The organism is Paenibacillus sp. FSL R7-0163 (assembly GCF_037969975.1).
GTDB lineage: Bacteria > Bacillota > Bacilli > Paenibacillales > Paenibacillaceae > Paenibacillus_AQ > Paenibacillus_AQ odorifer.
Map to the genome: position 1 here is coordinate 3,575,629 of NZ_CP150224.1, position 57,671 is coordinate 3,633,299.

Genomic DNA, 57,671 nt, shown 5'->3' on the forward strand with positions numbered 1-57,671 from the left:
GCTGGCTTTCCATTCTCTGAACCCGCCGTAGGATTGGTGGTGGCTTGGCTCATTTATCAGTCACCCCCTCATACAGCAGTTCTGCTAAATGCATAACTCGAACGGGTTCGCGGCGGTAACGCAGATTCCCGGCAATATTCATCAGACAACCCATATCCAGACCCGTTAGGATTTCTGCTTCCGTCTCCAGCACATGATCTGATTTCTCAGTGACCATTGCCCCGGAGATATCAGACATTTTCACGGCAAAGGTTCCACCAAACCCACAGCAGTCCTCAGCAAAAGGCAGTGGCACCAGCTCCATCGCCTTCACATTTTGCATAAGCTGCATAGGTTCGTCGCGAATCCCTAGAATCCTTGTGCCATGACAGGAAGGATGATAGGTAACCTTATGCGGAAAGACTGCTCCTAGATCAGTTACGCCAAGTACCTGCACCATAAACTGGCTAAATTCATAGGATTTGCGTTGCAAATTCTGCGCCTTGACCAGATTAACCGGATCATCCTGAAACAGCTTAGGGTAATGATGAAGCATCCCCGTACAGGATCCGGAAGGTGCAATGACAAAATCACTGTCATCAAAAGCCTGTAGAATCGTAAGTGCAGCTTGCCGCGCTTCATTCCAATATCCACTGTTGTACGCAGGCTGTCCGCAGCAAGTCTGCACCTCCGGGAACTCCAGCTGTACGCCATACCTGGCTAGCAGACGAGCCATGGCTTCCCCGACCTTCGGGAACACGGCATCGCTGACGCAAGTTATAAACATCGATACCTTCATGCCTTCACCTCCTGCACAACTATTTACTACACCGTCGTTATTGCGATGTTCAGCTTCTGCAACTGCTTCATTTGTTCTCCAACAGGGTTGTAATCCGTTATTAGGACATCCACATCACTAGGAGCCGCAAAATGTGTGAACGCTTGTATTCCAAATTTACTGGAATCACATAATAAGATCACTTGCTCCGCTATAGAAATCATCTTTCGTTTCACCATAGCTTGCAGCTCATTTGATTCACTAGCGCCACGTTCGAGATGAAATCCTTTGCAGGAAAAAAACATCTTATCCACGTGATACAATTCAAGCGAACGTTCTGCTAAATGACCAACATAGGACATTGATCTGCGGCTCAGCTGTCCGCCTGTAGAAAAGACCTCGATCCGCTCCTTCCCGCTTAACTCTGCTGCCACTCTAGTAGAATTGGTCAACACAGTAAGCGGCATATCCGGCAAATGCGAAGCCATATACCAAGCCGTTGTACTGGCATCCAGCAGAATTCGATCGCCCGGCTTAATCATCATTACCGCCTCACGGGCAATCCGCTGTTTCTCCGCTGCATTCATGATTTCTCGTTCGGCATAAGGGGTCTCCGGTTGCCGGTCACGCAGGCTAACTGCTCCGCCATGCGAACGCAGCAACCGCCCCGCTTTTTCCAATCGATCCAGATCGCGGCGAATGGTTTCTTCCGTCACTTGGCATAATGTACTCAATTCTGAGACACGGATGCTGCCGCGTTCATTCACTAGTTCTACGATTCGTTCATATCTGTCTGCAATCAGCATGATTTTCCTCCGTTATCCCTATCTATATTCAAGCTACCTCTTATCTAGTAAAAGCTGCTGACACTCCACCGTCGATTGTCAGCATACAACCCGTAGTTTTCTCTGACTTGGAAGAAGCAAAAAAAGCAACGCCTTCGGCAATATCACGCGGATAAATATTAACTAGCAGCGTCGTGCGTTTACGGTAATGCTCCTCTAATTGATCCGGCTCAATCCCGTAAGCAGCCGCCCGTTCATTACGCCAGTTCGAATTCCAGATGGCTGATCCCTGTAAAATTGCATCGGGCAGAATCGTATTGGCACGGATGCCAAACTCTCCGCCTTCAGCTGCTATACAGCGGGCCAGATGGGCTTCGAGCGCCTTGGCAGAACTGTAAGCCGAGACGCTTTTTCCTGCAAAAATAGAATTTTTGGAGCCGATGAACACCATGCTGCCACCGATTTTTTGCTCCTTCATCACCTTAAAAGCTTCGCGCGCAACGAGGAAATATCCTGTGCCCAGTACAGAAATATTCAAGTTCCACTCTTTTAATGAAGTCTCATCAAACGGACTGGAGGTTGCAAGCCCAGCATTATTAACGATAATGTCGACCCCGCCATAAAAAAGTGCTGTCTCCGCATAAGCCGCGCTTACCTGCTCTTCCTGAGTTACGTCCATTTTAACGGCGAATGCACGATTTTCACCATACTTAGCGTTAATCTCTTCTGCTACTTTTTGTGCACCCTCCAGATTGAGGTCTGCCAATACAACATGCGCTCCTTCTGATACTAAACGACGAGCCGTCTCACTCCCAATTCCCCCGGCACCACCTGTAATAAAGGCAACTTGACGGGAGAACTCCGCTTCTGCCGGAGCCAGTGATAATTTATATAATTCCAGGGGCCAATATTCCACATTGTACGATTCATTCTCACTAAGAGAGACGAAATCTCCCAGCGCAGTAGCTCCGCGCATAACAGCAATCGCCCGGTGATACAAGGCTCCGCTGATCTTAGCATTGCTCCAGCTTTTACCTGTGTTGATCATGCCCACGCCAGGGATCAGGATCACACGTGGCGCAGCCTCGAACATTACATCGCCCTCATGTTTATTACGGTCGAAGTATGCTTTGTACTGCTCCTTATAAGCGCTAATCGCTTCGCTCAGCTTCGCCTTCAAGCCATCGATATCATTGGTGTTTGGCTCCCACGCAACAAAAAGCGGCTTCATTTTGGTATGTACCAAATGATCCGGACAAGCTGCGCCTACATCAGATAACTTCTCCGAGTCAGCCCCTCCTACGAAACGCAGCACATCCTCCGCATCGTCGAAGGTCAAAATCATTTTACGCTCATCGCTGACTGCGCCTCTGATCAGTGGCATCACTGCGGCCGCTACAGCCCGTCGCTCTGCTTCTGGAAGTGCTTCTGATTTGCGGCCGCCAAATAGGTTCTGATCTTCAATTCTTTCTTCAATATAACTTTCCGCTTCGTTAATTATGGAGATTGTTTTGTCATAACAAGATTCAGGTGTATCCCCCCAAGTCACGAGACCGTGTTTCTCCATCAGCACTAATTCAGCTTTCGGGTTTGCGAGCACACCTTCGGCAATCATTTTGGATAAAGTAAAGCCTGGACGGATGTAAGGCACCCATACGAAACGATCCCCATAAATCTCACGGGCAATTTCCTTACCGTTATGAGCGCAGCATAGGCTGATAATGGCATCTGGATGCGTATGATCCACATGCTTGAAAGGTAAAAATGCATGCAGCAACGTTTCGATAGAAGCACGCGGATGTTTAGGATCAATCATACAATTTGCGAGATAAGCTACCATTTCTTCATCTGGCATTTCATCACGTTCAAATAACGGGGCAATATCCTGAAGCCTTAGTCCGGTAAAATTGCCTGCTTTCATCGTAGCGAGGTCAGAGCCGCTGCCCTTCACCCACATTACTTCTACCTCACGCCCGCGAAAATCCAATTCTATCGTTTTGCTGGAGGTATTCCCTCCGCCAAAGTTACAGACTCTGCGATCTTCGCCCAGCAGATTAGAGCGGAACACTAATGCATCCAATCCCCCGTTTAATTTCGTTTCCCGAGATGAATCCCATAAGTTTTGTACCATTTGTGAATACCTCCGTTTTTGAATGTTTGTTTTTTTGTTTATTTTTGTTTGTTTTGATTTTAAACTATTTGTTTGTGTTTGAATAGAGCGCTTTCAACAAAAATTTAAATTATTTTCACATTTTAGACGAATCTCTATTGGATGAACTACAATAACCTCGCGAATAACAAAAAAGAGCTGCCTCTTGGCAACTCCTCCCCTATTGTTCACACCAGCTTAAAGGGTGATCCAGTAGTTACATTTTTCATTCTCAATACCATGTAGTATTCCTTTGTTCGCTTCAATAACCTTTCTCGAAAATATATTGTCCGGCTCACAAGTCAGCATGACCTTATCAATCCCCATGTCCGCAGCTTTCTTTAACAGCTCTGCCAAAAAAATCGTACCATAACCTTTTCCTCTCTCACTGGGTCTGATACTATAGCCAATGTGTCCACCTGACTTCCTCAATTGATCATTTAAGGAATGTCTTAATTTTCCGACACCAACGGGATAGGAGTCAATCAGTAGCCAGTAGTTGGTCTGTGCTACATACTGTGGTGGAAGATTATCACCTTGTGAAAGTGCTATCCTCTCCCGGATGAAATCAGGAAATTGACTGAAAGCCAGATCAAATCCATTGTTGACGAATCCATTTTCCCCCGGACCTATCTCCACAATCATCTCAAAAATATCGCGTCCATCTGAAATGCTAGCTTCCTTTAGCTCAACAAGCATAATAATCCCCCCCTAGAACGTTATTAATAACTTCCCTATCAAAAATTTACCGCAAACAAGACCGGCATGCATTATTTAATTGCACAATCTACAACTAAAATGTACTTCAATGCTCACGCCTAATGTGTTAAGTGTACTTTGTGCAATTAAATTCGCCCAATTTAGCTAAATCAGCTAATTACGAGAGATATAGTTGTACAAAGTACATCTATATCACCGAAGTGAGAGTAAAGTAGCAATTTAGTTGTATGAAATACACTTATCTGGCTCCTAGTGACTACTAGGTGATCAAGCAACAGGTATCTAAACTAATCTATCTAATCTAATCACCATCTACTCACCCTCTAATCACCTTCTGCTCCCCCACTTTTCACAGGAATGTTTCTATTTCTCGCCCCTCCTTCCGCACTCTCGTAGTATACTTATTGGAATAAGATACAGATGTTGTATTTTTCACTAAGGAGGTTTGTGATGGTAAATAGCTTTAAGAATGCCAAGGCGAAAGAACAAGTGTGGCAGTCCTACCAACAGCTAGTTGATCAGTGGCCTATTCCTCTTGAAGAACTCGATCTCCCAACCACATATGGGCTGACGCATTGTATCCTTACCGGGCAAAAGAGTAATCCCCCCTTATTTCTATTTCATGGCGTTGGTGATAACTCGGCGGTCATGTGGCTCCTTAACATCGAGGAATTATCGCGGCATTTTTACTGCATCGCTATTGATACTCTGGGCGGACCCGGAAAAAGCATTCCTAATGCGTACTTTAATAAACAAAAGTTTGAGCAGGTGGAATGGATTAATGAAATAGCCAAACATCTGAGCATAGACGTCTTTAATATTGCAGGGGTGTCAAATGGCGCCTATATTGCTTTTAATTATGCGACCAAGCAACCGGACAAAGTGAACCGTGTGATTTGTTTGGAAGGCGGAATGGTCACCACACCAATCAAAGCCATGCTGCAAACGCTAATGATGATGTTCCCAGAGATTCTGGTTCCCACGGATCGCAATTTACTGAAAGTGCTGAAGAAGTTAAGTGCGCCTGACTCCCCTTTATTTGACAATCACCCAGAAGTAGCTGCTCATCTAATCCTTTTAATGCGCACTCATAATCAACAAGCTATGTTTGTTCATAAGCTTCAAAAATACGATAGAAACGCCGCAGTTGCCGTCAGAGATAAGCTCTATTTTTTAGTAGGAGAACACGCATTAAAACAATCAAAGGATTTCATAGATATTTTAGAGGACGGAAAGTTTCATTACCAAGTCATCCCCCGTGCGGGACACGGCATTAATCATGAGCAACCGGATAGAGTCAACACTGAAATCATCAATTTCCTGACCGGCGATAATGATAAATCACTTGCATCCTTATGAAAGCGTTACTATTATGAAGGTTATTACTCATACTTACTCTATTAAAGGAGAGGTTACCCATCAGATACGGAACTCTAGCCCACACATTTGGCTGCCTGCCGCTCAAGTCGTTAACTGCAACCCTTCAGAATTATGATATCGATTTTGTTCAGCTTGCATTATCCAAAGCCATTCAGGACATCGACACTTCTACCGGTAAACTAAGTCCAGGTCTTGCCAGCTATATTGGCGAACAATTTGATAAAGCAGGAATACGTATCGGTGTTTTGGGCTGTTACATCAACCCTGTTCATCCGGATCCTGTCATCCGGAGAGCTGAGATCAATCGTTTTAAAGAGCATCTTCGTTATGCCCGCCAATTCGGCGCACCTATGGTGGCAACAGAGACCGGTGCGCTGACTACTTTTCAAGCACAAGATCCGGTCCATTACGAAGCTATCGGCTGGGATACGTTAAGGGCAACTATAGAAGAACTTGCAGAGGAAGCTGAAAAATGGGGCGTTTTTCTAGGACTAGAAGGGGTCTGCACACATACACTTTCTACACCAGACAAGATGCGCCGCATCTTAGATGAAGTCCCATCAAGCTGTATAGGTGTTGTATTGGACCCTTGTAATTTTATTGGCACGGCTGCGCATTTGCAGGATCAAATTGTCGATGATTCCTTCAGATTATTCGGCGATCGTATCATTCTGGCGCATTTAAAAGATATCTATCAAGATGGTGAAAAAGCATACCACGGAAAAGCAGGCAGCGGATTATTCCATACCGAAGCTTTCCTGCGCAAACTCCAAGAATATAAGCCAATGATCGATGTGTCATTAGAAGATATCAAGGATCTGGAGGTTAATGATACAGTTGCTTTACTGAAGAAGCTTGCTCCTATAACACAATAAAAACCCACTTCTGAGGATAGGTGTTAGCAGCAGCTGCGCATCTATCCCAGCTTTATCTATGCTCAAAAATAGTGTTTCCAGTTATTGAGCAGATGATCATCCTCTGCCTGCAGCAATTTGGAGGCATATACGATTTGACCTGTATGATAGGAATAATGTTCTACCGCTCCGATCATAATCTTTTGAATACTCCAAGTATAATTCTCCATTCCAGCCCCCTCAGGGAAACTAATGGTGACCTCCCGTTCTAGATCAGCCTTCGTCAAATTGCCCACCACCTCACGGCTTTCTTCCCTGACCTTCAGCATATACTGCAATAATTCCTGTGATGAATAACCGCCTCTGGTCAAAAATTTGCTCCACATACCCCAAGGATTGATCGAGCCTTCTCATACATTCGATAATGATTTCACTCATACTAATCCCTCTTCCTTCTACTTTTGTTTGTAAACTTGTTAAATGGTACTTTTCTATAGGAGCTGAATAAAATAAGAAACATAACGATTGAATCATATTGTTTCACTATTACAGCTCTAACTTGGAAGGGACGGGATTATCAATGAGATTCACATTCCCTATTCTGACCTTATCTCATGGCGGAGCACAACGTATGCTGGTAGAGCTCACCAATGGGCTGACAGATTTGGGCCATCAGGTCAACCTCCTCTTGCCTGTGGATGGCGCTATTTCTTATGATGTGCGCGCAAACGTAATCCGCTCCTCACATATGAATATTCACGAGCATGACTTTCCTCCCGGAGACGTCATTGTTTCTAATTATTATACAACTGTCCCCATCGCCCAAGCAGCAAGCAAACAAGGAAAAGGGGTTCATGTACGTTTATCTTTATGTTATGAGCCTCCTTTTTTACCGGATAACGGACGCTCCTTCCCCTCCTATCACATCACTGAGCATCTAATCGTTTTATCACGTTGGCAGCAGGAGCTGATCTTTTTAAATCATGGCATCACCGGCAGTATCGTGCCCATTGGCATTAGCTCCTCTTTTAAAAATATGAATATCCGTCACAGTCTTCAAGAGCCTTTAAACATAACAGCTATATTAAGAAAAACAGAACGCGGTTTCTCCTGGCACCGCGAGCAAGATTACCTTATAGAACAGCTGGATTACGTAAAAAGCCAATATCCCGATGTAAATATTAACTTCATCAGTCCGCCTGACGAGTTCAACACCTCAGAAATTCTCCAAAGAATGAAAGCTACTGGCAAATATCGGTTCTTTACGCCAGCAAATGATGAGGAGCTCTGCTATCACTATAACGGTGCGGATATTTTTGTTAGCTCAAGTATTTTTGATACAGGTTCTTTACCGGGACTTGAGGCCATGCGTTGTGGAGCAGCGTTAGTCTGTGTATATTCGGGTGGGAATATGGAATACGCCCATCACAAGAAAAACTGTTTGCTCTCTTATCGATATGAGAACCGGCTCGGTGAAGATGTCATCCGCTTAATACGTGATCCCAACTTAAGAACTAAATTAGCGGAGCAGGGGGAAAGATATTCGCGCAAATGGACTTGGGAAAATAGTGTCAGATTATTTGAACAAGCGATCACAGATTTATTATAAAAATATAAAAAAGCAAGTCTCCGATGGCTGAGATTTGCTTTTTTATTGATCCAAAAGAATCATTGACTAGAGAAATAATACAAGATATTATGTAAGCGTTATCAATTGCAAAATAATGAAACACTTTAGGGAAATCTAAACTAAAAGGAGAAGGAATATGGCGAAAAAAGGTAGGCAAGGTTATCGGTTGTTATTGTTGTCTTTTTTAATGCTTTTTACAACTGTTTTCTCAGGAGGATCGCAAGCTTATGCAGCAACCTGGAATCTGACTGGAGATACCAACGTACACGACCCTTCATATATCAAAGAGGGGAACACACATTGGGTATTCAGCACGGGATCAGGTCTCCAAGTGATGTTTTCAAACGATGGAACTAACTATATTCGCTCCCTCCCGATTTATACCTCGAAACCCTCCTGGTGGAGCTCTTACGTTCCCAATCAAGAAGGGCTAGATGTATGGGCCCCAGAAATTTTCTACTATAACGGTACCTATTACCTCTATTATTCTATCTCCACATTCGGCTCTAGAGTGTCTGCTATTGGTTTAGTAACTACTAAATCGATCTCCGGGGGAAAATGGACGGACCAAGGTGTCGTTATCTCGTCTAATGACGCCTCCAATTATAACGCCATTGATCCTAACATTACGGCAGATGCTAACGGAAACCTATGGATGACCTTCGGTTCCTGGAGCAACGGGATTTACATTACCTCCATCAACAAAACAACCATGAAGCCAACGGGCAACTCGTATCGCATTGCGACTAAATCCGGGGGGATTGAAGGCTCCAGCATGGTTTACAATCCAAACACCGGATATTATTATCTATTCGTATCCATTGGCCAATGCTGCTCAGGCGTAAACAGCACCTATAAAATTGCAGTGGGACGCTCAACCAGCGTACTGGGGCCTTTCTATGCGAAGGACGGTACCGATATGAAAAATGGCGGGGCTACGGTCATCGATAGCGGCAACAGTTTTTGGGCGGGTCCTGGTGGACAGGATATATACGGAACCAACGTTATCGTCCGCCATGCTTACAGTGTCGCTGAGAATGGCGCACCCAAATTGTTAATCAGTGATCTCGAATGGGATTCTGCTGGCTGGCCTTACTATAATTAACGTCTAATCGAGAGTTGCCCCGAAGTCCTACTCTGTGATTTATGGGGCAGCTTCTTTTTACTGATAAACCTTCTACTCTCTCTTTCGATAGATACCTGGCGAGACACCATAACGCTCCCGAAACACCCTGTGAAAATAGGTGTAACTTCCAAACCCCGTCTCCTCTGCTATACGCTCTAAGGTGTAATTGGTATTGTCCATTAATCTCAGTGCCATCGCAAGCCGGATTTGCCCCGCATATTGCATAATAGAATAACCGAATTGGATCTTGAATAAATGTACGGCCCTTGTCACACTAATTCCAGCATGAGCAGCTACGTCCTTTAGTCTGATCTCTGAAGTAGCATGCTCCTCCACATAACTCTTCATTTTAAGTCCGTGTAGAAGCGAAGCCGAAGATGATGCAGGTGCCTCTTCCATAGCCCGATCTAACAACAAACATAAAGCTTTAAATAGTGCTTCAAGTATTTCAGGGCTACCCCCGTCTAGTCTTCTATTCTCCAGATCAAGCTGTTGCCATATACTTTGCAGCTTACCATCATCCGCAATTCTAACCTTTTTGGGTCGCTCACGCAGGTTCCACCAGTGGTCCACCCATTCCCCTGTACACATTACAAAATAGTCCACACTATGTCCCAAAGGACTTTTCTTTTCACCGATTCTCAGATCATATATATCGTAGGGCTTAAATAACAATAGATCCCCCGGCACTACGGCAGTCATTTCTCCATCGATGAGGACTTCACATTCCCCTTCTGCTTGCAGCCTGATGATATAGGTATCCAACCCACTGCGATATAGTTGCCGAAAAGGCTGAGTATGGCGGATAAATCCACACAGACTAATTTGAACGCTGTTTGTTTCCATCGCATATGCTCCTCATTCTATAATAGTCGATGACCAGATTGTTGAGGTTCTTAGCCATATAGTTTCTTCAAAGTGCAGTGAATCTCCTTCTATAATAAAGACAGAATTCATATGTAGGAGGTTATCAAGCATTATGAGTAAAACTATTCGCGTCATTCAAACCGCTAAAGAAACCACGGATCGTTTAACAGAAAAGGACCCTCTGATTTTCCTTCCCGATACGTCAGGAGTCGAATCAGAGCTAATCAATATCTATGATGATCTGGAGTATCAAGAAATTGAAGGCTTTGGTGGAGCTCTTACGGAGTCCTCTGCCGTTACTATCGCTAAGCTTAGTGCAGCTAAACAAAAAGAAATCATCGACGCTTATTTTCATCCTGAGCACGGCATTGGATATACCCTTTGCCGCTCACATATCCAAAGCTGCGACTTCTCACTGGGCAACTATGCTTATGTAGAGGAAGGCGATGCGGAGCTACGTTCGTTCGATATTTCCAGAGATCACGAGTCGGTTATCCCCCTCATAAAAAATGCTGCCGCAGCAGTAGGTGAAGATTTCCGTCTGTTCTCTTCCCCATGGAGTCCTCCAGCGTTCATGAAGACTAACGGGCAAATGAACGGAGGCGGAGCTCTTAAGCCTGAATATCGTAAGGCTTGGGCTAACATGTTCATTAAATATATTGAGGCGTACACTGCAGAAGGGATTGATATCTGGGCTGTCAGTGTTCAGAATGAAGCCAAAGCTGTACAAAGATGGGATTCCTGCCTGTATACCGCCGAAGAAGAAAAGGATTTTGTGCGTGACTACTTGGGACCTGCTCTGGAACAAGCGGGCTTGGGCCATGTAAAGGTTATGATCTGGGATCATAATAAAGAACGGGTGTATGACCGTGCTAAGGTTGCTTTTGAAGATCAAGCAGCGTCCAAATACATATGGGGAATCTGCTTTCACTGGTATTCCGGTGATCACTTCGAAGCCCTCTCTGCCGTTCATGATCGTTTCCCAGATAAAAAGCTGTTCTTCAGCGAAGGCTGCCAAGAAGGTGGCGTTCATCTCGGCTCATGGAACACCGGTGAACGTTACGGACATGATATCATTGGCAATCTGAACAACTGGATGTCGAGCTGGACGGACTGGAACATTGTCTTGGATGAGCAAGGTGGACCTAACCATGTAGGAAATTACTGCGATGCTCCAATTATCGGAGATACCAAAAACGATGAAATTACTTTTGAGAGCTCTTTCTATTACATCGGGCACTTCAGTAAATATATTCGACCGGGTGCTAAACGTATTGGTTTCTCTAAATATACAGATAAGCTTGAAACAACAGCTTTCCGCAACCCTGATGGCACTATTGCTGTTATCGTTATGAACCGCACAGAGCAAGAGCTTCCATTCACCCTGCGCTTCCATGACGAACTGGCTGAGAACATGATTCCGGCTCATGCCATTCAAACCCTGCTAATTAAGTAGAAGCGGTTCATTCCTAATAAAAAAGAGGTTCTCTTTATGATATGCTCCCCATATAGTAGACAGGTGAAATAATAAAAACCTGTCGCTGTATGGGGAGCATTTTTATGGAACAAAAAAAGTATACAGCACTGGAAAAGTTAACGATTCTCCAAGAAATTGAACGGGGCGACATTGGTTTGAAAGCTGCGGTACTCGGAAGTATGGAATATCCAAAAACTCTATAGTGAAGTGGCGGCAACGTTATCAATTGTATGGATACGAAGGGCTGGAAGTCCGAAGCTACAATCGTACGTATTCTGCAGAACTTAAACTCTATGCCGTTAAGGATTATCTCGAGGGAGGATTGTCGCAAAACCAAATCATCTGCAAGTATAAGATTGCAAGTGCAACCCAACTCGCCAACTGGATTAGGAAGTATAATGGTCATAGCAACAGCTTAACAGCTCATTCAGGAGGAACTAAAGCTATGACCAAAGGACGCGTAACCACTTGGCAGGAACGGATAAATATCGTGCTGTACTGCCTTTCGAACGGAGAAGACTATGCGAAGGCGGCAAGCCATTTTCACGTGTCTTACCAACAAGTATATAGCTGGGTAAAGAAGTACGAAGCAGGTGGTGAAGAGGCATTACGAGACGGTAGAGGACGCACCAAAGCGCCTGAAGAACTTACGGAAGCAGATCGCCACAAACTCGCGATGCAAAAGCTGGAATACGAGAATGCACGCCTGCGTGCGGAGAATGCTTTTCTAAAAAAGTTAGAGGAACTCGAAAAGAGGAGGCGTTAAGAACCATTCGCCAGGTGAATATCTACCTGGTAAATTCAGGCTGTTCAGCAGGAACAGTCTTGCTCCATTCGGCTTTTGTGTGACATCGCAGGGATTTCACGGTCAAGTTATTACAAATGGTTGAATCGCAAACCCAGTTTTCGAGAGGCTGACAACGAGAAACTGACAGAGAGTATGCTCCTCTTGTATGAGAAGGTGGAACGAACCTTTGGGTATCGCCAATTGACCCTGCATTTGCGCAGACAAATGGATAAATCTATTAACGCAAAGCGAGTGTACCGGCTGATGAGATGCCAAGGTATCCAGTCAGTCATCCGCAGAAAGAGAAAGAAGTATGTAGGCTCCACGCCTCAGCAGGTTGCAGAGAATGTGCTGAACCGTAATTTTGAGGCTGAAGCTCCAAACCAAAAATGGGTAACGGATGTAACGGAATTCAAATACGGCAACGGCAAGAAGGCGTATTTAAGTGCAATAAAAGATCTGTATGACAAGTCCATTGTTGCTTACGTTCTGGGTCATTCCAATAATAATTCGCTAGTTTTTAACACACTGGAATTAGCTTTGCAGGCAGCACCGGAGAGCCGAACCTTACTCCATAGCGACCGTGGTTTCCAGTATACCTCTCTGCATTTTAAGAAGATGCTGGACGATGCAGAACTGAAGCAAAGCATGTCCCGAGTAGGCTGCTGCATTGACAATTCGCCGATGGAATCCTTCGGGAACATTGAAATGTGAGAAGTACTACTTACATACCTACCAGACCTTTGAAGAACTCCAAACAGATATTGATACCTACATTCACTTTTATAATAACGAACGGTTACAGGCAAAACTAAACGGTACCAGTCCCATTGAATTTAGGACTAAAGTACGCTTAAACTACTTTTATTTTTTGTGCTGTCTACTTGACGGGGTGCAGTTCATTATGCCAGCGCACAGAGAGAACCTCCTTTTTTATTAAATTAAATGAAATAGTGCTTAAAGTCTTGCCGATAGTATTTCACATAACGCTCCATACAGTGTATGTTCAAGATCCAACGAGGCAAGAGAAGCCAGGGCCGCCATCGGCGTTACTGCTGCTTTGACTACATGGTAAATTTGCTCTTTCAATTGGAAAAGAATTTGCGCACGGTTCAGAAGGCTGAACACCTCATCATCTACGGAATTCACCGCAATCCGGGCATCTGTGAACGTTACCTCCAAGGAATGCTCTACCGCTTGATCCGAGATCATGATCGTAAGCGTATGTGTAGCCTCATCATAGTCTATGTTTGCTTCGATTTCTGTGCCGCCAGCGAATACCTGTACCTTCGTATCAGCAAAACCGACAAAGGACAACTTCCATGATCGCCGCTCAGGCACAACCTTTGTATTTCCCTGAGCAGAGAGAATCTTGAAGCTGGCTCTATCCCCCATTTCCAGGATCATTTCTGTATCACACCATTGATCGTCCTGATCCTCCGCAGTATCGCCCTCATCCTCCCAGAGATGAAAATGACCCCTTCCTCCCGCAAATACACGGACCTCCATATGCCTCGGATTATCCACTGAAGAGGTGAATTGCGTCAGATCTGCCATGGGCACAATAGCACCTGCTTTAGCTAATACAGGGATATTCTCAAGATTGCGATAAAGAGAAAGCTTTCTGCCACCGTCGTACACTCTTCCGTTAAAAAAATCTATCCAAATCCCTTCAGGTAACCAAGCCTTAAATTCGGCAACGCCTACCTTTGGATTGACCGGCTGTGTAATCGGACAGGCAATAAGTTCCGTTCCGAAATAATATTCATTGGGCACTTCATAGGCTTCATTCGACAACGCATGATGATAATACATCGGTCGGATTAGCGGAAGACTATCGCGGCTGGCATAGCGATTCATCGTGTACAGATAGGGAAGTAAACTATGCCGCAAACGCAGGCAATCCTTCATCACATCTTCCGCAATCTTATTGAATCGCCATGGCTCCTTGCTGTTAAAGGCACTAGCAGAACTATGTAACCGCAGAATAGGCGAAAACACACCGAATTGCACCCAGCGCATTGCCAACTCATCGTCTAAATAACCATTCATATGGCCCCCGATATCATGGCTCCACCAACCATATCCCACGTTAGCGGCGTTGGCTGTGAAGTATGGCTGGAAATCCAGCGACTCCCAAGTGACAATGGTATCTCCAGAGAAGCCCACAGGATAACGATGGCTGCCAAGACCTGCATAACGTGAGAAAGTAATCTGCCGGTTGCCTCGCCGGCCGCTATCCAGATAGTGATAATGGTTCAGCATCCAAAGCGGATCTAGTCCCGGTACTTTAGTCACTCCACCCTGCTGCCAATCAATCCACCAGAAGTCCACACCTTCATTCTCTAGCGGATGATGCAGAAACTTAAAGTATGCTCGCAAAAAATTCGGATCCGTAATATCAAATTCTACAGCATCACCCTTTTCCGGGTCCATACCCATCTCCGCAGCAATGGCTAGATAAGGATCTTCAAACGCCCGTACACCGTCTGCTGGATGTACGTTGAGCGTTACTCGAAGTCCTTTTTCATGCAGCCATGCCAAAAATCTTTGAGGCTCCGGAAACAGTTCCCGGTTCCAGGTATAACCCGTCCAACCACTGCCGTACTGCGGATCAATATCGACGAGATGCCAATCCATATCTATAACAGCGACGGAAAACGGAATTCGCTCGAGCTCAAACCGCTCCATTAGCGCTTTGTATTCTTCTTCTGAATATCGGTAATAACGGCTCCACCAGTTGCCAAGGGCATAACGTGGCAATAGGGGCGTACGACCGCAAAGGTGATAGAAATCCTTCAAGCAGTGCAAATAATCATGACCGTATCCAAAAAAATAAACATCGAGGCCAGCCAACGCCCGTAGCTCTACCCGTCCATCCTCTTCCAGTACTAGGGAGGTGCTATCATCAACTAACGTATACCCGGCACGTGAGAGTAGTCCGTGCTCCAGCGGAATGGCACCATCTGCATTATCCAGTGTACGTGCTGTCCCTCCCAAATCTTGGACTGTATCTCCATAATTCCAGACACTCATTAAATGACCCGCTTCGTTTCTCACCCGAATACTGAGACCATGCCGGGAGAAAGGCTGTTTGTCATAAGTTAAATGCAGGCGCTTCGTAATCAACTCAAGTTTATTCCCCAGATCCATTACGCGGAACTCTGGAACCGGAAAATTGCGATTCACAACGGTCTGTGACGCCCGATCTTCGAAATAACCTTCCTCACTATATTCCATCCGGATAAGCTCCGGAGTTAAGACAGTGAACCGATAGCACTCCCCCTGAATAATCGCATCAGCATTACTGCCTGGTTCAGAACGCAGCTTTAATTGGGTCGCCAAAGGGGTTGGCTCTTTCATCGTATTTCCCATCAAGTAAAAACCTCATTTCTTTTTATTCAACACCCATATAACGGCTGAAAGCATCTGTCCGAATTTTCACCATCTTTTCGAGGCCCATCCCCCGCAGCTGCTTCACATAATCATCCCACTGCTCGTCAATATCACCTGAGATTATAAATTGAGCACGCATTGTATTGACGTAACTGTCAATATCGGTGGTCAAGGTCGGCAGCTCCTGAAACTCTTCTGCAGTGTACATTACGTTAGGGAAAGGTGGTGTTGTGTAGTCACTTCCCAGCTTATCGAGTTGTAGCTTCAGTCCATCTCCGGTTTTAGGATTTAGAAAGATGGTCTTTTCAAAAGCTGGGCTCACATATTTCGGCCCGAAATCCCGGAGTGACTGTTCCCAATACCAAGCATCCGCACTGGTGCCGGTTGGAGGGTCCATCAATGTATACGTACCGTTGTCATTTTTCTTAATCACCGTTCCAATGGCACCCCAGAAATTCTGAATGCTGGCTTCATTGGTATAGAACTGATCCGCCCAGCGTGCAGCAATTTCTGGATACTTGCAGGATGTGGTGATCAACAGCTCGTTGCGTTCCAGATTCATCCCATACGGGTTCCCAACGGTGTAGCGCTTCCCGTCTGGTCCAGCAATTGGCGGAATGGTCACATATTGATCACTCCATTTGCCAAACATAGCGTCTGGCGTCCACTGATAAGAGAAGCCTACGATTGGGGCATCCGGATTTAGAAACTTTGCCGATCTCATCGTTTCGTCTTGAGTGAATACCTCTTTATCAAGTAATCCGTCTTTAAACAATTTGCTCTCCCATTTGAGCCCTTCTTTGTACTCTTCTGAAATCGGGTAATAAACCGCATTTCCGTCCTTGACCACCATGAAGTTATTATTCAAATCTGCGATTCCGAAGGGACTGATTAGATCATTACTTAATTCGATAAAAGGAATCTCATCCTGTTTTCCGTTTCCATTCGGATCTTGTTCTTTGAATGCTTTTAGCACGTTATAAAGATCGTCTATCGTATCCGGTACCTTCAAACCCAATTTGTCCAGCCAGGTTTTGTTAATCACAGGCTGACGAGAGCTTTTAGGACGTGAGGGTAATCTTGCAGGCAGCGAGTAGATTTTCCCGTCAGGAAAGGTGCTGATTTTTTTCATTTCCGGTGTTTCTTCCATAGCTGCTTTGAGATTAGGCATGTTGTGCTCAATATAGTCATCTAACGGCCGAAATAAGCTTAAATTATTGACGATATCCGCATCTCCGAAGGTCTGACTCCCTAAAATGATATCTGGAAGTGTGCCGCTGGCCAGCATAATAGACTTCCGTTCACTCCAATCATTGGAGGACATCACCTGCCACTCGATTTTGACATTCGTGTTCTTCTCCAAGTCCTTGAGCCATTGATTCTCGGTAAAAGAATCTCCCATGCTGACCCACCGGACAGTGAGTACTTTCAGCGTCACCGGCTTATCCACTATCGGCAATCCTTCTTTGTTAAATTCACCCGGTTCAGGTTCAACAGAATTAATCCCACTGTCCCCTTTACAAGCTGTAAGGCTAGCAAGCAACGTTGTCACTAAAAGAATGACGGTGATTGTTCTATATATCCTGTTTTTTTGTTGCTTTTTCATAACGTTCTTGCTCCCTTACGAATGTTAGTAGAATAGCTGAATGTACTATTCCTTCACTGCGCCGATCATTACCCCTTGGTTAAAGTATTTTTGTACAAAAGGGTACACGCACATGATCGGAACCGTTGCCACGATAATAACAGAATACCGCATCATATTGGCGAGTCGTAGTGCGATTTGCGCAGCTTCCCCGGTTCCCATCCCCGACTGCATCTGATTGGTAATCAAAATATTTCGCAGGATCAGCTGCAAAGGATACATATTAGGATTTTTCAGATAGATCAAGGCATTAAAATATGAATTCCAGTAACCAACGGCGATCCATAGACCCAGCACGGCAATAATCGCCTTCGACAGTGGTAAAACGATCTGTAGAAAATAACGAAGATTTCCACAACCATCGATCTGTGCAGCTTCCCATAAATCTCCCGGAATACTCGACTGAAAAAAGGTTCGGGCAACGATTATGTTAAACACACCAACGGAGAAAGGCAGTACCATCACCAGAAATGTATCGTACAGATGGAAATCACGGATCGTTAGAAAAGTCGGAATTAACCCCCCATTAAAAAACATCGTAAAGATGAAAAACAGGGAAAGATATTTTCGTCCCACAAGATCCTTTCTGGACAACGCATAGGCCGCAGAAATATTTACAATTAAACCGATTGCCGTCCCTACCACCGTATACATGATGGTATTCCAGTAACCGATCCAAATATTTTCATGACGCAGCAGCTCTTTGTAACCATCGAAGGTGAACCCTTTAGGAAATAACCAAACCTGCCCCCCCGCCACCGCGGAAGGATCACTGAACGAAGCAATGACGATAAAATACAGCGGATAGATCAGGATAATTAGAAAAAGTGCTGATATAACATACATCACTATTTCCATTATAGTATCCGAAGAACGATTCTTCTTTATTTTCCCCACATTCCCTTTAGTAACTGTCTCTAAACCTCCCATTTCAATTCTCCTCCCTTCTACCACAAGCTATTTTCGCTTAGTTTTTTAGATATCTGATTGACCATGATCAATAAAATAAAATTAATAACGGTGTTGAATAGGTTGATCGCCGAGGAAAAGCTGTATTGACTGCTGAGCAAGCCAATTTTGTAGACATAAGTAGAAAGAATTTCACTTGAAGTGATGTTCAAGTCATTTTGCATTAAGTACACTTTTTCAAACCCAACCCCAAGCAATCCACCAACCCGCAAAATAAGCAAGGTTATCGCGGTTGGCATCAGCATCGGAATATCGATATAACGAATTTTATGCATCCGGCTTGCTCCGTCTACGGTTGCCGCCTCGTACAAGCTAGGATCAACTGCGGAGAGCGCAGCGATAAAGATAATGCTGTCCCAGCCGACATGCTGCCACACATCCGACCAAACATACACACTGCTGAATAATCCAGCGGAGCCAATCAGATCAGGAGCCTCTTTACCAAAAAGACTATATATATTGCCCAGCAGTCCGGTGCTAGGTGAGAACAAAATCATCATTAAACCCACCATTACTACCGTGGAGATAAAGTGCGGCATATAGGACACCGTCTGGAAAAAACGTCTAAACCGGTTAGGTCTCATCTGGTTAACCATCAACGCCAGTATAATTGGAATCGGAAAGGTAATCAGACTGTACACACTGATGATCAATGTGTTTTTAATCGTTGATGAAAATTGATAGGAATGAAAGAATTTCTCGAAGTATTTGAATCCAGCCCATGGGCTGCCCCCAATTCCCAACGCCGGACTATAATCCTTGAAGGCAATCAGCACCCCGTACATTGGCTTGTACGCGAATAATAACGTCAGAACTACAGCAGGAAAAAGCAATAGATAGAGACCCCAATTTTGTTTGATTTGTCCGAATTTCCGCCCGAAATGAAGTGGACCAGATTTCATGACATCCCCTCCTTATTTAAAATAGAGAATGCTACCCCACAGCTATCCTGTAGGGCAGCACCTTTTTCGAAAGACGAATAGGTTATTTCACGTTCATATAACGGCTGTAAGCATCCGTGCGAATCTTAACTAACTTTTCAAGTCCCATTTTATTAAGCTTGCTCACATAAGCATCCCAGCCCTCGTCAATTCCGCCTTTGCTAATAAATTGCGCCCGCATAGTATTCACATAGCTGTCGATATCCGTAGTCAAGGTTGGCAGCTCCTCGAACTCCTCAGAAGTGTACATTACGTTAGGGAAAGGTGTTGTTACATATTCACTGCCCAGCTTATCCAGTTGCAGCTTCAGTCCATCTCCACTTTCAGGGTTCAGGACGATTTTCGATTCAAAGGATGGGCTCACATATTTCGGTCCAAAATCACGTAGAGATTGATCCCAATACCAAGCATCTGCGCTGGTTCCAGCTGGTGGATCCATCAATGTATAAGTGCTATCATCGTTTTTCTTAATAACCGTTCCAATCGCACCCCAGAAATTCTGAATGCTCGCTTCGTCAGTGTAGAACTGATCTGCCCAACGTGCAGCAACCTCAGGATATTTGCAAGATGTGGTAATCAGCAGCTCATTACGGTTAAGATTCATCCCAATCGGATTCCCGATCGTATAACGTTTACCATCTGGTCCGGCAATCGGTGGAATCGTCACATATTGATCGCTCCATTTTCCAAACACGGCGTCTGGAGTCCACTGGTACGTAAAGCCTACAATTGGAGCATCCGGATTCTGGAACTTAGCCGATCTCATCGTATCGTCCTGAGTGAATACCTCTTTATCTAGCAAGCCTTCCGCATACAATTTATTTTCCCATTTGAGACCTTCTTTGAACTCCTCTGAAACAGGGAAATATATCGCTTTTCCGTCCTTGATGATCATATTATTGTTATTCAAATCGGCAATTCCGAAAGGACTGATCAAGTCATTACCAATTTCAATAAAAGGAATCTCATCTGGTTTTCCATTCCCATTCGGATCTTGTTCTTTAAAAGCTTTGAGCACGTTATATAGCTCATCAAGCGTTTCAGGCACCTTCAAGCCCAATTTGTCCAGCCAGGTCTTGTTAATCACAGGCTGACGTGAGCTTTTTGGACGTGCAGGAAGTCTTGTTGGCAGGGAGTAGATTTTCCCGTCAGGAAATGTGCTGATTTTTTTCATTTCTGGGGTTTCTTCCATAGCTGCTTTGAGATTAGGCATATTTTGCTCTATATAATCATCAAGCGGCCGGAAAAAGCTCAGATTATTTACGATATCGGCATCCCCAAAGGTTTGATCTCCCAAAACGATATCCGGAAGCGTGCCACTCGCCAGCATAATCGACTTCTGCTCACCCCAGTCATTGGAGGACATTACTTGCCAATCGATTTTGACATTCGTATTTTTCTCCAGATCCTTCAGCCATTGGTTTTGCGTAAAGGTGTCCCCCATACTCCCCCAACGGACAGTCAGCACTTTAAGTGTCACAGGCTCATTCACAATCGGCAGACCTTCTTTGTTATAGCTGCTCGTTTCATTTGTCGCTGCATTATTCCCGTTGTTACCGCCGCAGCCAGCAATTCCAAATACCATCGCAGCCGCCAGCAGACCCACAGTCCATTTCTTTGCAGTTTTTTTCTTACTGTGTTGACTCATCTCTTAATCCCCCATTTCAATTTATCAAAATGCATCTGAATAGCTTTATAATAACTTCTTATTTTTTCGTATTCCGGACACATTAAGACGGTTATCCAGACCTTTGAATTCGCTTACAAAAAATGCAAAAGCTAAATGCTCTACTTGGGGAGATTTAATAACAGTATCCCGACTTCTGTATGTGCTATCCGGACTTTGAGGGAAATCCCTAGCGAGTTCTTATGTTTTTTTCACGCAGAGGTTTTATAATGACTTTATGATCAAAAAAACAGCGAACCACAAAACCTACCCCATTCGCCATTATATAAAAGTCATGATGTTGGTTTCATTCACAGTCCTTATTCTGGATTTAGGAATCAGCATCGCTTCCATTTCCATCGTTAAGCAGCAGTCCACTCGAAATTTGCAGGATACTGCGGCGCTTTACATCAATCGTATTAATCATGATTTTGCCTACATTAATCACTATATGGGCTGGACGCTTGGGAACGATGAGAGCTTACTAACGATGAATACTTACGGGGTCAACAGTATCGAGTTCTTAAAGGCAAATGATAATCTGTTTAAACGCTTTACCGAGCTGCAAAAAAACTACGGGCATGAGTATAACTTCTTCTACTATTTGAAAAATGAGACCTATTTTTTGAATTGCGCACCGATCAGCGTAACCTATACGGATTACAGGGAGCTGAAAAAGAAGATTATTTCTTATATTGATGATAAGGAGATGTATGAGAAGTTTTATTCCAAATGGACGCCTATTCTAGTAAACAACCATTATTATGTGATTAATATCGTACCCTATTACAATCGCTATTTAATTGGACTGATCTCCGCAGATAATCTGATCCGGCCGCTACGCCAAATTAATCTTGGCGCCAATGGTTATGTTTCTCTAGTAGATGAGAATGAACAGCCTTTAACTAGTCCGATCTCCAATAGCGGAAAGCTAATAACGGAAAATGGGGGATTCTCTAATCTTTTGCAATCGCGTACAACAATCAACAGCGCATTCTCAGACACCACCTTCAGCACCAAAATGGTCATTAAATATGGCATATTCGAAAAAATCATGATTGCCCAGCTGCTTATTATGTTATTGTTCTTCATTGTGACCTCCACGTTATGCATTGTTCTGCTCTTTTTCAAAAAAAGAGTGTTAGGTCCGATTCAAAGCTTCTCCGATAACCTTGCTTTCATTAATGAGTCTGGGCAACCCGCAGATTTCAAAAGCAGTGAGATTATAGAGCTGGAACAGGCTAACACTCAGTTTAAAGGCTTGGTTGAACAAATCAAAACCTTTAAAATCGCTATGTACGAACAGGAACTGGAGAAACAAAGAATACAGCTGGACTATATGAAGCTACAGATTAAACCACACTTTTTCTTAAACTGTCTGACTAGCATCTATAGCATGGCGCAAATTCATATGTATAAAGAAATTGAAAATATGACGTTGTCTACCTCTAAGTATTTCCGTTACATTTTTCAGAATGGCGAGAATTTTGTCCGGCTGGAGGATGAAATCGAGCATGTCCGAACCTACTTGGAGATTCAAAAGCAACGTTATCAGGACGCATTTATTTATTACATCGAACAAGAGGATCAGGCAGGCAGTGTGGAAATTCCACCGTTAGTGCTGCAAACCTTTATCGAAAATTCAATTAAATATGCGATTTCACGCGAACATGAAGCCGAAATCAGGCTTACAGTACAACGATTACAGATGGATCAGGAAGAAGAAATGCTCGTTATCCAGCTCACCGACACCGGTCCCGGTTTTCCACCTCAAGTGTTAGAGAAACTTAATCTTGGAGAGCCCTTGGATCAAAGCCAAGGTACGCAAATCGGCATTATGAATACGCTCAAAAGATTAGAGTACCTATATTTAAAAAGAGCAACCGTTACCTTCTCCAATTTGGAGGGCGGCGGCGCTAGTGTAATCTTATATCTTCCGAAGCTTCCTAATAAATCTAAATGAATGGAGAGCAAACTATGAATGTACTGCTTGTTGATGATGACTTTTATGTTATTGCCGCATTGCAAAAGAAAATTGATTGGGAATCATTACACATTGATACTGTTTATACGGCTAATAATGTCGCTCAAGCACGTGAAATAATAGAAAAGCATTCTGTTCAAATTCTGATTTCAGATATTGAAATGCCGCAGGGCAGCGGACTGGAATTACTAGCATGGATTCGCGAGGGAAATTATAGTATTCAGACTATTCTTCTTACCAATTATGCAGATTTTAACTATGCGCAGAAAGCAATCGAATTGCAGAGCTTTGAATATTTCCTTAAGCCCATTGAATTTGACAAGCTGATGTTGATCATCCATAAGGCGGTTACCCAAGCAAAAGAGCAGCAAAAAAACGAAAAAGCCATTCAGGGCGGTTACTTTTGGCAAAAAAATCAGGCGAAGATTCTTGAGCATTTTTGGCGGAAGCTAGTTAGTGGCAGTACATCATTTCCGATTAAATTGTCAGACATCACACATGCCATTGAAGAACAAAACCTCTCCTATCAAATGAGTGATACCCTACAGCCTTTGATATTTAACTTATTCCCTTACAATGGCAGTATGGGAAAAGAAGAAAAGGATCTGTTTGATTTTGCCCTGCTAAATGTATTGTACGAATTGTTTCAGCACCCTTGTTTTACCATCGAAAGCATTCTGGAATACAAAGATTATAACTGGATCGCCATATTAAAATGGAACCAGGCTCCAGATACGCAACTGCTTGAAGCATTATGTGCTTCTTTTATTCAAAAGGCGAATCCTTATTTAAAATGTGATGTCTGCTGCAATATTGGTTTAAACGATAAACTGAGTAATGTGGGGAATGTTCTAAAACAATCCCTGACTATGGATGAAGAAATTACGAGATGCAGAAATCAGACCTTTTTGGTGGAGGCTTATCTGCATCAAAATAAACCGGGCTATACACCACCGGATCTTGCCTATTTGGAAGAACTGCTGAATCAGAATAAATTCACTGCTTTTCTTGAAGAAGTTACACAATATTTAAAGGTCATGCTTAACAATAGAACACTTGAGACCTCTGTCCTTAGCTTGTTCCGTTTAGATGTAGTACAGCTAGTCTATTCATTTCTCAACCTGAAAGGGATAAGATCACACAAATTATACTCTGGCAAAACTAATGATAAATTATCTATGCACTCTTTGGATTCAATCGAGGATATGGAAGAATATCTTAAATACCTTGTCACTACAGCCATGAAATATCGTGACTTTGCTGCCCAGCCTAAGTCCGTCGCAGAAGAAATCAAACAATACATTCATTCACATTACGGCGATGACCTGACCCGAAATGATTTGGCTGAAATTGTCTATCTCAATCCTGATTACCTGGCAAGGATATTCAAACGAGAAACTGGGGTTTCATTAGGCAGTTATGTCATCCACGTCCGAATCGCGGCTGCGAAACATTTATTGGAAACCACAAATATGTCTGTATATACCGTCGCGAACAAAGTTGGCTATAGCAACTACTCCTATTTCTCCAAGCTTTTCAAACAAGAGGTAGGTCTCCCTCCAAACGATTATAAAAAGGAACAACAATACAATCCAGCTTACTAAAAGAGGGTAACCCAGCATCTAGTTCATGGATGCTGGGTTACCCTCTTTGGGATATCTTCTGCATATTAATTACTGTCTACCTTTACTCCTACGCTGCTGATAATGATCCACCTACGAGCTTACTCTTGCGCCCAGTGATCAACCGCCACACCTATACTCCTACGCTGCCGGGAATCTTACACCCCTGACTTTACTCTTACACCCAGCAATCATCCGCGATGCTCCCTGCTTCCGGACCCAGATGACGCTATTTGCTCATTTATCGCCTTTTGAGCACAGTTTCGGACTCCAGTGCAGCTATTCCTGAGATATTGCTCCAAATGGAGTGTGTTTCTGGTCAATAGCGACTATGCGGTCCGTTAGAATTCCAAATGTGGCATAAAGCAGCGTTTAAGGTCAGCTGGGTCCGATAGCTGCTTTGTACGCGGAAATCTATTCGAACCAGCGAAGCTTGCCGGGGATCACGGGAAGCTTCCCCACCGCCAGTAATCTTGCAAGCTCCAAAAAACACATAAATACCCCAGCAGTCATAATCAGAACGGCTGGGGCATCTCTTTTACTAAATTAAGCCTGAAGCGCTACATATTTATCACCAAGTAGATTTTTGAAATAGGTGCGATTGTATAACATACTAGGATGGGATGGATAAAAACTCAACGCCGTTTCATTGTGATGATTCGCCTTCTCGTGTTGGCCGAGACGATCATAACAAAGTGCCAATTGAAGATGCGGCAGCCAGGTATAAAAGATCCCATTCTTCATCCCCATCGAATCGTTATCCCGCGGTAGCTTAATCGCTAGCTCATACCAGTATGCGGCTGGATGCAACTGGCCTTTATCCAGCAGAAGTGACCCCAGTCGGCAACAAAACTCTGAACGTGGTTTATCATACTGCAAGGTTTTACATAACGCTTCAAATGCACCTTCTTTATCCCCCAGCCGTTCCCGGCATTCGGCAAGCTTTAGGCAAGCCTGAAAATTATCTTCAATCCAGCCCTGTCCACCCGCTAAGAAAATCTCATAGTATTTGCAAGCCTCTTCATTAATAGCATGATCTCTTAATTCATTCGCATAATAATACTGGTCTCTCGGCGAAAATACTTCACCCTGTGCAACACGTTTTTGATAAATCCGCAAATTACGATCTGTGTATTCCTTATCTTTCTCATGTGTGATGCAGACATCACTACTAAAAGAAGGACCACTTACCTCTAAATACTCATGAACAGGCCCGATCCATTGAAAGTTGCAGCTGCGCCGAACCAGCCTGTTGCGGCGTAAACTAGCTGTGACATTTCCCGCTTCGTCAAAAGCCAGATTATATTGCATGTTCACACTGTGAATATGTCCCGGCAGGATTTCTTTTAGTTTTTTTAAAAGAATCTGATCCTCTTCCTTTATATAATCATCCGCATCAAGCCACAAAATGTACTCCTGAGTAGCTTTGCTAAAGGCAAAATTACGTGCGGCACTAAAATTATCAATCCATTCAAAATCATAAATTACAGCTCCGAAGGACAACGCAATCTCTTTTGTTTTATCCGTCGAGCCTGTATCCACGATAACAATTTCATCTACGAGACTTGCAATGGTAGATAAACATCGGTGCAAGCTTTTTTCTTCATTTCGTACTATCATACATAAACTAATCGTAACCATACTCGCCCTCCTACACGCTTTGTTTGAAATTCTTTCTATATTGATATGCAGGGTTTAAGAAACGGACTCCCTCTCTATCCCGCCCGATCATGAAGAACTTCAGAAATATAAAGGTTATGTAAGAAACTTTCCACTCCATTCTTAGGTCTATATAAGTAAGATCAAAGGAGGTACAAAATATATGAAATCCAAACGAAGAGGTGTTAGAAACGGCTGGATCTTAACTTCAATATTGTGCGTCGTAATTGTACTAGTGCTGCTGATTGGATATAAAGGGCTCGACTGGGGAACGCCCACCACACCACCCACGTCCACCAACGCACAAACTAATAAGGAAGCAGATAACGAACCCAGCCCCACTCAAAAAATGCTCGAATTTCCTAGCAGTAATCCCGATAATGGGCAGGTCATCATTCCACTGCATACCACGCTCGCGCAGCTAAATATTGATAGTGGCAGCGAATATATAAATACAGAAATCCCCCCCATACCTGAAATGACCTTTGCTTTATCTCAAGACATGAAAAACCAAGTAGAAGCAACGCTGGTCTACCGCCCTGATATCGGTGGAGGTTATCTTCTACTTGCTCCTGCCGGATGGCAGGCTACGGCGGTTGTCGGCGCTAACGGTTCTTATGGAGTTACCTTTCAGGATCCGAACCATCCGGAACAAAACATGAACTATTCAGATACGGCTTGGACTTGCACAGGCTGTGCCATCACTGCAATCGGAGCCTATTTCCCGGAAAAAGCCGAATGGGCTGACGCGCTGGGATTTACGATTAATAATCCGCTTAAGTTTAGCGAACAGCATATTTTAGGTACTGCAGGAGCTGAAGCAAGAACGGTCAGATATACGCTTCAAGCAGACGCGAATGGCTATCAGAATGAGGGTGCTGCCTATTACGATAAGAGAGAATGGGGTTATTTATTCCGCAGTATCGGAATACATCAAGCTCAAACATCCCCACAGCAGGAAGTAGTGGAGACCCTCATGAAGTTCTTTACAGATAATCACGGACCGCTCTTCATTGCTGACCCAAACGCAGAGAAGCTGGACTAAGGGTGGGAATTTTTAGAGGAATGTATTTTCAACCTTGCTCTTGCTTTTAGAAAGACGTAGGTGTTATTTTTTGTTATAATCAATGCAATGCGTTGTTTATGAATTCAGACATATATAAAGGGGACGTAACCATGACTCAAATTATTAAAACTCTAACTATTGCAGGCAGCGACTCCAGTGGTGGCGCAGGCATCCAAGCGGATCTAAAAACATTTGAAGAGTATGGTACCTACGGCTTTAGTGCCTTGACCACTATCGTTACTATGGACCCGGACAACGGCTGGCACCATAATGTTTATCCAATTGATGCCTCCATTGTTGCTGAGCAGTTAAAAACTATTTTCGCTGGTGGCCCGGTTAATGCCATGAAGACAGGTATGCTTGGAAGTGTTGAAATTGTGCGCGTTGCTGAGCAAGCGATCAAAGAAAATCTTCAGACTAATGTAGTTATTGATCCAGTTATGGTGTGCAAGGGTGAAGATGAAGTCTTGAACCCTGACAGCGCTGAGGCTATTCGTGACTTATTGCTACCACTAGCAACTGTGGTCACCCCAAACTTGTTTGAAGCAGGTGTTCTTTCAGGTCTTGGCAAACTTACTACCCTTGAGGAAATGAAAGAAGCTGCACGTCTGATTCATAAGCTCGGTGCACGTAATGTCGTGGTTAAAGGCGGCAAAGCACTCGGCGGCGATCAAGCGATTGATATCTTCTACGACGGTTCTGAGTACACTGTATTCCAAACAGCCAAAATCGAACCCGCTCACAATCACGGGGCTGGATGTACTTTTGCCGCAGCAATTACAGGCGGTCTAGCTAATGGATTAACGGTTCATGAGGCTGTTGCAAAAGCTAAAGATTTTGTCTCCGCAGCCATTCGTAATGGATTTGCGTTTAATGAATATGTGGGTCCTGTATTTCACGGTGGTTACCGTTTAGAACGTTAGAACTCGCAATCCAATTACACAGAAAAATAAATGGCAGTCCAGACGCTGAACATCAGCTCTGGACTGCCATTTTTATTTACTATTATTGAAAATCCGTAAATTCAAAACTATGCTTACCGAACATAGATTTTTTATACGATTATTTTCATAAAAAAAGCACCCGAATCAAGATTCGAGTGCTTCTGAGCTACGTCCTCTAATTATTTTATCAAAATGGATAAAGCACTTTTTGACGCCAAACGGAAAGATAATTCATCCGCTCCCGGCAAGTTCAAAGCAACATTCTCAGCCTTTTCGCTATCGTTGAACAGAACAACTGCAATAGAGTTATCTGTATTCTTAAAAGCTACGGAACGAATCTCTTCTTGATTGGTGGAAGCGTCAATACGCACTGCCTTCGGACGAATAAATTTACTGAAATGGGCCAGCGCATAATAGTCGAGCGTATACGTAAGCTCCTTGGTCTCTTGGTTGACTGTCACAACACCACGACAAGTACTTTTGCCAAAACCCGGTACGGTTGGGCCGTTCTTTTCATCTAAGGCCATATTCCATAACACAAAGGATTTACTATGATTTCTAAGAATATCAATCCCTGTTCTCATTACATTGGAGAAGGCTTGTTCAAACGGAGGAATCCATTCTCCACCAGAACCTTCTGTAAAATGCACTTCTTTATCAGCAAAAGCTTTCAGAACCTCTGATTGCGCTGATGCATTGCCACCATACCAGTGCCAAGCTACACCATCTACTTCATCTTTTGCATAATCGAGCACGGTTAACGGATAATCTGGACGATCCCAGTTGTGGTCGTAGCAGAGAATTTTTGTAGCGATGTTGTGCTTAACAAAGCTAGGCTTCAGGTAGTTTTTAATGAAATCTTTTTGCGCCTCAGGCAACATTAACATACTAGGGTAGTGTTTTGGTTCAAATAAAGGCTCGTTCTGTGGTGTTACAGCATAAGTTGGCAATCCGTGCCCTTCAAAAGCTTGAATATATCGAACAAAATAATCGGCATAAGCCTGATAATATTCTTGTTTAAGTTCTCCAGCAATCATCGATCCGCTAGTCTTCATCCAACCTGGTGCACTCCATGGAGAAGCCATCAGTTTGATCTCAGGGTTAATTTCCAGAGCTTGTTGCAACAAAGGGATAATGTCTGCTTCATCATGTGCGATAGAGAAGTGGGTTAATTCCGTATCCGTTTCCTGTGCAGGTCTATCATCATAGCTATAAATATCTCTAGCATAATCCGATGCCCCCATTGGATTTCTTAATACGGACAAACCAATTCCATCTTGTGCGTCAAAAAGCTTGCTCATGACTTCCTTTTTCTGTTCGTTGTCCAGGACTTGATTAATCAAATAAGCGGATGAATCCGTAAAAGATGCTCCAAAGCCATCCATTTCCTGAAAGGTTTGATTCTCGTCAATAGTTACAGTAGTGGTCGCCTCTGCGTCAGCAATTGGAGTTAATTGTTGCAGACTTTGCTCTACAAACAATGTATTCTCCCCGGTGGATTGATAAATTTTAAGCTCTGGCATGTTGTTTCCCTCCATCTTTCTATGAAGAGGCCCCAGTGAAGGGGCCACATTCTATTTTCTAACTTATTTAAGGCCTAATTTTTCTTTGTTGTTTTTCATTTTTTCAGAACGAACTTCTACAATCTTATCCCAGTTGTTATCATTTAAAAATGTTTTGTAAGCAGCTAAGGTGCTGTCGAATGTAGCATCGTCTTTAGCGCGGATCATACTTACAAGCGTAGTGTTCCAAGTAGTATCAATTGCAGTAAGACTGCGAGCTTCAGGCGTTCCTTGAGCCGGGTTAATGTTTTCAAGAATAAAGTGTGGTTTTAGCTTTCCTTTGCCCCACTCTTGCATTTGTTTAATGGAATCTGCGAATGCGTCATTACTCAGCGCTTTATCACGGTCATGTCCAAAGAACATAAATTCGCCCATCCGGTAATCTTTTTTGAATTTATCGGCATTATTTAATTGCAGGTCTTTGATTTCAGGCAAGAATTCAATTTTACCGCTGTCGTTAACTTTATAGGTTTCTCCTTCAATACCGTAGTTCATGAGCTTTTGTCCTTCGTCGCTGAGCAAATAAGTGTAAATTTGAATCGCTTTGGCAGGGTCCTTAGCCTTTTTAGTAACATAGCTAATCATCCAACCTGTAATTCCAGATTGATTCAATGTTGGCTCATGTCCAACAGTACTTTGTGGTCCATCAATAGCGACATATTCCTTACCTGGATTTTCTGTCATGAAGATTTGCAGGTTACCACTTTGTTGCGGTGTTCCATCCAAAAGTATTGTTGCATATTTACCGGATTTCACTTTTTCTTCAAAGGCAGTACCGTCATCAGCAAAGCTGTCATCACTGATGTCACCATTTCTGTAGACTTCATTTAATGTCTTCAACCAAGTCAGGTAATCCTCATCCAGATTCCGGTTGTAGAAATCACCATTTTCAGTTTCCATCGGCACACCGATAAAGTCCTCCAATACATCTCCCAAAGAACCAGTGCCTGAACCAATGGAGTTAAAACCAAAAGGAATCATGTCCGGGAATTGTTTTTTGATTTGTTGCATAACGCTCTTGAATTCTTCAGGAGTTCCAAAGCTTGGTTTTCCAATGGCCTCGTAAACATCCTTACGGATGACAAAGGCTGTTTTAGCAGGGATGTTACCGCTATCATAATCGTTTTGCGTATTGGAATAGTTAGGGTATCCATAGGTCTTGCCATCAGCTAACTGGAACCAGTTCATCGTATCTTTTTCTGCAACTTTATTGAAATAAGGATCATATTTATCTGCCAGATCATTCAAAGGCAATGCCCATGTAGCAGCTTTTTGTACGACTGGAGAGTTGGAATCAAAAATAGTCAACAGGTCTGGCATTTCACCGCCGGCAAAAATCGTATTTAGCTTAGTGTCATCGCCTGTAATGAATTTAATGTTGATGTTTAAATCCTCTTTAATTTTCTTAGTGACAAGGTCTTTTCCGAAATCAGTATTCCACCAGTCTGCATTCACGTACCAAGTCAGATCTGTTGTCTCTTTTTTTGTATCCAGCTTCCATGCCGGTGTTTCCGGATCTATAGTATAACGGCCTTCAATGGAGCTTAACTCTTTACTGGAGCTGTCAGAATTACCTTTCGATCCGCAACCTGTAAATACTAATACAACAGCCATAAGTGCCGTACAAAGTTTGAGTCCTTTTTTCCCAAATGCTTTGTTCATCTTTTGATTCCCCCTAAAAAGTTTTGTAAGCATTCACTACTTGGAGATTTACTTACTATTCCTTCACCGCCCCCATCATCATGCCTGAGATAAAGTACCTCTGTAATATTGGATACATCACAACAATCGGCAAAGTTGTAATGACAATTGTTGCTAGTTGAACCCCTTTAGTCGTAGTTTCGATAATCGCAGATCCACCAACATTTTGCATGGATTGTGTTTGCGACTGAACAATGATTTCATAGAGCTTCATCTGCAGCGGGTAGAGCGATTGATCGGTAATATATAACTTGGTGGTCATAAAGTCGTTCCACTGCCCAACCCCGTTAAATAACGCAATGGTGGCCATAGCCGGCATGGAAAGAGGGATAAAGATTTTTAGGAAAATGCGCCAGTCACCTGCACCATCAATTTTGGCTGACTCTTCAAGTGAATCCGGTACATTTCTGAAGAAGTTCATTAGAATAACTACATCATAATAACTGAACAAGGCCGGGATAATATAAACCCAGAAGCTGTTTAAGAGGCCTAATGATTTAATCAATAAATACGTAGGGATCATTCCACCTGAGAAAAACATGGTGATTACACCCATGGCAACATACAGCTTACGTCCACGTATGTATTTCTTACTCAAGCCATAACCGATCATGGCACAAAAGAATACGTGGGTAATGACACCAATAAATGTTTTGGCAAGCGATACTACGAATGCTAAACCAATGGTCTCATCTTGAAATACAGCACGATAATTTTCCAAGGAGAACTCTGGAGACCAAAATATGAATCCGCCTTCCGCAAGCGCCTTGCCCGAGCTTAAAGAGGATATGACTACATTCCATAAAGGAACGACAATAATGATTGTACAAATACAGAGCAGGATAATATTTAAGGTATTAAAGATTCGACTATCGAGATCTTCTTTAGCCACCGTACGATTCACAGAAATGCCTCCTTCTACAGAACTGATTGATTATCATTTAATTTACTGGATACTTTGTTGGCGCTAATCAGTAGGATGACTGAAACGATGGAGACACCTAAACCAACAGCAGTAGCATAAGAGAAGTCACCTTGCGTCATACCCATACGATACACATAAGAATTAATGACCTCCGCCTTAACGCGGTTCTGAGAATTCATCAATACCAGGGTTTGATCCAGATTTGATCCTAATAAACCGCTTACAGTGAGAATCAGATTTAAACTGATAATCGGCTTCATATTAGGAAGCGTAATATTCCAAATTTGTCTCATACGGCTTGCGCCATCTATTTTGGCAGCCTCATAATAAGTAGGATCTATTTTCGACATAATGGCTAAGTAGAGAATCGTTCCCCAACCAGCCTCTTTCCAAATATCGGATAACGTTGCAATCCACCAGTATTTATTCGCATCAAGCAAAATATTTACCGGTTTCGAAATCAGTCCCAAACTGAGCATAATCTCATTAAACATACCGGATGAGGAAAACCAGGCAATCAGCATCCCGCCGAGAACGATCCAGGACAAAAAGTGTGGTAAATAAGAGATGGTTTGCACTATCTTTTTAAAGCGTCCGCCACTTAATTCGTAAATCATAACGGATAAAATAATAGGAATAATAAACCCTATGGCTAATTTCAGAAAGCTGATCCCTAATGTATTGACTACAGCGTCCCAAAAATATTTATCAGATAAAATAATTCTGAAATTATCGAGCCCTACCCAAGGTGCAGAATCGAGCGTATCAATTACGGTGTAACTTTTAAAAGCAATCGTCAATCCGTAAATCGGAATAAAACAAAAGATAATCATAAAAATAATTCCCGGGATGACCATGGATTGAATTTCCCATTGTCTCTTGTAATCAATTACAAATTCTTTGACCCTCTGCCCCATAGGCTTTTTCCCGCTCATTGGATTCTTTCCGTTTGTTGGCACTACGGCTAATTTATCCACTTTTTCTTCTCCCCTCCAAATCATGATCCCCACATAATAAAAACGTTTTTATTTTTTTGAAAAAAAAACCCTCCCAAAACAACAAAATTATAAAAAATGATCGGGTAAAATCTTGAACCCATTACATATATGTGTTCTTACCGACCAATCTTTACTTGACTAGAACCTCTTACGACTAATTCACCTGCCAATTTCATCATCTCGCCCTGTTCCTTCTTCTGGATCATGCGAACTAGGTGATTAATAGCCAAAATACCTTGTCTAGCAATTTGATTTCTTACCGTAGTTAAAGGTGGTGAGAAATACTGCGCAATATCAATATCATCAAACCCCATAACGCTAACATCTAGCGGAACTTCGTATCCATGCGATTTCAAAGCTTGAATACATCCAATCGCACTCAAGTCGTTCCCTGCCAAGAAGGCATCAGGTATTTTATCAGGACTATAATGAAGAAAAGATTTTATAGCGTTGTAAGTGCTTTCTTCCTCAAAATATCCTTGTATAATATACTCTTCATGCGTGGGTAGCTGATACTGACGCAAAGCAGCTAAGTATCCTTCTCTCCGCTGAACACTGTCGTACATCTCATCCACACCAGATATGTAAGCAATCTTTTTATGCCCTAGACTGATTAAATATTTGGTCGCTTCAAACCCCGCTTCAAAGGAATCAAAAATCACGCTTCCCATCGTGTCGTTCTTAAGCGGTCGATCCAAAAATACAGCCTTAATCTTGTCTTTCACCATTGCAGCAATTTCTTCTTCGTCTATTCTCAGCTCCTCGTAGATAATGACACCATCCACTCGCCGGCCTAGAATATTGCTCATAATCACTTGTTTATCCTTGGTAACAAATACATTCAGCCCGTAACCTAGTCGATCACATTCACGCGACATGGACTCGACCAGTTTATAGAAGTATGGACCCGACACACTTGTTGTGAAAAAACCCAGCATTTTGGTTTTCCCGTTCCTAAGGAGCTTACCGTTCAGGTTAGGAACATAGTTTAATCGCTTCGCAACCTTAAGAACATGTGATTTCGTCTCCGGGTTTAATACATCTACGTCATTTAACGCGTTGGAAACCGTAGAAATGGAGACTCCAGCCTCTCTGGCAACATCTTTGATCGTTACCTTTTCCATAATGATTCAATCTTCCTTTACGAATAAAAACGTTTTTATAGATTTAAATTAACATAAAAACGTTTTCATTACAATATATTTTTTATTTTTATTTTATCAGAGGTAATAATTGGTACACAAGCTTAAATTTTCTACAGAATCTTATAAACACTTTACCTGTAAACTCGAAATCATTCGTAATACACTCTAAACATAATGTCTTGCTCGTAGTTCCCAAATCCACGGCCATATATGGTTAGTCCACCTCTTCTCCGTCCGCTATTCTCTGCCGTTAAACGAAAGGTCCACTGATCCTGCTCTACTCGTACATCCTCCAAGGTAATATCTGAGATTTGCTGCCCATCCACAAAGGTTCCACCTGCATTAATCCGCAGAACCTTAAGCAAACCATATTGGTTAACATCCGAACGCCACCAAATGGGATTTAATCGTCCTCTAGTGAGGCCAAAGTCGCCCGGACTAGTCCATTTCCCTAAATCCTGTCCATTCATCATAAAGCCGATATCCGACGGCCACTTCTCATTTACATGTGGAGCTTCGGAACCTATTTCCAGTGAAATCTCAATCTCTTGCACCACTTGATCTTGAAATAGATAATTTGGAATCTTGTACTCGATAGAACCTTTCGCAAACCATACAATGCCGGCATTCACCCGTTCCGGGTCCAGAAAATAACGTGGATCATCATAATAGCCGATCAGTTTCTCAGTAGTAGCAATCCCGCAGGTAGGTGAAGCCTGAATATCGGTATATTGCCCTACAGGGATAGACACCTCAACCACCTTTCTGGCAACTCCACGGGAGCCCGATAATTTAATCTGCAGGTAATTCGCAGACAAAGAACAATATTTATAGGTCCCTCCATTTACTCGTCTCATTTTAGAACTGATCAGACCTGCTTTTTGCAGCTTTGCTACATGAGTACTAACAATTGCACTACTAAGATAGAGCTCCGCTGCCAGCTCTTTGATGTGCATCTCTCTGCGGTCCAGTAGTTCAATAATTCGCAGCCTAACTTCACTTGCCAGTGCTTCATACACCTGCAAAGATTCAGAATCTGTGGTTAAGTACATTTCAACGTCTCCTATGCTTATTGAATTAGTATTTTAACGAATCCTAAATTAATTCATTGCTTATTATAAGCTAAAATCAGTATCATGTAATCATAAAACAATTACTTAATTAGTGAAATCATTAATTCAACTAGAGGGAGCTGTACACTCATGCCGATTAAATCGACAATGATTATTGACAAAGATTTCAGACTAGCTGAAGTAGACCCGCGGATCTACGGCTCATTTATCGAACATTTAGGAAGAGCAGTTTACGGTGGGATTTATGACCCGGGTCACCCTACTGCGGATCAGAATGGTTTTCGGAACGATGCCATCGAAGCTATTCGTGCCCTAAACGTTCCTATCATCCGTTATCCTGGAGGAAACTTTGTATCCGGTTACAATTGGGAGGATGGGGTTGGACCCAAGCATGAACGCAAGCAATCTCTTGAATTAGCTTGGTGGACCACAGAAACCAATCAAGTGGGTACCAACGAATTTGCAGATTGGGCTAAGCTCGTAGGCAGCGAAGTCATGATGGCAGTTAACCTTGGAACACGCGGCATCGATGCAGCTAGAAATCTAGTAGAGTACTGCAATCATCCTTCCGGTTCCTACTACAGTGACCTGCGGATCTCTCATGGGTATAAAGAGCCCCACGCTTTTAAGACCTGGTGCCTCGGAAATGAAATGGATGGTCCGTGGCAGATTGGAGCTAAAACCGCGGTCGAATATGGCCGGTTAGCGAACGAAACTGCAAAAGCTATGCGCTGGGTCGATCCAACGCTTGAGCTTGTGGCTTGTGGCAGCTCCGGCAGCGGCATGGACACTTTTGCCGAGTGGGAGGCTACCGTGCTTGATCTTTCTTATGATAATGTGGATTATTTATCACTGCATACGTACTACAATAACAACAATGACGACACGCCTAACTTCCTAGCCCGCTCCATGGATTTGGATCATTTCATCAGCAGTGTGGCTGCCACCTGTGATTATGTTCAAGCGAAGAAAAAGAGCAAAAAGAAAATAAATCTGTCGCTCGATGAATGGAATGTATGGAAATCACAAGGCAGCAGCCGTGCCGAACAACACTGGCAGATCGCACCGCCAGAATTCGAAGATGTGTACACACTTGAAGATGCACTTGTTGTGGGCTGCTGTCTTATTTCATTATTGAAGCATGCTGATCGTGTGAAAATGGCCTGCTTAGCGCAGCTGATCAATGTTATCGCCCCAATTATGACTGAAAATGGCGGACCGCTTTGGCTGCAGACTACTTATTATCCGTACCTGCATGCTTCCCTTTATGGTCGTGGAACCGTACTTCACCCGCTGATTTCCAGCCCTAAATACGATTCCAAAGATTTCACTGATGTGCCTTATTTGGAAGCCATTAGTGTATACAACGAGGAGCTGAATGAAGTAACCGTCTTCGCTGTAAACCGCCATTTATCCGAAGGACTAGAGCTCGACGTGGATCTGCGCAGCTTCAGTTCCGTAGACATTATTGAGCATATTGTACTGGAACATGAAGATATTAAAGCTGTAAATACCAAATCTAATCCACATAATGTGATGCCTAGCCAAGGCAAAGCCGTTGTTGAGGGTGGACATGTAAAAGCCCTTCTCGCAAAAGCTTCCTGGAATGTGATTCGACTGCGTGTGAACGGCTAAGTTAACTTGTAATAGTCATAGAAACGCCCCCATGAATCTTTAATAAGCCAGAGATTCATGGGGGCGTCTTCGTTATTTTATTCTGAAAATTGTCACGGATTGCTTCGGAAATTCATAAGTATAGCTGCTTCCTTCTGTCTTAAAGCTGGTTTGTTTCGGAGAGACCCGCTGCTTATTCTCAAAGTTATTTTCGTCCTCAAGCTGGTATCCCGACATTTCATAGACTTCGATGGTCAGTGCTTCTTTTACCAAAGATTCCAGTACAACCTCTGCAGAAACACTGTTCTCTTGTACATTTACTGTCTTGAGGATAATATCCCCCGTTAAATCTTCCACACTTGCCGTGTAATACAGCGGTTCAATGACCGGAAGTTTATCTTCTGTCTCATTCACCAGTTCTCCGTTAATAAAAGTACGGATATGTCTGCCCACTACTTCTAGCTTAAGATCGTATTCTACGTCTGTTTCAACAGTAAACATAGCATGCGTCAGAACAGAATTTCTTCCGTTGATAATTGAGGCCACAATCGAATCCTGATTCTGCCAGCCACCCAGCTCCCAGTACAAATGATTCTGATCATCCGCTTTACCAAAATAGAAGATAAACCCTTTATTTCCTGCGGTTCGTGTAGCCTTAAAATGTAAAGTATAGTTTTCCCACTCTGTCTCACCAAGCTCTTGTGTCCGTTTAGCCGTTCTATTCTGAGCAGGGTCAGGCAGATTTGAGACTTCCTCTGATAAGTCAGAGTACGTCTTCACTTCTCCCGTAAGATTGTTGACTAATGTGATCTCGGAGAAACGAGCAGCAGAGGCATCCACACCGAAACTGACGGCTCCAGTGATCGCTTCCTTTCTGCTTTCCTTCGGTGCCGTGAAGCCATCTGCTTCCATCTTCAGCAAATGATCTCCCTGATGGTTCATGAATAGCTTTTGCACATAATAGTTTGCCGTGCCGTACACTTCATGATTATTGAACCAGATCAGGTCCGGCTTCCAGTTGATATAATCCACATTACAGAGCATTGGAGCATAACAAGCTAAGCCAACGGCATGAGCATTATTTTGCAGACCTGTCATAAATGCTGCTTCTACTAATGCATTGTAATAGGTATTGCCCCATGAAGCATATTCACCGAGGAATACCTTTGGCTCATCCGCTTTGAAGTCATCATAACGATGATGATTAGCCAGGAACCATTCAGGTGTACAGTAATAATGCTCGTCTACGAGGTCAGACTTATTCTCTTTTGCCGACGTCCAGCCCCGTTCATATTCCTGACCGGCAGAGAACGGGCCACTAGAATTAATGACCTTGATTTCCGGATATTTTGCTTTGATGGCTTGATGAAAGTAAGGATATCTCTCGAAAAAGGGTGCGCCTACCTCTTCATTCCCAATGCCGACATACTCCAGCCCAAAAGGCTCGGGGTGACCCAGTTCTGCACGAATGCCTCCCCACTTCGTGGAAGAATCCCCCTTGGCGAATTCAATTAAATCCAAAGCATCCTCAATCCAAGGCGTTAATTCATCCAGCGGGACCATCCGTTTATGATGCGGGTCATAGCCGCCCGGAAGAACGGGGATCGGCTTAGCTCCAATATCCTCACAGAACTGAAAATATTCATAATAACCTAACCCAAGCGTCTGATTATATGACCAGTTATTGCGTCTTGCCGGTCTTTGTGCAACATCCCCAATCGTATTCTTCCATCTGTACATGGAGTCTCTGTCATCTGGATCCAAGGAACCGTCATGCACCAGACATCCTCCTGGGAACCGCATAAATTTAGGTTTTAAATCAGCGAGCAGCAGCGAAATATCTTCACGCATGCCTCCGGGTCTATTCTTAAAGGTCTTCTCAGGAAACAGGGAAACCATATCCAGATATACCTTCCCGCTACCTTTGGTAACGATTACAAGACGACTGCTTGTGTCAGTGCTATTAGCTGTGATAACGGCTTCATATCGGTTCCATTCCGAGCTGCTAACGGCTATTTCCACTTCACCAAGAATGGTGCCGTCTGTGCTTTCGATGTTTACGGTAAGCGGCACATCAAAGCTTGTCTCCCGGCGGGCATACACCGAGAAGTTATAATTCTCGCCTTCTTTTACCGGAATACCACTGTTAAAGCCTAGATTCATCAGGCCAACGCCGTCACCTTCAGCCACAATATCGATGGCAACATAATGTTGGTTACGATCATTTAAGGGCTTGCTGTCTTCTACAGAGATATTTACCTTTCCATCTCCACGTTCTACAGGCTCCCAAGCCATCAGCGCATGATAATCTGCCCGGTCAATCGGGTCGAATTCAAAAGATCGGTTCTGAACTAGCTCAGCGTAAAGCCCACCATCGGCCGCATGATTCAAATCCTCGAAGAAAATACCGAATAGATCGCCTAACTCCGCCCCCCGCTGCTGCGTATGTATCGTCAATTTTCCTTCTGTCTTCATTCTTTTGTCTTCCTCCTTGTGAATCCCAATTTGATTTATATTTATATTACTTAGTTCATATCAATATAAATCATTATAATAACTCCTCTCTACATTCGTCAATTCGAAAACGAAAAACTGACACCGAATACCCCTCGATGTCAGTTCACACTAGGAAGCCCCCTAGTATAGGTTATAAAGAATACGTAAATTGATAGCTGCCCGAACCTATTTCGAGTCTCACTCCGTTATCGACCAAGCTGATGCTGTGCACGCCTCTGGACTGCTCTACAGGAACTCCATTTTCTAATAACCCTAGTTGATTGGCTCCAGGCAGAACGACAATACCGTTGGTATTGGCAGGAATCGTAACGTGGATCACCATTCCATTATCCTCTGATCGCCGCCACGCTGACTCCACTTTTCCGTACATGGTTTCAAGACTAGCTTCTGCATAATCCAGACCGGGGCCTGGCTGTGGCTTGATATGAACGATTTTGAAGCCAGGCTCCAACTCATCTGTTCCAATTCCTGCAACGTAACGATACAACCATTCACCTATTGCGCCATAGGCGTAATGATTGAAAGAATTCATATCTGCACTCCAGAAGCTGCCGTCCTCCTTGATCCCATCCCAATGCTCCCAAATCGTCGTCGCACCTTTCGTCACCTGATACAGCCAGGATGGATAATCCTTTTGAAAAAGAAGCTTATACGCGAGTTCGTTATTTCCAATCTCGCTGAGCACAGGATTCAGATAAGGTGTGCCCACGAATCCAGTAGTCAGATGATCCTTAGCTTCAGCAAGCAGCTCAGTGAGCTTCTGAATTGCACGTTCTTTGGCGACCCCTTCTACAAGATCGAAACGTAAGGCTAATATCTGTGCAGTCTGTGTAGAGACGGATAACCTGCCCGCAGGTGTTATGAACTCATCACTGAATGCTTTTATAATTTTGGCGTGCAGCTCACTATAATAGTCCACGTCCTCCGATTTTTCTAAGGCTATTGCCGCTTTCAAAGTCAGAGAAACAGAATAGGCATAAAAAGCGGTGGCGACATAATCCCGATCTGTAGCCCCTACATAGCTGTCTGGCTTGGAATCAAGCGCTAGCCAATCGCCGAAATGAAACCCAGTATTCCATAGATAAGGATTGCTTCCCTGTGCATAAATATAAGAAATCCATTGCTTCATGCTCTCGTATTGCTCTGCAAGCAGCCTTTTGTCGCCATACATTTCATAGATTGTCCATGGACAGATCGTAGCTGCATCTCCCCAGGCCGCAGAAGAATGGTTAGTATCTCCGTCGCCAGGAGGAGCTGCTCTCAGCTCTGGAATAAAAAACGGAATGCCGCCCTCAGGGGTTTGGTCTGCCTTCAAATCCCGCAGCCATTTCGTAAAGAATGGTGCCGTATTCATCAAATAAGAGGCTGTGCGGACAAACATCTGAGCATCCCCCGTCCAGCCGAGCCGCTCATCACGCTGTGGACAATCAGTAGGCACATCGAGGAAATTCCCTTTTTGCCCCCACAGGATATTGTGATGCAGTTGATTCACAAGTGGATCTGAGCACTGAAAATCACCCGTACGTTCCATATTGGAGTGCATCACAATTCCTGTGAAATCCTCTAGTTGAAGATCTGCTGAGAACCCACTAAGCTTCACATACCGAAAACCTTGGAAAGTGAAGTGTGGTTCATACGTCTCTTGCTCTCCACCTTTCAGAGTATAGCGGATGCACTGTTTCGCTTTACGCATATTCTCCGTGTAGAAATTTCCGTCCCGGTCTAATATTTCAGCATGCTGAAGTTCTACCGCCTGACCAGATTGACCTTTTACATTAAATTTTAACCACCCTACCATGTTCTGGCCCATGTCCAGCACTCTATCTCCCTGGGGGGTAGTCAGCAGTGCAATCGGCTTCAAGGTTTCAACTTGTGTCACTGGCACATTTTCCTGGGCAACGATGATCGCTTTGGAATAGTTAATAATCTCCACTGGATGCCAACCTTCTGATGAAGGATCGGTGATATCCAGCTCCAGCCGAGCATCATAGGTTTCACCATTATAAATTTCAGACATCATAATTGCGCTTTTTGCAGCCTGCCAATTCTGATTTGAGCTAATAAGCTCATTTGAACCGTCTGCGTACCGGATATGAAGCTCCAGCAGAAGTGAAGTCTTTGATCCATATATCTCCTTTTGATTATCCCAGCCTAAATACCCTCTGTACCAGCCATTGCCTAACAGTGCGCCTAACGCATTCGCACCTTCATGCAGAAGCTTTGTGACATCATAAGTTTGATATTGCAGCCGTTTACTGTAACTGGTCCAGCCTGGAGTAAAATAATGATCTCCCACCCGACTTCCGTTCAGCTGCAGTTCATACAAGCCCAAAGCAGTAACATAAATCCTTGCACTTTCCACTGGACCTTTTACATCCACGAATGTACGAAGCTGTGGGCAAATCTCAAAATCTTTTGAAAAAGAGGCTGTAGGAGCGCTGATCCACTCCGCCTGCCAATTCCCTGCATCTAATAGTCCGGTTTCAAAAAATGCAACCTCAGACCAACCCGAGTCTGTTGCATTCTGATTCCATGCCCGAACCCGATAATAGTAACGCGTGCGAGCTTCCAGCAGCAGACCTTCAAGCTCAACATGGATCGATTGAGAAGACTTTACTTCCTCTGTATCCCATAGCTTGCCTTGAAAAAGCATATTCTCAGCCACTTGAATTTGATAAGCAGACTGCATGCAGTCCCTGTCATCTGTAACTAACTGCCAACTGATTCTGGGTCTGATCACATCAATTCCTAGCGGATTTTCTTTGTACTCACAACGAAGCTTAGTGATTGCGAACATATAGATAAAAACCTCCTTCTATAGCGACAAATTAGTCTTTGCCCTATAATTATAGCTGCGTTACCGCTTTCATCACCCGGTAATAAGGACATCATATCCCTGCAATTATGCCATAACTCTGGAAAGGGGAATTCAATATGCAACGAACCACCGAGTTGTTCAAAAATGAAGTCTTTTTTCAAAACGATCTGCATCTGCTGGTTAACCGCTATTCAGAGAACTTCCATGCCCCTTTTCATGCACATGAATTTATTGAGTATTGCTATGTAGCTGAAGGAAGAGGTTTTCATCACCTTGAAAATGAGATCTTTCCCGTTAGAAAAGGAATGCTGTTTGTGATTCCTGTAGGTGCTCCCCATGTGTTCCGTCCAGCATCTTCTGATACTTTAGGGAATCGCCTGATCGTCTATAATTGCCTTTTTGATATGCAAATGGTGGAGCAATTAAATATCGTCCTTCAAGAGCCATCTATCCGGGAGCACCTAACCACTCTTGGGAGTAGCAGCTCATCTTACTTTTCCGTCTCAGATCTAGATGGCTCTATTGAGCGCTTAATGCTGAATTTATATCATGAAATGTCGGTATCCGGTATGGGCTCCAAAACAATGCTTTACACCCTGCTGAGTCAATTAATCATAGCAGTGTACAGGCAAAAATACGGAGAAGATGACAAATCTACGATGGATATGGCTGACTTCACGCAAGTCATTCAATACCTAGAGCATAATCTGTCGGAGAAGATTACACTTGCCGAATTAGCCCGTATTACACAGTGGAGCAGCAGGCATCTTCAGCGTATGTTCCACAAGCATACTGGCCAGTCCTTTGGGACCTACTTGAAGAATCTGCGAATGCATAAAAGCTGTGAATTGCTGCGTACTTCTGGACATAAAATTAATACGATTGCCGAGTTAGTTGGTTACCGTGACATCGACTCCTTTAACGCTGTATTCAAAAAAATAGTCGGCCAGACACCCATCGCGTACCGCAAGCTCTACAGATCATAAAAAAGCCGATGTCGTATGAACATCCATACAACATCGGCCCTATTAATTTATTGATTAGTGATCTGTTTAAGTAAAAACTCAACAAAATCAGTTGATTTAGTCTTACTGTCATCTTGCCCTAACGTTCCGATGATCATCTGGTTAGAATGGATAGGGAGTTCTGTAGCAAAATCCGTATCTGTGATATCTATGCCAGTAATCAGCTCTTGACCACTCTCCGGGTTAGTCATACGTTTCAAACGGTTATCGTCCAGAGGAAGTCCTGCGGATTTAATAAACGACTCCAGATTTTGCAGTCCCGACTGCTGGCCAATCCATTCAAAAGTAGCATCATCCATAATCAGGATATCCGGATGGTCGGCTGCCAGCATCGCCATAGCCCGCTGCATATAGCTCATATCCAAGACTCCACCGTCCGTCCCACCTGTTGAGGGTAGATAAACGATTTCTGCCTCCACTCTCTTCCAGGTCGGGTAACGTTTGATAATCTCTTGTTTTAGCTCTTCATTCTTACCTGACGAGTCCTGAGATTCATAGTTGCCTAGGAACATGATTCGAACATCTACCGGTGGGAGCGTAGCTTCATATTTTCTTTCCTGCCACTGATCATAGAGCGCTTTCCCCCCAAAGATAACTACTAGCAGCACGATAATAGAAATAATAGTGTGCGTTTTGTAGAGCCGAAAGAAATTCTCCGATTTACGTGCTACGCCGGACATGGCTCCCCACTTCTCCAGGCGCTTGTCCTCCGCTTCCTGAATCTCCTTCTGATCCAAGCCATCTAGGATGGTTTTGTAAGCGCGGAATTCCTCTTCATAAGCTGCGACCTCATCTTCAGTCGAATTCGATCGACGGCGTTTCAAATGAATATCTAACCTTTTGTTCAATTCCTCCCGGGTAACGTCTTCAGGCAAGTTCAAACGCTCATAGGCTTGCTTTAGCTTCTCATTCAAAATGATGTCTCCTTCCTGATGCTTTTCGTCATTTCAGATCGTTAATTTGGTTCTATGTATTGAATTCTTGTGGCAGTAAAAGTATGGGCTAAGCAGTAAAAAAAACATCGCAGGAACTCAAGTAAACTATATCATGTTGTGCTAGACGGTAACAAGTAAGCGTTTATCTAATCCAAACCATGCAGCTGCTTAAATTGCTCAGGACTCATCCCTGTCAATCTTTTAAACACCAAACAAAAGTAACTAGCATTATCAAAGCCCACTAGCTGGGCAATTTCATACATTTTTTTATCGCGTCCATTAAACATAAGCTGTTTACTCAAATTGATACGTTGCTTATTGATATAGGTTACAGGTCGATCATGAATTGTTTTTTGAAAAAGCCTGCATAAATACTGTGGCGATACAGAAATAATCTCCGCCAGCTCCTTTAAAGGAAGCGTCCTATGCAGATTGCTCTCTATATAACGCAGCACCGGTTTGATTCGCTCCAATTCATGTGCCTCATTTAGAGGCGATACTAGCTTTCTTTTTAAATCCAGAAGCAATGCGTAAAGATGTTTTGATCGTGCTAAATTGGTTTCCAGCTCATTGCTATCTGGCAGCATAAGGATTTGCTTTAGAGGATTGAGCCATTGATCTTCTTTTAATCTAGCAGGACCAGACTCGCGGATGCCCGCATAGAGCAGCATTTGACCAACCTCTCTGCCATTGAACGAGACCCATGATACCTTCCACTCCTTCCCACTGATAGGGGCATACGAATGAGGAATATCCGGGAACAAAAAGAACACATCACCTGGCCCCACGAGATATCGGCTCTCATGAATGATAAGCTCACCCTTACCTTCGTGAATCTGATGTATTTGATAGTCTGGAAAGCCTGCAGGACGTATAGTTTCTGGCTGATGCTCCCAAAATCCAAGGGTTGTAGCATAAAGCGGCAGCATGCTTACATCTTCTGTTTGGCAAAAAATAATTTTGCTCTCTATAAATAAGTCCTCGTTTCATATTTTGTTATCTGGGACTAAAATTCTTTTATTTATCCTAACATTACTTCAACTTATAATATGAATATAATAACATTACAATGATTATAAAGGAGATCAACTCATGCGAGCAAAGTTTGTCTACCAGCCACCTGCTAACGGTTATCCGGAATGGAATAACAACCCAGAGACTTTTGAATTGAATCGATTGGATGCACATGCCTCCATGATCCCTTACCGTAGTTTATCCCAAGCGCTAACTAACGATAAAGAAACCTCACCTTTCTACCAAACCCTCAATGGGCTTTGGAAATTCGCTTTTTCCGAAACACCGGATCAACGAATTGTGGATTTCTATAAAGCCGATTTCGATTGCAGTACTTGGGATACAATTCCTGTACCGTCCCACTGGCAGTTCCAAGGTTACGACTATCCACAATATACAAATCTCCGGTATCCTTGGGCGGAATCCGAGCCAGAGCTTAAAGCCCCCTTTGCCCCAACAAAATATAATCCAGTAGGCTCTTATCTACGAACCTTTACTGTACCTGAGTCTTGGAATGGTCAACCGGTGTACCTAAGCTTTCAGGGTGTTGAATCCGCTTTCTACGTCTGGGTAAACGGTGAACTTGTCGGGTACTGTGAAGATACATTTACTCCATCAGAGTTCGATATCACCCCATATTTAGTTGCAGGGGACAACAAACTAGCTGTCGAGGTTTATCGTTGGTGTGATGCCAGCTGGCTAGAGGATCAGGATTTCTGGCGCCTTAGCGGTATTTTTCGGGAAGTCTATCTTTATTCGGCGCCTTCCGTTCATATTGCTGATTACTTCGTCCACACCGACCTGGATGAAAACTTCGTACATGCGGATTTAAATGTAGATATCAAGGTGGAAAATTACTTTAACGAGCAAAGCCCATATACACTGCAAATGCAGCTTTACAATAAAGATGGCCAGCCTGTTTGGGAGACTCCTATCTCCACTACTGGTTCCTTTGAGCAAGAAGGCGTCCAGCAACTCAAGCTTTCTGCCCCGGTTGAGCAGCCATTTAAATGGAGTGCTGAAACCCCTTATCTTTATACCTTAGTCCTGTCTATAAATGACGACAACGGGCATACACAAGAAACGGTCAGCTGTAAGGTTGGATTCCGCAAGTTTGAGATTAGAGACGGACTTATGAAGATCAATGGCAAAAGAATCGTGCTTAAGGGCGTCAATCGCCACGAGTTCTCTTGTGACACAGGTCGTGCTTTAGCCAAAGAAGATATGCTGCGCGACATCCAATTAATGAAAACACATAATATTAATGCCGTTCGAACCTCCCATTACCCGAATCAGTCTGTCTGGTACGAGTTATGTGATGAATACGGATTATATGTAATTGACGAAACCAATCTGGAAACGCACGGCACTTGGGCATACAGCCAAGAAGGATTGAATGACGGGAATGTTCCTGGAAGCAAACCGGAATGGCGGGCCAATGTCATTGACCGCTGCAACTCCATGATGCAAAGGGACAAAAACCACCCTTCTGTCATCATTTGGTCTCTCGGCAATGAATCTTTCGGAGGCGACAATTTTATCGCTATGCACGACTACCTGAGAGAAACCGATCCTTCGCGGCCAGTTCATTATGAGGGGATCTTTCACTGTAGAGAATCGGAAGCAGCAAGTGACATAGAATCTACTATGTACATTAAACCGCAGGATGTTGAAAAATATGCGCTTAATAATCCGAAGAAGCCTTATATCCTCTGCGAATACAGTCATGCCATGGGCAATTCATGCGGTGGGCTGCACTTATACTGTGACTTGTTCGACAAATATGACATTGTTCAAGGTGCATTCATTTGGGATTGGGTAGATCAAGCCATTCGGACCCACACCTCCGAAGGAATTGAATATCTCGCTTATGGCGGGGACTTTGGTGAATCGCCTCATGACGGCAACTTTAGTGGCAACGGATTGCTTTTTGCTGATCGTACGGTTACTCCTAAGCTCTTTGAGGTCAAAAAATGTTATCAGAATATTAAAGTAACGGCTGAAAATATCCTAGAAGGACTCTTCCAGATTCGCAATTCCTTCTTATTTACCAACTTAAAGGAATACGATCTCAAATGGGAAGTTCGTTTAGACGGAGTAACTGCGCAAGAAGGCTTACTGAAGATCTCATGTGCACCAGGTGAGAGCACTTCATGCAAAGTTCCTTACGAGCTGGATTCACTGCGTGGCAATCATGAGGCAGTTCTGAATCTTTCCTTTATTCAGCCTTCAGCAACTATATGGGCAGAAGCCAATCACGAAATCGCTTGGGAACAGTTCATTCTGTCACCTCGTTTCGTAACCAATACCTCAAAGAGAACCACAGAAACACTGCGTGTCAGCGAGCTTGAGAATGTTTTGAACGTGCAAGGTGATAATTTCGAACTGAGCTTTAGTACAACTACGGGTGCTCTGAACTCTTATCGTTCCTCAGGCAAAGAACGTCTGCTAGAACCTGTAAGACCTAACTTCTGGAGAGCAGTCACAGATAATGATTGCGGTAATAAATTGCCACAGCGGTGTGCAGTATGGAAGCAGGCATCGCATAAACAACACTTAATCAGCTTTACATTTAGAACCGAAGGCTCTCTCTGTTTCGTCTCTGCCAGCTACCTTCTGGCTACAAGTCCGGACTCCACGCTTCGGGTTCAGTATGTGATTCGCGCTGACGGGACTTTAGAGATCACGCAAGAACTGAGTCCGGGCAGCAGCGTTCTGCCAGAAATCCCTGAGTTCGGAATGATGTTCGTTCTAGATGGAAGTCTTGATACCCTATCATGGTACGGCCGCGGGCCTCATGAGAATTATTGGGATAGACAAACAGGGGCACCACTCGGACGTTATACAGGCAAGGTTAGTGAACAATTCACGCCTTATCTCAAACCTCAGGAGTGCGGCAACAAGACAGATGTCAGATTTGCTTCAATTACAGAGAGCAAGGATGGATCAGGGCTCTATTTTGAAAGTGCAACGCCTATAGAGATTAATGCCCTGCCTTGGAAACCTGAGGAATTGGAAGCCCATGATCACGTCTATAAATTGCCAGTCTCGAACAAAAGCGTACTAAGAGTTAACTACAAGCAAATGGGTGTTGGCGGGGACGACAGCTGGGGCGCACCAACCCACGAAGAGTTCACTCTGCCGGCTAATCGCCCGTACATCTTCCGTTTCACTGTCTCACTGCTCTAATCTCTTCCACTTATAAAAAAGGCCGTCTCTGGTTGGTTTCTACCACACAGGACGGTCTTCTTTTATTTATTTCACTGCTACTGTTCCTTGTCTGAATTCCGAAGGGCTTAAACCCACATTTTTTTTGAACTGTTTGGAGAAATAATAGAGATCGCTAAAACCAAGATCATGGGCAATCTCACCGACAGAACTTTGCGTCCCCCTCAATAGCTCCTTGGCCTTAGTTATCTTTTTTCTGGTGATATACTGAATGGGTGGAACTCCGATTTGCTGTTTAAATAGCCGGATAAAATAGTTGGGATGCATGTACGCAATCTCGGCAAGCTCGTGTATGGTGATATTACGCTCGATATGGGCGTCTATGTACGTTAATATTTTCGTTAATTTTTCGATCGAGCTTAGATTCTTAAAAGTGATTTCGTCTACATCTATGTTCATAATAAAATAAGAAAATAACTCCATTAACTTACTTTTGGCTAATAAATGAGCATACACCGCATCAGATTTCATATGACTCGTTAGGCTGCTGAAAATCTCTTGGATTACATGAGGATCTACTTCTCTGCACACATGACTTAACTCTAACATTTTGAATAGATTAATGTCTCCGACTTTTGCGCTGAAATGGCACCAATACTTCTCAAAGGGTTGATCACTTATGCAAGAATAAGATTGCTTAACTCCCTCAGGCATCAAAAAAAGCTGACCAGGCTTCGGATAATATTCTCGATCCCCGATCTTTAACCAACCCTCCCCATCGCAAATAAAATAAAACTTGCTATAGTCAGGTGTATAGTCGAGATCTCTCCAGTCACGGCCACAAAGATTGTAATCAGCCATAAATAAATCAACCTTTAAATTGGATAAATAATTAGTAAGCAAAACATGGTTATCCATCCCTTACTCCGCCTTATCAGGTTAGTTTTGTACATCTAAAAGTTAATGTCCTACATTTTGATTCCCACATCCATTCACTACAATGAAAAAGAAATAAACGTTTGAAAGGATGATTGCAAAATGGTGGATAAAAGCAAATATTTAAAAGTAATCGAAGATACGATTGCAACTGGAAGATTCAAAGCCGATTGGGATTCACTAAGTCAATTTCAAGTGCCCACGTGGTATGAGAACGCTAAGTTTGGTATTTTCATTCATTGGGGTCTTTATTCTATTCCGGCTTTCGCCAATGAGTGGTATCCCCGAAATATGTATATCCAGGGTTCACGGGAATATGAACATCATCTTGCTACTTATGGCGAGCATAAAACCTTTGGCTATAAGGATTTCATCCCCTTGTTCAAGACTGAGCATTTCAATGCTGAGGAATGGGCCAATCTCTTTAAATTATCTGGAGCCAAATACGTGATGCCTGTTGCAGAGCACCATGACGGCTTTCAAATGTATAAGAGCGCTTACTCCCACTATAACACATATGAGATGGGTCCCAAGCGGGATTTAGTCGGGGAAATGAAAGACGCTTTTGAGCAGCAGGGATTAGAGTTTTGTGTATCTTCCCATAGAGCTGAGCACTGGTTCTTCCTGTCTCATGGCAAGGAATTTGATTCCGATATCCATGAACCGCTTGTATGTGGAGATCTCTATTGGCCATCCATGCCCGAACCCGATCATCAGGATTTATTCGGCTCCCCACCCAATCAAGAATTTCTGGAGGATTGGTTGATTCGCTGCTGCGAGCTGGTAGACAATTATCAGCCGAAAATCTTTTACTTTGACTGGTGGATTCACACAGCCGCCTTCAAACCCTATCTCAAAAAGTTCGCTGCTTACTATTACAACAAGGGAGAGGAATGGGGAACTCCGGTTGCAATCAATTATAAGCATGATGCCTTCATGTTTGGCTCAGCGATCCCAGATATTGAGAGAGGTCATTTCTCTGAGCTTAAACCTTATTTCTGGCAAACGGATACAGCAGTAGCTAAAAATTCATGGTGTTATACACCGGAAAATGATTATAAATCTGCCGTAGAAATTATCAGAGATTTAGTAGATATCGTAAGCAAAAACGGCAACTTGCTGCTGAATATAGGCCCTAAAGCGGATGGCAGCATTCCAGCTCAGGATCAGGAGATTCTGCTTGGCATCGGAGAATGGCTAAAGGTGAATGGTGAAGCAATCTATGATACGACCTACTGGCGCACCTTCGGGGAAGGCCCTACAGAGATCGTTGAAGGTCAGTTTACAGATGGGATCACGAAGATTTTCACCAATGAAGATATCCGCTTTACGGTAAAAGGCAGTTATCTTTACGCTAATGTTCTTGTCTATCCAAACAACGGTATAGTGCAAATCAAATCCCTTAAAGAAAACTCTGCTCACTTCCATGGGATGATTAAACAGATCAAAATCTTAGGTTTTGAGGAACAACCTGCATGGGAAAGAACCGATGAAGCCCTGATTATAAAAACAACCTCGGTTCGCAGTGAGACTCCGGTTGTTCTGCGGATTGAATTGGATTAGGGACACTTACAGAACTTCATAACCTATAAAAAGAGTGTTCTTGCCCATCCAGCAGAGAACACTCTTTTATAGTTTTATAACCATCAATTTATATTAAAAGTAGGGTACCCTGACGTTTACTGTCTTCATTCTAGTCCTATGAGGATATCTCGCGCGTAATTTGTTGGACTCCAAAATAATGCGACCATGAAGCGGATGCTCCGTAGGGATTTTTAGTTGTGTAGCAATGACTTCACTTAGCCCGTGGTTTCGGATGTCCGCTTGAAGCTGTAAGGCTTCTGGATCTTTTTCATAATCAAAATAAAGTGCAGAAACAATAGCTGAGACTAAATGTGAGGTCTCAAAACCAAGTTCATGAGCAAGCATTGCCGGTTTTACGAGTCGATCATTAGGTGAAAGCTTGCGAAGCGGGGAGCGGGCGACACGTGTAATTTTATCGTTAAAGTTGGGGTTAGTGAATCGTTCCATCATCTTTTCTATATACCGGTCATGTTCTATGGGCTTGAAGCCATATAAATGCACCAATAAGGTCCCTGTTTCCTTAAGCACCCCGTGAACACGAGCTCTGATTTCGGGATCAGACATCGCTTCTTGAATGCTAGTATAACCTTCCAGGTATCCAAAATAGGCTGCACTGCAATGACCTGTATTCACAGTAAATAGCTTCCGTTCGAGGTATGGCGCCAGCGAATCTACATAATGGACGCCTTTAATTTCATTGTAGTTACCAATCATTCCACTGCGGGGAATAACCCACTCACTGAAGGGTTCAACGAGGATTTCAAGTGAATCTGTATTTTTCTGCATAGGTACAATCCGGTCAACCATCGCATTGGGAAAAGCGACATTGCGGTCAGCAAGCTCCTTGAAGGATTGCTTCATATATCGATAAACAGATTTTTTCAACTTCTGACTGCTTCCAATCCCATTCTCACAGGCGATGATATGAAGAGGGGTGAGATTTCTGTTGTTTTCAAGCCTTCGTTCGATGCCCTGCGCAATGGTCTCAGCAATATCTTGTAAAGCGGATATTCCGACTGCAGTTGTCACAATTTCAGCTTCTGCTATAGCTCTAGTAACGTCCTCAGTATCATTCAGATTGATCGCTGTAACATTATCAACGATAAAGCTGTCCCGGTTCTTGTTAGCTAGGGTGACAGGATATTGGCCACGTTTTTGCAATTGGGCAATTTTACTCTTATTTCTTCCGACGAAACAAACGTTGTAACCGGAGTCCGACAACATAGGCCCAATAAATCCTCTGCCAATATTGCCCGCTCCAAAGTGTACGGCTCTCAATTTGGTATCCCCCTTTAATTTGAACTCAGTTTCTCGGTTTCTCTATACGAAGCAACGTTGAGTAACTACATGATCAAATTCAAGAAGACTTAGATTATCAATTTTATGGTGCTGCTTATCGAATTCAAGAAAATTAGTAATTTCGTTAGGCGTCACAATGCAACGGATGCCAGCTGCTGCCGCTGCCTTAGATCCATTCGGTGAATCCTCGATAGCAACCGCCTCATCAGCTGTGATTCCAAGACAAGCTAACGTTTGGTTATATAGCTCCGGATCTGGTTTCACTTTTGCCACATGGTCGGCAGTCCGAACACATTCGAAATACTCGCGAATACCCAATTGATTCAGATATTTTTCCACCCATTCCAGGGAAGAACTTGAGGCCAGCCCTATGCGCAGTCCAGCTGCCTTGGCAGAATCAAGATAATGCTGAATACCTGGTCTTATTGTTTCAAGCTCCATCAGTTTGCTGTGTCTCTGTTTAACAGCCTTGCTGAACTCTTCTTTGTCAATTGCGAGCTTAAGATCAGTCATCAAATATTCATAAGGATTAAAACTGTTCAAGCTCGTGCCGATGCAGGTGGAATATTGTTCAAGCGTCAGGTCCACTCCATATTCTGCATAAGCCTCGTTAAATGCGGTGTACCAAGCAGTCTCCGTGTCGATAATCGTTCCGTCAAAATCAAAAATAATTCCTTTGATCACAATCAACCATCTCCCTCGTATTATGTTTGGTTAGAATATCTTACGCAAAACCTTCTGCATATTCTACAAAAAGCTATTTCGGCTTGCGTTTGACTATAAAAACCATAACAAAGCCCTTCTACTGACGTCAAGCACGGTAGATAACATGCCACGTAATGATAACGATTACAATCAATGCGGACAACCCTGAATTTTTGCATCACCTGAACATCTTAATACATAACAATAATCAGATTCAAAAAAACACCACAATCCTATGTGCTTCAAGGGATTCCTTCTGCCAAGTTTGTTATGAAGGCAAGCTCCCTCTCTTTCTTTCCATTGCTGTTATTTAGAGTATTTTTCCAAGCAGCTAAAAATAATTTAAAATAATTTCAACCACATCCTTTTTACTTGATTGTACAAATCAAATTACGGGGTTATTTTTTGTCCATTGAGTAAAAAGAGGCTTTAATTTATGATAGTTTTTAATCGAGAATGATTATCATTATTGGTGGTCGTTACATATAATAGGGAGGCAATAAGATATGAACAAGGTAAGACAGTCCTTCGCTGTGGTATGTGTACTATTTTTGCTGAGTACATTGCTACTGGCGTGCGGAAACTCAAAGGAACAATCCTCTGCCAATAGTACGGCGAACGCAACCGGGAACTCTTCCGCTGCAACCGCGGCACCTTCAGCAGAACCCTCAGATAGCAGTACAGATGAAGCTGCAGCGACTACCCGCTCCTATACAGATTACATAGGACATACTGTAGAGATTCCAGTGAATCCGCAGCGAATTATCTATTCTGGAGAAACTTATGGCGATTTGCTTGCACTTGGTGTGCAGGCGGTAGGTTATCCTCTTTCTATGGGGGAAGGCCAGGTTTTTGAAGATCAATTGCAAGGTGTGGAGGATGTAGGCTTCCCTATCAATCTGGAAAAAACATTGGAGCTTCAGCCTGACTTGATCATCTATGCGGGCACAGATGAAGCTGATTTCGAGCAGCTCTCCAAAATTGCACCAACGATAATATTTAATACCTTTGCCCCACTCCAGGAACGTATGCTGGACATTGGTGGAATTGTTGGTAAAACGACTGAAGCAGAAGCATGGCTTGCCCAGTATAAAACCGCTGAAGAGAACATGTGGAAGCAATTGAAATCCGCAGGCATGAAAGAGGGCGAAACGGCTGCGGTCTTCACTTATTATCCAGGAGACAGACTATTTATAATGGCAGCAACCGGACTTTCACAGGTACTCTATGGGGAGAATGGCTTCAAGGCAACTCCAGCTATTCAGAAGATACTTGATGAAGGTAAAGGGTTCCAGGAAGTATCCATGGAAGTCCTGAAAGAATATGCCGGAGACCGGATATTCATCTTGACTCCAGTGGCAGAAGAAGCAAAACAATCCACAGAGAATCTATTAAAGAGCCCTATCTGGAAGAGCCTTCCTGCCGTCAAGAACGGATATGTCTATACACAAGACATCATGAAGACTTCAAGTGATGCGACAACAAGAGAATGGCTGCTTGGCGAAATTCCACAGCTATTGAATATGAAATAACCTTCCGAGATGAAGTGTTTAACACAAGGCTGATAAAAAACTGCAAGAAGCATGTCAACAGCTGTTGATATGCTTCTTTTTTTTATATACAATGAATTCATTGATAATCATTCTCACCAAATGAACGGAGGCTGAACCCATGCTGCATACATCATCGTCCTGCCCCCCACTCCACTCTCTGTTATTTCAGCTAAACGAGGCCGAACTGATGATTCAAGCTGCCGATTCAAGCTCTATAACGCGTACAACCCAGGACTATACCCTTCTCATATTTACTGGAGGGAACGGACAATTGAACCTCGATGATCAAAGCGTGATACTAAGTACGGATAAATGTTATCTACTATCTCCTGGAATCTCCTATAGTACGAACAACCAGGAGCTGACGTTGTATTATTACCTCATCACCTTTACAGCAATTTATACAACCAAGCATCCTAAACGATATTCTGGAGAGCTGCTTTCCGGCAGACGGGAGTTAATTGTGCACCCGTTCACCAAGGTAATCCGACTAGTCGAAGAGCTGCTCATGAACAGGAATAATACCGATGATGTACAACAATTCAAGCGACAATTAAAATTCCAAGAATTGCTGCTGCTACTTTTTGAGCATAATTACCCTTCCAAACACCTGCCAAGTCCTACGGAATCCGTAGAAAAGACCATAACATTCATTCAGGAGCATTATACAGAGAGTATCACCGTGAAGCAGTTGGCTGAACGGGCGGGGATATCGATCTGGCAGTATACACCGATCTTTCAACAGCTTACGGGTAAAAAGCCGCTTGAATACCTGACGGATCTGCGTATTAATCATTCCAAACGATTCCTGCAGGAATCGACTGAACCACTGCGGGAAATCGCCAGACTGGTCGGCTTCTCGGATGAATACTATTTCAGCCGCCGCTTTCGGCAAAAAACAGGAGTTACACCCGGACAATATGCACATCAGCAAGGTCGTAAGCTTACCGTCAAGGATTGGACGGGTCATGAGGTGGAAATTCCTGAACGAGCGAAACGTATTGTCTATCATGGCGAGACACTTGGCGACCTTCTCGCGTTAGGTGTAAAGCCTATCGGTGGAGATGAAGCATTCGCCCGGAACAGCGTCTATAAACATCGACTTAAGAAGCTCGCCAACGTCGGGTTTCCACTGGACCCGCAGTTGACCGCTTCCCTAAACCCAGATTTGATCATTTTGGCAAATAGTGATGAAAGAGCCTACAGAGCAGTTTCTGGTATCGCTCCGACACTCACCTTTGATTCATTTGCGCCTCTCGACAACCGAATGCGGACATTAGGCAGTTGGCTAGGTAAACAGCGCGAAGCGGAAGCATGGCTGGAGTCATTCACAATCAAAAACGCAGCCATGTGGCAGCAGCTTTACTCGACAACTCTCCAAGTTGGAGAAACCGCCTCTGCTTTGGTCTATGATCATGGAGATCATCTATATGCTATGGGAATGTCCGGATTCTCCACTGCGCTTTATGCCCCATGTGGTTTACAACCGACCGAAGAGATTCAGGCCATATTGGACGAAGAGTTAGGGTTCGCCGAAGTGGATCCAACACGACTGCCTGCCTACGCCGGAGATCATATCTTCATGTTCATTCCGGAACGCAAAGACTCGCGAGCTGCAATGGAACGACTACTAGACAGTTCACTTTGGAACAGTCTCCCGGCAGTACGTCAGGGACATGTTTATCTGCTCGACGGAAGCAAATGGAACTCCAGTGATGCGTTAACCCGGGAGAAGCTGCTAACGTTGTTGCCTAAACTACTCGGCGGAAGTAGCGCTAGCAATTGAAGGTGAATCTAGGATTCTCTTTTGACTTTTCAAAACTTCATAGGGTATACTTTATCTACGCTTAATTTCCAACTTTTACAGTTGAAAAGCGGGGGAACCAGTTAATTGGGGCGAATCATTGAGCATTAGAATGTAGGGTACCATCTTACCCGAGTCCGTCAGCTAACCTCGTCAGCAGTGGATGGGTCTGCTTTTCATGTTATTTACATAACCAGAGACCCTTGCTAAGGGTCTCTTTTTGTGCTTTTTTTGGACCCTGCTGGCAGTAGATTGGCCTTTGACACTAAGGCTCCCTCATTTCTCACACTACGAGACAAAGGAGAGATGTACGTGCAAAAGGTAAAGTACTTCACGGATATTAACAAAATAGCTATGTTGTCTGAGCTGGAAAAAGAGAATCTGAAAGAAATTACAGAAAAATTTGTTTTTCGTGTAAATGACTACTATCTGTCTTTGATTAACTGGGATGATCCAGAAGATCCCATCCGTAAGCTGGTTATTCCTAACGAAGGTGAACTGCTGGAGTATGGGCGCTGGGACGCCTCCGATGAGGACACGAATTATGTGGTACCTGGTTGTCAGCACAAGTATAGAACCACTGCACTACTGATTGTATCCGAGGTCTGCGGGGCTTATTGCCGCTACTGTTTCCGTAAGCGTCTGTTTCGAAATGACGTGAAAGAGGCGATGGCTGATGTCTCTCCGGGCTTGGAGTATATCGCAAAGAATCCGGAGATTAACAACGTACTTCTTACGGGCGGGGACAGTTTAATTCTCTCCACACCGAAGCTAAGATCCATTATTGAAAATCTAAGAAGCATTGAGCATGTTAAAATCATTAGACTAGGTTCGAAGATACCCGTATTTAATCCGATGCGGATCTCTGAAG

At 43.5% G+C, this 57,671-nt stretch carries 43 protein-coding genes, 1 pseudogene and 1 riboswitch (2 of these 45 only partly in view); of the genes and pseudogenes, 17 read left to right on the forward strand and 27 right to left on the reverse strand.

From position 1 onward, the window contains the following. The 5 genes from NST45_RS16035 to NST45_RS16055 all read right to left on the reverse strand — a co-directional run. A protein-coding gene (locus tag NST45_RS16035; RefSeq protein WP_076214442.1) for a LutB/LldF family L-lactate oxidation iron-sulfur protein crosses the window boundary here: on the reverse strand, nucleotides 1-53 show its 5' end (the start). Its footprint begins 1,501 nt before the window's first position; 53 of the gene's 1,554 nt are visible here — the first part of the coding sequence; its start codon is at nucleotides 51-53; the stop codon falls past the left edge of the window. Further along, nucleotides 50-778 (reverse strand): (Fe-S)-binding protein, encoded by a 729-nt coding sequence (locus NST45_RS16040; RefSeq protein WP_036689769.1) that lies wholly within the window; start codon nucleotides 776-778, stop codon nucleotides 50-52. Before NST45_RS16040 ends, NST45_RS16035 begins: the two co-directional genes overlap by 4 nt. Nucleotides 779-804: 26 nt before the next feature. Continuing rightward, on the reverse strand, nucleotides 805-1,563 hold the full coding sequence (locus NST45_RS16045; protein WP_076142013.1) for a DeoR/GlpR family DNA-binding transcription regulator: 759 nt from the start codon (nucleotides 1,561-1,563) through the stop codon (nucleotides 805-807). Between the two features lie 40 nt (nucleotides 1,564-1,603). After that, on the reverse strand, nucleotides 1,604-3,673 hold the full coding sequence (locus NST45_RS16050; protein ID WP_076214446.1) for a bifunctional aldolase/short-chain dehydrogenase: 2,070 nt from the start codon (nucleotides 3,671-3,673) through the stop codon (nucleotides 1,604-1,606). Between the two features lie 216 nt (nucleotides 3,674-3,889). Further along, nucleotides 3,890-4,390, reverse strand: coding sequence for a GNAT family N-acetyltransferase (locus tag NST45_RS16055; RefSeq protein WP_036689764.1), 501 nt, complete (start codon nucleotides 4,388-4,390; stop codon nucleotides 3,890-3,892). Nucleotides 4,391-4,861: 471 nt separating this feature from the next. On the opposite strand from NST45_RS16055, the gene NST45_RS16060 reads away from it, so the two are divergent. Both NST45_RS16060 and NST45_RS16065 read left to right on the forward strand, forming a co-directional pair. Beyond that, nucleotides 4,862-5,770: an alpha/beta hydrolase gene (locus NST45_RS16060; protein WP_076100760.1), complete on the forward strand. Its 909-nt coding sequence runs from the start codon at nucleotides 4,862-4,864 to the stop codon at nucleotides 5,768-5,770. A 137-nt stretch (nucleotides 5,771-5,907) separates the two neighbouring features. After that, entirely contained in the window at nucleotides 5,908-6,666 is a 759-nt protein-coding gene (locus NST45_RS16065; protein WP_326046807.1) for a sugar phosphate isomerase/epimerase family protein, read from the forward strand. A gap of 62 nt (nucleotides 6,667-6,728) precedes the next feature. Here NST45_RS16065 and NST45_RS16070 read toward each other — a convergent pair whose 3' ends face one another. Beyond that, entirely contained in the window at nucleotides 6,729-6,974 is a 246-nt protein-coding gene (locus NST45_RS16070; RefSeq protein WP_339823152.1) for a hypothetical protein, read from the reverse strand. Further along, the gene (locus NST45_RS16075) at nucleotides 6,946-7,083 is read right to left on the reverse strand and encodes a hypothetical protein (protein WP_339823155.1); all 138 of its coding nucleotides are present in this window, start codon (nucleotides 7,081-7,083) and stop codon (nucleotides 6,946-6,948) included. The genes NST45_RS16070 and NST45_RS16075 overlap by 29 nt, the downstream gene beginning before the upstream one ends. 142 nt (nucleotides 7,084-7,225) lie before the next feature. On the opposite strand from NST45_RS16075, the gene NST45_RS16080 reads away from it, so the two are divergent. Beyond that, entirely contained in the window at nucleotides 7,226-8,254 is a 1,029-nt protein-coding gene (locus NST45_RS16080; protein ID WP_036689759.1) for a glycosyltransferase family 4 protein, read from the forward strand. Nucleotides 8,255-8,411: 157 nt separating this feature from the next. Then, on the forward strand, nucleotides 8,412-9,380 hold the full coding sequence (locus tag NST45_RS16085; RefSeq protein ID WP_036689758.1) for a glycoside hydrolase family 43 protein: 969 nt from the start codon (nucleotides 8,412-8,414) through the stop codon (nucleotides 9,378-9,380). Nucleotides 9,381-9,452: 72 nt separating this feature from the next. Here NST45_RS16085 and NST45_RS16090 read toward each other — a convergent pair whose 3' ends face one another. Further along, on the reverse strand, nucleotides 9,453-10,247 hold the full coding sequence (locus NST45_RS16090; protein WP_036689756.1) for a helix-turn-helix domain-containing protein: 795 nt from the start codon (nucleotides 10,245-10,247) through the stop codon (nucleotides 9,453-9,455). Between the two features lie 133 nt (nucleotides 10,248-10,380). Here NST45_RS16090 and NST45_RS16095 point away from each other — a divergent pair, with 133 nt between their 5' ends. Together NST45_RS16095 and NST45_RS16100 are read left to right on the forward strand one after the other, a co-directional pair. Continuing rightward, complete coding sequence (locus NST45_RS16095; RefSeq protein ID WP_076214457.1) at nucleotides 10,381-11,724, forward strand: glycoside hydrolase family 30 protein; 1,344 nt, start codon at nucleotides 10,381-10,383, stop codon at nucleotides 11,722-11,724. A gap of 104 nt (nucleotides 11,725-11,828) precedes the next feature. Continuing rightward, a pseudogene (locus NST45_RS16100) lies at nucleotides 11,829-13,379 on the forward strand (IS3 family transposase); the annotation flags it as partial. Between the two features lie 110 nt (nucleotides 13,380-13,489). Here NST45_RS16100 and NST45_RS16105 read toward each other — a convergent pair. The 5 genes from NST45_RS16105 to NST45_RS16125 all read right to left on the reverse strand — a co-directional run bounded on the left by NST45_RS16105 (nucleotide 13,490) and on the right by NST45_RS16125 (nucleotide 21,131). Then, nucleotides 13,490-15,907 (reverse strand): TIM-barrel domain-containing protein, encoded by a 2,418-nt coding sequence (locus NST45_RS16105; protein WP_256717914.1) that lies wholly within the window; start codon nucleotides 15,905-15,907, stop codon nucleotides 13,490-13,492. A 22-nt stretch (nucleotides 15,908-15,929) separates the two neighbouring features. Continuing rightward, nucleotides 15,930-17,534 carry an extracellular solute-binding protein gene (locus NST45_RS16110; RefSeq protein WP_076100764.1) on the reverse strand — a complete coding sequence of 535 codons (1,605 nt, stop codon included), beginning with the start codon at nucleotides 17,532-17,534 and terminating at the stop codon, nucleotides 15,930-15,932. Between the two features lie 45 nt (nucleotides 17,535-17,579). After that, the gene (locus tag NST45_RS16115) at nucleotides 17,580-18,503 is read right to left on the reverse strand and encodes a carbohydrate ABC transporter permease (RefSeq protein WP_051491641.1); all 924 of its coding nucleotides are present in this window, start codon (nucleotides 18,501-18,503) and stop codon (nucleotides 17,580-17,582) included. Nucleotides 18,504-18,520: 17 nt separating this feature from the next. Beyond that, on the reverse strand, nucleotides 18,521-19,444 hold the full coding sequence (locus NST45_RS16120; protein WP_036689753.1) for an ABC transporter permease subunit: 924 nt from the start codon (nucleotides 19,442-19,444) through the stop codon (nucleotides 18,521-18,523). A gap of 82 nt (nucleotides 19,445-19,526) precedes the next feature. Then, nucleotides 19,527-21,131 (reverse strand): extracellular solute-binding protein, encoded by a 1,605-nt coding sequence (locus NST45_RS16125; protein ID WP_038570008.1) that lies wholly within the window; start codon nucleotides 21,129-21,131, stop codon nucleotides 19,527-19,529. A 256-nt stretch (nucleotides 21,132-21,387) separates the two neighbouring features. Between NST45_RS16125 and NST45_RS16130 the strand changes: the two genes are divergently transcribed. Beyond that, nucleotides 21,388-23,112 (forward strand): sensor histidine kinase, encoded by a 1,725-nt coding sequence (locus tag NST45_RS16130; RefSeq protein WP_256721477.1) that lies wholly within the window; start codon nucleotides 21,388-21,390, stop codon nucleotides 23,110-23,112. Between the two features lie 14 nt (nucleotides 23,113-23,126). Further along, nucleotides 23,127-24,737 carry a helix-turn-helix domain-containing protein gene (locus tag NST45_RS16135; RefSeq protein WP_036689748.1) on the forward strand — a complete coding sequence of 537 codons (1,611 nt, stop codon included), beginning with the start codon at nucleotides 23,127-23,129 and terminating at the stop codon, nucleotides 24,735-24,737. 564 nt (nucleotides 24,738-25,301) lie between these two features. Here the strand turns inward: NST45_RS16135 and NST45_RS16140 are convergent. Then, nucleotides 25,302-26,396: a glycosyltransferase family 2 protein gene (locus tag NST45_RS16140; protein WP_076143203.1), complete on the reverse strand. Its 1,095-nt coding sequence runs from the start codon at nucleotides 26,394-26,396 to the stop codon at nucleotides 25,302-25,304. A 181-nt stretch (nucleotides 26,397-26,577) separates the two neighbouring features. Here NST45_RS16140 and NST45_RS16145 point away from each other — a divergent pair, with 181 nt between their 5' ends. Both NST45_RS16145 and thiD read left to right on the forward strand, forming a co-directional pair. Next, nucleotides 26,578-27,459 (forward strand): DUF4850 domain-containing protein, encoded by an 882-nt coding sequence (locus tag NST45_RS16145; RefSeq protein ID WP_076143205.1) that lies wholly within the window; start codon nucleotides 26,578-26,580, stop codon nucleotides 27,457-27,459. Between the two features lie 131 nt (nucleotides 27,460-27,590). Further along, nucleotides 27,591-28,403, forward strand: a complete 813-nt coding sequence (gene thiD, locus NST45_RS16150) for a bifunctional hydroxymethylpyrimidine kinase/phosphomethylpyrimidine kinase (protein WP_036689743.1) — start codon at nucleotides 27,591-27,593, stop codon at nucleotides 28,401-28,403. A gap of 200 nt (nucleotides 28,404-28,603) precedes the next feature. Here the strand turns inward: thiD and NST45_RS16155 are convergent, their stop codons facing one another. The 6 genes from NST45_RS16155 to NST45_RS16180 form a co-directional block, all read right to left on the reverse strand. Then, on the reverse strand, nucleotides 28,604-29,947 hold the full coding sequence (locus NST45_RS16155) for a glycoside hydrolase family 30 beta sandwich domain-containing protein (protein ID WP_038569998.1): 1,344 nt from the start codon (nucleotides 29,945-29,947) through the stop codon (nucleotides 28,604-28,606). A gap of 63 nt (nucleotides 29,948-30,010) precedes the next feature. Then, nucleotides 30,011-31,648 carry a sugar ABC transporter substrate-binding protein gene (locus tag NST45_RS16160; RefSeq protein ID WP_076143209.1) on the reverse strand — a complete coding sequence of 546 codons (1,638 nt, stop codon included), beginning with the start codon at nucleotides 31,646-31,648 and terminating at the stop codon, nucleotides 30,011-30,013. A gap of 55 nt (nucleotides 31,649-31,703) precedes the next feature. Next, nucleotides 31,704-32,591, reverse strand: a complete 888-nt coding sequence (locus NST45_RS16165) for a carbohydrate ABC transporter permease (RefSeq protein WP_036689738.1) — start codon at nucleotides 32,589-32,591, stop codon at nucleotides 31,704-31,706. Between the two features lie 14 nt (nucleotides 32,592-32,605). Beyond that, on the reverse strand, nucleotides 32,606-33,547 hold the full coding sequence (locus NST45_RS16170) for an ABC transporter permease subunit (RefSeq protein WP_339826190.1): 942 nt from the start codon (nucleotides 33,545-33,547) through the stop codon (nucleotides 32,606-32,608). Nucleotides 33,548-33,726: 179 nt separating this feature from the next. Continuing rightward, nucleotides 33,727-34,734, reverse strand: coding sequence for a LacI family DNA-binding transcriptional regulator (locus NST45_RS16175; RefSeq protein WP_036689737.1), 1,008 nt, complete (start codon nucleotides 34,732-34,734; stop codon nucleotides 33,727-33,729). 170 nt (nucleotides 34,735-34,904) lie between these two features. Further along, nucleotides 34,905-35,807, reverse strand: coding sequence for an ArsR family transcriptional regulator (locus NST45_RS16180; protein WP_036689735.1), 903 nt, complete (start codon nucleotides 35,805-35,807; stop codon nucleotides 34,905-34,907). A 150-nt stretch (nucleotides 35,808-35,957) separates the two neighbouring features. Between NST45_RS16180 and NST45_RS16185 the strand changes: the two genes are divergently transcribed. Next, nucleotides 35,958-37,463, forward strand: a complete 1,506-nt coding sequence (locus NST45_RS16185) for an alpha-N-arabinofuranosidase (RefSeq protein ID WP_339823165.1) — start codon at nucleotides 35,958-35,960, stop codon at nucleotides 37,461-37,463. A 72-nt stretch (nucleotides 37,464-37,535) separates the two neighbouring features. On the opposite strand, the gene NST45_RS16190 is transcribed toward NST45_RS16185, so the two are convergent. Together NST45_RS16190 and NST45_RS16195 are read right to left on the reverse strand one after the other, a co-directional pair. Continuing rightward, nucleotides 37,536-39,917: an alpha-L-arabinofuranosidase C-terminal domain-containing protein gene (locus NST45_RS16190; protein ID WP_339823167.1), complete on the reverse strand. Its 2,382-nt coding sequence runs from the start codon at nucleotides 39,915-39,917 to the stop codon at nucleotides 37,536-37,538. A 172-nt stretch (nucleotides 39,918-40,089) separates the two neighbouring features. Further along, the gene (locus NST45_RS16195) at nucleotides 40,090-42,756 is read right to left on the reverse strand and encodes a family 78 glycoside hydrolase catalytic domain (protein WP_076142020.1); all 2,667 of its coding nucleotides are present in this window, start codon (nucleotides 42,754-42,756) and stop codon (nucleotides 40,090-40,092) included. 137 nt (nucleotides 42,757-42,893) lie between these two features. Between NST45_RS16195 and NST45_RS16200 the strand changes: the two genes are divergently transcribed. Further along, nucleotides 42,894-43,763: an AraC family transcriptional regulator gene (locus NST45_RS16200; RefSeq protein ID WP_076142021.1), complete on the forward strand. Its 870-nt coding sequence runs from the start codon at nucleotides 42,894-42,896 to the stop codon at nucleotides 43,761-43,763. Nucleotides 43,764-43,810: 47 nt separating this feature from the next. Here NST45_RS16200 and NST45_RS16205 read toward each other — a convergent pair whose 3' ends face one another. Next, nucleotides 43,811-44,716: a hypothetical protein gene (locus tag NST45_RS16205; protein ID WP_036689727.1), complete on the reverse strand. Its 906-nt coding sequence runs from the start codon at nucleotides 44,714-44,716 to the stop codon at nucleotides 43,811-43,813. 167 nt (nucleotides 44,717-44,883) lie between these two features. After that, entirely contained in the window at nucleotides 44,884-45,666 is a 783-nt protein-coding gene (locus tag NST45_RS16210; protein WP_339823172.1) for an AraC family transcriptional regulator, read from the reverse strand. Nucleotides 45,667-45,829: 163 nt separating this feature from the next. Between NST45_RS16210 and NST45_RS16215 the strand changes: the two genes are divergently transcribed. Further along, a complete protein-coding gene (locus NST45_RS16215) occupies nucleotides 45,830-48,940 on the forward strand; it encodes a glycoside hydrolase family 2 TIM barrel-domain containing protein (protein WP_076142022.1) in 3,111 nt (1,036 codons plus the stop codon). Between the two features lie 66 nt (nucleotides 48,941-49,006). Here NST45_RS16215 and NST45_RS16220 read toward each other — a convergent pair whose 3' ends face one another. Then, the gene (locus NST45_RS16220; RefSeq protein WP_076100780.1) at nucleotides 49,007-49,837 is read right to left on the reverse strand and encodes an AraC family transcriptional regulator; all 831 of its coding nucleotides are present in this window, start codon (nucleotides 49,835-49,837) and stop codon (nucleotides 49,007-49,009) included. Between the two features lie 120 nt (nucleotides 49,838-49,957). On the opposite strand from NST45_RS16220, the gene NST45_RS16225 reads away from it, so the two are divergent. Continuing rightward, nucleotides 49,958-51,418, forward strand: coding sequence for an alpha-L-fucosidase (locus NST45_RS16225; protein WP_076100782.1), 1,461 nt, complete (start codon nucleotides 49,958-49,960; stop codon nucleotides 51,416-51,418). A 93-nt stretch (nucleotides 51,419-51,511) separates the two neighbouring features. Here the strand turns inward: NST45_RS16225 and NST45_RS16230 are convergent, their stop codons facing one another. Both NST45_RS16230 and NST45_RS16235 read right to left on the reverse strand, forming a co-directional pair. Continuing rightward, entirely contained in the window at nucleotides 51,512-52,717 is a 1,206-nt protein-coding gene (locus tag NST45_RS16230) for a mannitol-1-phosphate 5-dehydrogenase (RefSeq protein ID WP_076100783.1), read from the reverse strand. 42 nt (nucleotides 52,718-52,759) lie between these two features. Continuing rightward, nucleotides 52,760-53,422: an HAD family hydrolase gene (locus tag NST45_RS16235; RefSeq protein WP_036689719.1), complete on the reverse strand. Its 663-nt coding sequence runs from the start codon at nucleotides 53,420-53,422 to the stop codon at nucleotides 52,760-52,762. Between the two features lie 527 nt (nucleotides 53,423-53,949). On the opposite strand from NST45_RS16235, the gene NST45_RS16240 reads away from it, so the two are divergent. The 3 genes from NST45_RS16240 to NST45_RS16250 all read left to right on the forward strand — a co-directional run. Then, nucleotides 53,950-54,975: an ABC transporter substrate-binding protein gene (locus NST45_RS16240; protein ID WP_036689718.1), complete on the forward strand. Its 1,026-nt coding sequence runs from the start codon at nucleotides 53,950-53,952 to the stop codon at nucleotides 54,973-54,975. 139 nt (nucleotides 54,976-55,114) lie between these two features. Further along, complete coding sequence (locus NST45_RS16245; RefSeq protein ID WP_076142024.1) at nucleotides 55,115-56,782, forward strand: AraC family transcriptional regulator; 1,668 nt, start codon at nucleotides 55,115-55,117, stop codon at nucleotides 56,780-56,782. 48 nt (nucleotides 56,783-56,830) lie between these two features. Then, a riboswitch (cyclic di-AMP (ydaO/yuaA leader) is annotated at nucleotides 56,831-56,972 on the forward strand. A 140-nt stretch (nucleotides 56,973-57,112) separates the two neighbouring features. Further along, nucleotides 57,113-57,671, forward strand: the 5' portion of a protein-coding gene (locus NST45_RS16250; protein WP_339823176.1) for a KamA family radical SAM protein. Its footprint extends 608 nt past the window's final position; only the first 559 of its 1,167 coding nucleotides appear in the window; its start codon is at nucleotides 57,113-57,115; the stop codon falls past the right edge of the window.

What these genes read in the sequence shown, in the direction of transcription:
- NST45_RS16040 (WP_036689769.1), bottom strand. Translation starts at nt 778, where the DNA reads ATGAAGGTATCGATGTTTATAACTTGCGTCAGCGATGCCGTGTTCCCG.
- NST45_RS16045 (WP_076142013.1), bottom strand. Translation starts at nt 1,563, where the DNA reads ATGCTGATTGCAGACAGATATGAACGAATCGTAGAACTAGTGAATGAA.
- NST45_RS16050 (WP_076214446.1), bottom strand. Translation starts at nt 3,673, where the DNA reads ATGGTACAAAACTTATGGGATTCATCTCGGGAAACGAAATTAAACGGG.
- NST45_RS16055 (WP_036689764.1), bottom strand. Translation starts at nt 4,390, where the DNA reads ATGCTTGTTGAGCTAAAGGAAGCTAGCATTTCAGATGGACGCGATATT.
- NST45_RS16060 (WP_076100760.1), top strand. Translation starts at nt 4,862, where the DNA reads ATGGTAAATAGCTTTAAGAATGCCAAGGCGAAAGAACAAGTGTGGCAG.
- NST45_RS16070 (WP_339823152.1), bottom strand. Translation starts at nt 6,974, where the DNA reads ATGCTGAAGGTCAGGGAAGAAAGCCGTGAGGTGGTGGGCAATTTGACG.
- NST45_RS16075 (WP_339823155.1), bottom strand. Translation starts at nt 7,083, where the DNA reads ATGAGTGAAATCATTATCGAATGTATGAGAAGGCTCGATCAATCCTTG.
- NST45_RS16080 (WP_036689759.1), top strand. Translation starts at nt 7,226, where the DNA reads ATGAGATTCACATTCCCTATTCTGACCTTATCTCATGGCGGAGCACAA.
- NST45_RS16085 (WP_036689758.1), top strand. Translation starts at nt 8,412, where the DNA reads ATGGCGAAAAAAGGTAGGCAAGGTTATCGGTTGTTATTGTTGTCTTTT.
- NST45_RS16090 (WP_036689756.1), bottom strand. Translation starts at nt 10,247, where the DNA reads ATGGAAACAAACAGCGTTCAAATTAGTCTGTGTGGATTTATCCGCCAT.
- NST45_RS16095 (WP_076214457.1), top strand. Translation starts at nt 10,381, where the DNA reads ATGAGTAAAACTATTCGCGTCATTCAAACCGCTAAAGAAACCACGGAT.
- NST45_RS16105 (WP_256717914.1), bottom strand. Translation starts at nt 15,907, where the DNA reads ATGGGAAATACGATGAAAGAGCCAACCCCTTTGGCGACCCAATTAAAG.
- NST45_RS16110 (WP_076100764.1), bottom strand. Translation starts at nt 17,534, where the DNA reads ATGAAAAAGCAACAAAAAAACAGGATATATAGAACAATCACCGTCATT.
- NST45_RS16115 (WP_051491641.1), bottom strand. Translation starts at nt 18,503, where the DNA reads ATGGGAGGTTTAGAGACAGTTACTAAAGGGAATGTGGGGAAAATAAAG.
- NST45_RS16120 (WP_036689753.1), bottom strand. Translation starts at nt 19,444, where the DNA reads ATGAAATCTGGTCCACTTCATTTCGGGCGGAAATTCGGACAAATCAAA.
- NST45_RS16125 (WP_038570008.1), bottom strand. Translation starts at nt 21,131, where the DNA reads ATGAGTCAACACAGTAAGAAAAAAACTGCAAAGAAATGGACTGTGGGT.
- NST45_RS16130 (WP_256721477.1), top strand. Translation starts at nt 21,388, where the DNA reads ATGATCAAAAAAACAGCGAACCACAAAACCTACCCCATTCGCCATTAT.
- NST45_RS16135 (WP_036689748.1), top strand. Translation starts at nt 23,127, where the DNA reads ATGAATGTACTGCTTGTTGATGATGACTTTTATGTTATTGCCGCATTG.
- NST45_RS16140 (WP_076143203.1), bottom strand. Translation starts at nt 26,396, where the DNA reads ATGGTTACGATTAGTTTATGTATGATAGTACGAAATGAAGAAAAAAGC.
- NST45_RS16145 (WP_076143205.1), top strand. Translation starts at nt 26,578, where the DNA reads ATGAAATCCAAACGAAGAGGTGTTAGAAACGGCTGGATCTTAACTTCA.
- thiD (WP_036689743.1), top strand. Translation starts at nt 27,591, where the DNA reads ATGACTCAAATTATTAAAACTCTAACTATTGCAGGCAGCGACTCCAGT.
- NST45_RS16155 (WP_038569998.1), bottom strand. Translation starts at nt 29,947, where the DNA reads ATGCCAGAGCTTAAAATTTATCAATCCACCGGGGAGAATACATTGTTT.
- NST45_RS16160 (WP_076143209.1), bottom strand. Translation starts at nt 31,648, where the DNA reads ATGAACAAAGCATTTGGGAAAAAAGGACTCAAACTTTGTACGGCACTT.
- NST45_RS16170 (WP_339826190.1), bottom strand. Translation starts at nt 33,547, where the DNA reads ATGAGCGGGAAAAAGCCTATGGGGCAGAGGGTCAAAGAATTTGTAATT.
- NST45_RS16175 (WP_036689737.1), bottom strand. Translation starts at nt 34,734, where the DNA reads ATGGAAAAGGTAACGATCAAAGATGTTGCCAGAGAGGCTGGAGTCTCC.
- NST45_RS16180 (WP_036689735.1), bottom strand. Translation starts at nt 35,807, where the DNA reads ATGTACTTAACCACAGATTCTGAATCTTTGCAGGTGTATGAAGCACTG.
- NST45_RS16185 (WP_339823165.1), top strand. Translation starts at nt 35,958, where the DNA reads ATGCCGATTAAATCGACAATGATTATTGACAAAGATTTCAGACTAGCT.
- NST45_RS16190 (WP_339823167.1), bottom strand. Translation starts at nt 39,917, where the DNA reads ATGAAGACAGAAGGAAAATTGACGATACATACGCAGCAGCGGGGGGCG.
- NST45_RS16195 (WP_076142020.1), bottom strand. Translation starts at nt 42,756, where the DNA reads ATGTTCGCAATCACTAAGCTTCGTTGTGAGTACAAAGAAAATCCGCTA.
- NST45_RS16200 (WP_076142021.1), top strand. Translation starts at nt 42,894, where the DNA reads ATGCAACGAACCACCGAGTTGTTCAAAAATGAAGTCTTTTTTCAAAAC.
- NST45_RS16210 (WP_339823172.1), bottom strand. Translation starts at nt 45,666, where the DNA reads ATGCTGCCGCTTTATGCTACAACCCTTGGATTTTGGGAGCATCAGCCA.
- NST45_RS16215 (WP_076142022.1), top strand. Translation starts at nt 45,830, where the DNA reads ATGCGAGCAAAGTTTGTCTACCAGCCACCTGCTAACGGTTATCCGGAA.
- NST45_RS16220 (WP_076100780.1), bottom strand. Translation starts at nt 49,837, where the DNA reads ATGGATAACCATGTTTTGCTTACTAATTATTTATCCAATTTAAAGGTT.
- NST45_RS16225 (WP_076100782.1), top strand. Translation starts at nt 49,958, where the DNA reads ATGGTGGATAAAAGCAAATATTTAAAAGTAATCGAAGATACGATTGCA.
- NST45_RS16240 (WP_036689718.1), top strand. Translation starts at nt 53,950, where the DNA reads ATGAACAAGGTAAGACAGTCCTTCGCTGTGGTATGTGTACTATTTTTG.
- NST45_RS16245 (WP_076142024.1), top strand. Translation starts at nt 55,115, where the DNA reads ATGCTGCATACATCATCGTCCTGCCCCCCACTCCACTCTCTGTTATTT.